The sequence below is a fragment of the Paenibacillus cymbidii genome (assembly GCF_004764705.1).
GTDB lineage: Bacteria > Bacillota > Bacilli > Paenibacillales > NBRC-103111 > Paenibacillus_AN > Paenibacillus_AN cymbidii.
Map to the genome: position 1 here is coordinate 1 of NZ_SHLX01000044.1, position 57,671 is coordinate 57,671.

Annotated in this window: 40 protein-coding genes and 1 pseudogene (1 of these 41 running past the window's edge); 14 read left to right on the forward strand and 27 right to left on the reverse strand. The window is 55.5% G+C overall.

Annotation, left to right across the window (positions count from 1 at the left end; all coding sequences use genetic code 11):
* Nucleotides 1-498: 498 nt before the first annotated feature.
* Nucleotides 499-843, reverse strand: coding sequence for a hypothetical protein (locus tag EXY20_RS35240; RefSeq protein WP_135557123.1), 345 nt, complete (start codon nt 841-843; stop codon nt 499-501).
* A 204-nt stretch (nt 844-1,047) separates the two neighbouring features.
* Between EXY20_RS35240 and EXY20_RS35245 the strand changes: the two genes are divergently transcribed.
* Both EXY20_RS35245 and EXY20_RS35250 read left to right on the forward strand, forming a co-directional pair.
* Nucleotides 1,048-1,719 carry a response regulator transcription factor gene (locus EXY20_RS35245; RefSeq protein ID WP_135557124.1) on the forward strand — a complete coding sequence of 224 codons (672 nt, stop codon included), beginning with the start codon at nt 1,048-1,050 and terminating at the stop codon, nt 1,717-1,719.
* On the forward strand, nt 1,706-5,038 hold the full coding sequence (locus EXY20_RS35250; RefSeq protein ID WP_135557125.1) for an ATP-binding protein: 3,333 nt from the start codon (nt 1,706-1,708) through the stop codon (nt 5,036-5,038). Before EXY20_RS35245 ends, EXY20_RS35250 begins: the two co-directional genes overlap by 14 nt.
* Here EXY20_RS35250 and EXY20_RS39605 read toward each other — a convergent pair whose 3' ends face one another.
* The 4 genes from EXY20_RS39605 to EXY20_RS35270 all read right to left on the reverse strand — a co-directional run bounded on the left by EXY20_RS39605 (nt 5,039) and on the right by EXY20_RS35270 (nt 9,998).
* Nucleotides 5,039-6,643 (reverse strand): hypothetical protein, encoded by a 1,605-nt coding sequence (locus tag EXY20_RS39605; protein WP_207671390.1) that lies wholly within the window; start codon nt 6,641-6,643, stop codon nt 5,039-5,041.
* 232 nt (nt 6,644-6,875) lie between these two features.
* Complete coding sequence (locus tag EXY20_RS35260) at nt 6,876-8,108, reverse strand: aminopeptidase (protein WP_135557126.1); 1,233 nt, start codon at nt 8,106-8,108, stop codon at nt 6,876-6,878.
* Nucleotides 8,109-8,197: 89 nt separating this feature from the next.
* A complete protein-coding gene (locus EXY20_RS35265; protein ID WP_135557127.1) occupies nt 8,198-9,190 on the reverse strand; it encodes a Gfo/Idh/MocA family protein in 993 nt (330 codons plus the stop codon).
* Between the two features lie 16 nt (nt 9,191-9,206).
* On the reverse strand, nt 9,207-9,998 hold the full coding sequence (locus EXY20_RS35270) for an arylamine N-acetyltransferase family protein (protein WP_135557128.1): 792 nt from the start codon (nt 9,996-9,998) through the stop codon (nt 9,207-9,209).
* 209 nt (nt 9,999-10,207) lie between these two features.
* On the opposite strand from EXY20_RS35270, the gene EXY20_RS35275 reads away from it, so the two are divergent.
* Both EXY20_RS35275 and EXY20_RS35280 read left to right on the forward strand, forming a co-directional pair.
* Nucleotides 10,208-10,648, forward strand: coding sequence for a hypothetical protein (locus EXY20_RS35275; RefSeq protein ID WP_135557129.1), 441 nt, complete (start codon nt 10,208-10,210; stop codon nt 10,646-10,648).
* Nucleotides 10,649-10,790: 142 nt separating this feature from the next.
* The gene (locus EXY20_RS35280; RefSeq protein ID WP_135557130.1) at nt 10,791-11,525 is read left to right on the forward strand and encodes an N-acetylmuramoyl-L-alanine amidase family protein; all 735 of its coding nucleotides are present in this window, start codon (nt 10,791-10,793) and stop codon (nt 11,523-11,525) included.
* A gap of 11 nt (nt 11,526-11,536) precedes the next feature.
* Here EXY20_RS35280 and EXY20_RS35285 read toward each other — a convergent pair whose 3' ends face one another.
* The 5 genes from EXY20_RS35285 to EXY20_RS35305 form a co-directional block, all read right to left on the reverse strand.
* Nucleotides 11,537-12,316, reverse strand: coding sequence for an SDR family oxidoreductase (locus tag EXY20_RS35285; RefSeq protein ID WP_135557131.1), 780 nt, complete (start codon nt 12,314-12,316; stop codon nt 11,537-11,539).
* A 32-nt stretch (nt 12,317-12,348) separates the two neighbouring features.
* Nucleotides 12,349-13,494 (reverse strand): response regulator, encoded by a 1,146-nt coding sequence (locus EXY20_RS35290; protein ID WP_135557132.1) that lies wholly within the window; start codon nt 13,492-13,494, stop codon nt 12,349-12,351.
* Nucleotides 13,495-13,512: 18 nt separating this feature from the next.
* On the reverse strand, nt 13,513-14,352 hold the full coding sequence (locus EXY20_RS35295) for a CheR family methyltransferase (protein WP_135557133.1): 840 nt from the start codon (nt 14,350-14,352) through the stop codon (nt 13,513-13,515).
* Nucleotides 14,353-14,363: 11 nt separating this feature from the next.
* Nucleotides 14,364-17,096 (reverse strand): response regulator, encoded by a 2,733-nt coding sequence (locus EXY20_RS35300; RefSeq protein WP_167859747.1) that lies wholly within the window; start codon nt 17,094-17,096, stop codon nt 14,364-14,366.
* Nucleotides 17,097-17,259: 163 nt separating this feature from the next.
* A complete protein-coding gene (locus EXY20_RS35305) occupies nt 17,260-17,964 on the reverse strand; it encodes a DNA alkylation repair protein (RefSeq protein ID WP_135557135.1) in 705 nt (234 codons plus the stop codon).
* A 300-nt stretch (nt 17,965-18,264) separates the two neighbouring features.
* On the opposite strand from EXY20_RS35305, the gene EXY20_RS35310 reads away from it, so the two are divergent.
* On the forward strand, nt 18,265-22,011 hold the full coding sequence (locus EXY20_RS35310; RefSeq protein ID WP_135557136.1) for a DUF4073 domain-containing protein: 3,747 nt from the start codon (nt 18,265-18,267) through the stop codon (nt 22,009-22,011).
* A gap of 189 nt (nt 22,012-22,200) precedes the next feature.
* Here the strand turns inward: EXY20_RS35310 and EXY20_RS40180 are convergent.
* The 3 genes and pseudogenes from EXY20_RS40180 to EXY20_RS35325 form a co-directional block, all read right to left on the reverse strand.
* A pseudogene (locus EXY20_RS40180) lies at nt 22,201-22,329 on the reverse strand (slipin family protein); the annotation flags it as partial.
* A 412-nt stretch (nt 22,330-22,741) separates the two neighbouring features.
* Nucleotides 22,742-24,988 carry an MMPL family transporter gene (locus tag EXY20_RS35320; RefSeq protein ID WP_135557138.1) on the reverse strand — a complete coding sequence of 749 codons (2,247 nt, stop codon included), beginning with the start codon at nt 24,986-24,988 and terminating at the stop codon, nt 22,742-22,744.
* Nucleotides 24,985-25,425: a DUF6220 domain-containing protein gene (locus EXY20_RS35325; protein WP_135557139.1), complete on the reverse strand. Its 441-nt coding sequence runs from the start codon at nt 25,423-25,425 to the stop codon at nt 24,985-24,987. Before EXY20_RS35325 ends, EXY20_RS35320 begins: the two co-directional genes overlap by 4 nt.
* A gap of 211 nt (nt 25,426-25,636) precedes the next feature.
* On the opposite strand from EXY20_RS35325, the gene EXY20_RS35330 reads away from it, so the two are divergent.
* Nucleotides 25,637-26,323: a response regulator transcription factor gene (locus EXY20_RS35330; protein WP_135557140.1), complete on the forward strand. Its 687-nt coding sequence runs from the start codon at nt 25,637-25,639 to the stop codon at nt 26,321-26,323.
* Nucleotides 26,320-27,438: a sensor histidine kinase gene (locus EXY20_RS35335; RefSeq protein WP_135557141.1), complete on the forward strand. Its 1,119-nt coding sequence runs from the start codon at nt 26,320-26,322 to the stop codon at nt 27,436-27,438. The genes EXY20_RS35330 and EXY20_RS35335 overlap by 4 nt, the downstream gene beginning before the upstream one ends.
* Before the next feature lie 521 nt (nt 27,439-27,959).
* On the opposite strand, the gene EXY20_RS35345 is transcribed toward EXY20_RS35335, so the two are convergent.
* The 6 genes from EXY20_RS35345 to EXY20_RS35370 form a co-directional block, all read right to left on the reverse strand.
* The gene (locus tag EXY20_RS35345; protein WP_235886353.1) at nt 27,960-28,853 is read right to left on the reverse strand and encodes a 3'-5' exoribonuclease YhaM family protein; all 894 of its coding nucleotides are present in this window, start codon (nt 28,851-28,853) and stop codon (nt 27,960-27,962) included.
* A 273-nt stretch (nt 28,854-29,126) separates the two neighbouring features.
* A complete protein-coding gene (locus EXY20_RS35350; RefSeq protein ID WP_135557143.1) occupies nt 29,127-31,154 on the reverse strand; it encodes a family 10 glycosylhydrolase in 2,028 nt (675 codons plus the stop codon).
* 81 nt (nt 31,155-31,235) lie between these two features.
* Nucleotides 31,236-32,744: a sulfatase gene (locus EXY20_RS35355; protein WP_135557144.1), complete on the reverse strand. Its 1,509-nt coding sequence runs from the start codon at nt 32,742-32,744 to the stop codon at nt 31,236-31,238.
* A 75-nt stretch (nt 32,745-32,819) separates the two neighbouring features.
* A complete protein-coding gene (locus EXY20_RS35360; protein WP_167859748.1) occupies nt 32,820-34,280 on the reverse strand; it encodes an ABC transporter substrate-binding protein in 1,461 nt (486 codons plus the stop codon).
* Between the two features lie 131 nt (nt 34,281-34,411).
* A complete protein-coding gene (locus tag EXY20_RS35365; RefSeq protein WP_135557146.1) occupies nt 34,412-35,230 on the reverse strand; it encodes a carbohydrate ABC transporter permease in 819 nt (272 codons plus the stop codon).
* A gap of 13 nt (nt 35,231-35,243) precedes the next feature.
* Nucleotides 35,244-36,137 carry a carbohydrate ABC transporter permease gene (locus EXY20_RS35370; protein WP_167859749.1) on the reverse strand — a complete coding sequence of 298 codons (894 nt, stop codon included), beginning with the start codon at nt 36,135-36,137 and terminating at the stop codon, nt 35,244-35,246.
* Between the two features lie 203 nt (nt 36,138-36,340).
* Between EXY20_RS35370 and EXY20_RS35375 the strand changes: the two genes are divergently transcribed.
* Together EXY20_RS35375 and EXY20_RS35380 are read left to right on the forward strand one after the other, a co-directional pair.
* Nucleotides 36,341-37,879 carry a response regulator gene (locus EXY20_RS35375; protein WP_167859750.1) on the forward strand — a complete coding sequence of 513 codons (1,539 nt, stop codon included), beginning with the start codon at nt 36,341-36,343 and terminating at the stop codon, nt 37,877-37,879.
* The gene (locus EXY20_RS35380) at nt 37,857-39,695 is read left to right on the forward strand and encodes a sensor histidine kinase (protein ID WP_135557149.1); all 1,839 of its coding nucleotides are present in this window, start codon (nt 37,857-37,859) and stop codon (nt 39,693-39,695) included. Before EXY20_RS35375 ends, EXY20_RS35380 begins: the two co-directional genes overlap by 23 nt.
* A 179-nt stretch (nt 39,696-39,874) precedes the next feature.
* Here the strand turns inward: EXY20_RS35380 and EXY20_RS35385 are convergent, their stop codons facing one another.
* From EXY20_RS35385 to EXY20_RS35405, 5 genes are all read right to left on the reverse strand, one after another.
* Entirely contained in the window at nt 39,875-40,882 is a 1,008-nt protein-coding gene (locus EXY20_RS35385; protein WP_207671391.1) for an asparaginase, read from the reverse strand.
* A 38-nt stretch (nt 40,883-40,920) separates the two neighbouring features.
* Nucleotides 40,921-41,643, reverse strand: coding sequence for a copper homeostasis protein CutC (locus EXY20_RS35390; RefSeq protein WP_135557150.1), 723 nt, complete (start codon nt 41,641-41,643; stop codon nt 40,921-40,923).
* Nucleotides 41,644-42,346: 703 nt separating this feature from the next.
* Complete coding sequence (locus EXY20_RS35395; protein WP_235886354.1) at nt 42,347-45,412, reverse strand: S-layer homology domain-containing protein; 3,066 nt, start codon at nt 45,410-45,412, stop codon at nt 42,347-42,349.
* 116 nt (nt 45,413-45,528) lie between these two features.
* Nucleotides 45,529-46,281 (reverse strand): helix-turn-helix domain-containing protein, encoded by a 753-nt coding sequence (locus tag EXY20_RS35400; protein WP_167859751.1) that lies wholly within the window; start codon nt 46,279-46,281, stop codon nt 45,529-45,531.
* A gap of 301 nt (nt 46,282-46,582) precedes the next feature.
* Nucleotides 46,583-50,620: an MBG domain-containing protein gene (locus EXY20_RS35405; protein ID WP_135557153.1), complete on the reverse strand. Its 4,038-nt coding sequence runs from the start codon at nt 50,618-50,620 to the stop codon at nt 46,583-46,585.
* Nucleotides 50,621-50,814: 194 nt separating this feature from the next.
* On the opposite strand from EXY20_RS35405, the gene EXY20_RS35410 reads away from it, so the two are divergent.
* Nucleotides 50,815-51,537, forward strand: coding sequence for a LytR/AlgR family response regulator transcription factor (locus tag EXY20_RS35410; protein WP_135557154.1), 723 nt, complete (start codon nt 50,815-50,817; stop codon nt 51,535-51,537).
* The gene (locus EXY20_RS35415; protein WP_135557155.1) at nt 51,537-52,865 is read left to right on the forward strand and encodes a sensor histidine kinase; all 1,329 of its coding nucleotides are present in this window, start codon (nt 51,537-51,539) and stop codon (nt 52,863-52,865) included. The genes EXY20_RS35410 and EXY20_RS35415 overlap by 1 nt, the downstream gene beginning before the upstream one ends.
* A gap of 46 nt (nt 52,866-52,911) precedes the next feature.
* Here the strand turns inward: EXY20_RS35415 and EXY20_RS35420 are convergent, their stop codons facing one another.
* Complete coding sequence (locus EXY20_RS35420; RefSeq protein WP_167859752.1) at nt 52,912-53,253, reverse strand: winged helix-turn-helix transcriptional regulator; 342 nt, start codon at nt 53,251-53,253, stop codon at nt 52,912-52,914.
* A gap of 150 nt (nt 53,254-53,403) precedes the next feature.
* Between EXY20_RS35420 and EXY20_RS35425 the strand changes: the two genes are divergently transcribed.
* Entirely contained in the window at nt 53,404-54,381 is a 978-nt protein-coding gene (locus tag EXY20_RS35425; RefSeq protein WP_135557156.1) for an NADP-dependent oxidoreductase, read from the forward strand.
* A 78-nt stretch (nt 54,382-54,459) separates the two neighbouring features.
* Here the strand turns inward: EXY20_RS35425 and EXY20_RS35430 are convergent, their stop codons facing one another.
* Nucleotides 54,460-55,026: a TetR/AcrR family transcriptional regulator gene (locus EXY20_RS35430; protein WP_135557163.1), complete on the reverse strand. Its 567-nt coding sequence runs from the start codon at nt 55,024-55,026 to the stop codon at nt 54,460-54,462.
* Between the two features lie 149 nt (nt 55,027-55,175).
* Here EXY20_RS35430 and EXY20_RS35435 point away from each other — a divergent pair, with 149 nt between their 5' ends.
* On the forward strand, nt 55,176-56,105 hold the full coding sequence (locus EXY20_RS35435; protein ID WP_135557157.1) for a ketopantoate reductase family protein: 930 nt from the start codon (nt 55,176-55,178) through the stop codon (nt 56,103-56,105).
* A 5-nt stretch (nt 56,106-56,110) separates the two neighbouring features.
* Here the strand turns inward: EXY20_RS35435 and EXY20_RS35440 are convergent, their stop codons facing one another.
* Nucleotides 56,111-56,998 carry an AraC family transcriptional regulator gene (locus EXY20_RS35440; protein ID WP_135557158.1) on the reverse strand — a complete coding sequence of 296 codons (888 nt, stop codon included), beginning with the start codon at nt 56,996-56,998 and terminating at the stop codon, nt 56,111-56,113.
* A 216-nt stretch (nt 56,999-57,214) separates the two neighbouring features.
* Here EXY20_RS35440 and EXY20_RS35445 point away from each other — a divergent pair, with 216 nt between their 5' ends.
* On the forward strand, nt 57,215-57,671 hold the 5' portion of the coding sequence (locus tag EXY20_RS35445; RefSeq protein ID WP_135557159.1) for an SDR family NAD(P)-dependent oxidoreductase. 299 nt of this gene lie beyond the right edge of the window; only the first 457 of its 756 coding nucleotides appear in the window; its start codon is at nt 57,215-57,217; its stop codon lies off the right edge, out of view.

The following is a 57,671-nucleotide window of genomic DNA, read 5'->3' on the forward strand; positions in this document are numbered from 1 at the left end:
ATGCCCGAACGCGCCACCGACGGCCCAGCGTCCTACCATTCCACCGCTGTATCTGACATTAAAATCGATGAAATCCTGCGAATGGCTGAGCATTCGTGAGAAATACCCTTAAATACGAGGGACGGAACCTACAGCCCTTATTTGTCTCCTGGAGCCGCTTTTATCGAGGTTAACGGAACTCACAGCCGCTGATTGGATGGAAACACACCAACTGAGGCAAAACAGGCGAAAATAAGAGCGCTGGGTTCCGTCCCTCGAGCATTCAGCCATGGTACCCGCTCGTGGGAAGATCGAACGTCCATCTTCAAAGAGGGAGACCTAAGTAGTAACTGAAATCAGTCTTATTTCGCTGACATTTCAAACAATGCAAGCTTACTTTGCCTTAACTGACAGCATTGCGCTCTCCGCTCCATCGGCCCAAATCGGACCAACAAGCCATTTTTTATGGCCTATTTTTCGTCCGGCTGCGAAGGCGCGGCAACCTAGATTAGTTAACGCCTAAACCGCTTCCCACAACATATCGTCGATCACATCGAGCAGCCTCGTGTCCATCTTGTCGTTTGGCCGTTTGAGGCAAATGCGCACCCGGCCTTCCACCGAACCGGCCAGCTTGTCCCTGTATTTGTCCACGATATCCGGATTCAGCAGGAAAAACATTAAGCCGTCGCTTCTGCGCGCATAACCGGCAATCGCCTTGCCCTTGCTGAAATAAATCGGAAACCCGTAATCGAGCGATTCTTCGCAATGCTCCACCATCGACATGATTCTGCCGCGCAACAGCAGCAGGTCGGTCAAATCCGTCTGGTCGAAGCGCGTCAAATATTGTTTGACCATCCAATCCATGTGTTATGCTCCTTTCCGCAACTCCATTCCCTCCCATCTTACCCGCGCATACGAAAACGCCGCCAGTGACGGGCTGTCATCTCTTTTGTCATATTGCCGCGTTTGTTGTCATCCGTTTGCCGCAACGACTATATTCCCGCGTCAGGGTTTGGTAAACTTTACACATCAGCACACTAACACGATTGAGCCAAAGGAAGATGCCGCATGCACCGCATTATCATCGCCGACGATCAGCGTCTGCTCCGGGACGGACTGCAGACGATATTGAATTTGGAAGACGACATGGAAGTCGTATCCGTCGCACAGGACGGTCAGGAGGCTTGCCGCGTCGTGCGCGAGCTGCGCCCCGACATCGTGCTGATGGACATCAAAATGCCGATCATGGACGGCATCGAAGCGATGAGACGAATCAAGCGCGACGTGCCGGGCACGGTCGTGCTCATGCTGACGACGTTTGCCGAGGATAAATTTATCGTCGATGCCATGTCGGGCGGGGCCGACGGATTCCTGCTCAAGGATATGCCCGCGGAAAAGGTGGTGCAAACCGTCCGCGACGCGATGGCAGGCCAGTTGATGCTGCCGGCGCCGATCGCCGCCAAACTGGCGGCCCGGCTCGCCGCGTTCGTGCCGTCCGGCGCCGACACGTTCGACGATGCCAAAATCAAGTCGCACGGGCTCGTCTTCACCGAACGCGAGCGCAAAATCATCCTGCTGCTGATCGACGGCTATTCGAACAAACAAATTGCCGCCGCCCTGTTCATGACGGAAGGCACCGTGCGCAACTATGTCAGCGTCATCTACAACAAAATCGGCACAAACGACCGGCAAGCCGCGATCGTGCTGCTAAAGGAGCTGCTGCTCGATGGCACGCTATAGCTGTAGCCGACTGACCGCCGGATGGCCGCGCAAGCTGCTCGCCTGTTTGCTGCTGGCGGCGGCCGTATGCCTGACGGCAATCGACCTTGCAGCGGCGGCAGCGCCCGACAGCCGCGAGACGGACGAGCGGCTGTTCCATTACCCGAATCAATGGAGCGTCTACTGGGGCGATCAGCCCGGCGCCGATGCCGTCTGGGAGAAGCTCGACGCTTCGATGTACGACCGGTTCGCCGAATACCGCGGCATCGTTTGGTTCAAGCGGACGCTCCCGGCGCTGGCCAGCCGCGATCCTTACTTGTTCCTGCGCGACATGCACCGCATCACCGTGTTCATCGATGGCGTGCAGGTGTACGCGACGGACAACCGGCTCAGCATGAAATATGCCCATGCCGGCATGTCCTTCCAGCCCATTCCGCTCGTGGCGGACGACGCCGGCAAACTGGTAACGATTCGGGCGGAATGGGACCGGGATCAGCTGCTGCCGGCCTGGAACATCATCGGCGAACGGTTCGCCCTGCTTCGCAGCTTCGTCGGGGCCGATTGGCGGCTGCTCGTCGTCGTTGTCGTCTTCCTGCTGGCGGGCAGCGTGTCGCTCGTCATGTTCATCCGGGTGCCGAAGGAGCGCATCTTCGCCTGGTTCACGCTGCTCGCTTACAGCGCGGGTATCGGCATCGGGCTGATGATGTCGACGCTGCAATGGTTCGGCGATTTCCGCCACTTGTTCTATTGGCGCGATTTGCTGCTGCCGCTCGGCATTCTGGCGTTTGTCGGGTTTTACGGAGCCGCGCAGGGGGAAAAGCATCGGCGGCCGTATCGATTCGCAACCGGCATCATGCTGACGTTTACTATTGCGGCGGCTGTCTCCGCGATATTCAACCATGTGTTGTATCGCGAAATGCTGCTGAACGGACTGCCGTTCTGTTTTGCCGTCGTGCTAGGCATCGTCACGTATACGCTGTTTCGTGGCGCGCGGCACGAACGTACGGCGGAAATGCGCTGGCTTGTCGGCGGTTACGTCGTGCTGCTGCTGTCCGGAACGATCCATATTTCCAACAATATACCGATCATCCGAATGTGGATTCTCCACGCGTTTCCGGGCCCGATCGGCGACTATGTGCTGCAAGTGCTGCCTGCCGGGTTGCTGATGTTTGCGGCGTGCCTGACGGTCGTCGTCTTCCGGCGCTATACCGCCATGCTCCGCCGACTGAGGCAGTATGCGGAGCAGTTGACTGCGGCGCACGAAGAGATGGTCAAGTTCGACCGGCTGAAGGACGATTTCCTGCGGAATACGTCGCACGAGTTGCGCACCCCGCTGCACGGCATCGCCGGCTTGACGGAATCGCTGCTCGAAGGCGCCGCCGGATCGGTTGCCCCCCCGATGCAGGACAATCTTCGGCTCATCCGCAACAGCGCAAACCGGCTGCTTCACCTGGTGAACGATATTCTCGACCTGTATCGGCTTCAGCACAAAGATGTGACGCTGGCTCCCGCTCCGACCGACGCGCGTGCGGTGACTGAAGCCGTCACCGCCGCGCTGGCGCCGCTGGCAAGGCGCAAAGGACTGGCGCTCGGCGTAAGTGCGGAGCGGCCAGGGCCGGTATATGTACGGGCGGATACGAACCGGTTGGAGCAAATTTTGTACAATCTGATCGGCAATGCGATTCGGTATACCGTGGTCGGTTCGGTATCCGTAACCCTGGAGCAAGCGACCGAATCGGTGCTGATCCATGTGACGGATACGGGGCCGGGCATCCCGCAAGAGCGCATGGAGACGCTGTTCGAGCCGTTCGCCGCCGCGGAAAGCGCGGCCGGAGGAGGCACCGGGCTCGGCTTGTCGATCGCCAAGCGGCTCGTGCAGCTGCACGGCGGCTCCATCGCCGTTCGTTCGGTTCCAGGCGAAGGCACGCGAGTCTCGTTTTCGCTGCTGGCGACGACGGAGCGGCCGGATTCGCATACTGCGGCGCTGGTTGAAGTCGTTTCCTCCCGCTATGCGGAAGAAGCTTCGGCTGCGCCGGTGCTTCCGCTCGCGCCGGGCGACGAGGAAGCGGCGGCGGCGGCCGCTCCGGCGGTTCAGGCGGGCAACGGCGACGGGAACGAAGCGGCAGAGCGGCTCATTATGATCGTGGACGACGAGCCAATCAACGTGCAAGTGCTCGTCCATTACTTGCGCGGCGAAGCTTGCCGCCTGGTTCATGCGCAGGACGGCCTGGAAGCGCTGCGGCTGCTGGACTCGGGCATCAAGCCGGACCTGCTGCTGCTCGACGTGATGATGCCGGGCATGACCGGGTACGACGTATGCCGGCGCATTCGGCAAACGCACGGGCCGAGCGACTTGCCGGTCATTCTGCTGTCGGCGCGCAACCGCGTGTCCGACTTGACCGAAGGGTTCGACGCCGGGGCGAACGATTATTTGTCCAAGCCGTTCTCGCAAGGCGAGCTGCTGGCGCGGGTGCGCATCCAGCTCAAGCTGGGCGAATTCCACGAATCGCTGGAAAAGCTCGTCGGCATCCGCACGACGGAACTGGCCGATCGGACGAAAGAATTGGAAGAGCTGGCGGAAACGTTGGTCGGACGGACGCTGGAGTTGGAAGACCGGACGAAGGAACTGGAGGAAGCGAACACGGCGCTGGCCGGTTCGGTGCGCGAAACGGCGGAGGCGCTGGCGGAAGTGTCGGTTTGGGAAGAGCGCAACCGGATCGCGCACGAAATCCACGATGTCGTAGGCCACACGCTGACGGCAACGATCGTGCAACTGGAGGCGGCCCGCAAGTTGGCGGACCGGGATTTGGCCAAGTCGGTCGAGAAGCTGGATCTGGCGCGCGATTCGGTGCGCAAAGGACTGGACGAAATTCGCCGCTCGGTGCGAATGCTCAAGGATGAGGGCGGCGGCTTCGATCTTACGGTTGCGCTGCAGGAGCTCATCACGGAGACGACCTGCGGCACCGGCGTTTCGTTCGAGCGCCGCATCAGTGCGCTGCCGCAAGTAAGCGAATTGATGGGGCGCGTCGTGTATCACTCGCTCATGGAAGGCATTACGAACGGCATTCGCCATGGGCGCTGCCGGGCGTTCGCCTTCGAACTGTACGCGCGGGAGAACACGCTGCACTTCCGGCTCGTCAACGACGGCGTCGTGTACGGCTCTTCCCGGCCTGGCTTCGGCTTGACCGCGCTTATGGAGCGGGTGCACCTGCTCGGCGGCACGGTGCGCATCGGCGCGGCGGACGCCGCCGAGCTGCCGGCGGCGAGCGGCGGAGCCGCGGCAGCCGGCAATCCGGCCGGCTGCGCGCTGACGATCACGCTGCCCCTGCGGCAGGAGTAATTATTTTGCCGGCGATTGAAGCGTATCCGGGCCGGTGAAATACAGCCAGCGTCCGTCGCCGCTGCCGCCGACGAAGGCAAACAGGTCGGTTGCGGCCAGCTTCGCGATCGGTCGGGATTCCCCGCTGTCCGCATCGTAGACGAAAAACTCGTGATAAGCGTTCGATTTCCCTTCGGTCGCCGCATGATATTTGGCAGAAACGTAAGCATGAGTGCCGTCTATCCAAAAATACGGACTTGTGCCCGGCATCGGCGGCAAAACCTGTTCGTTCCCGCGGTATAAGCCGCCGTTGTCGTAGTACCGGTATACGTCATCGTAGGACGCAAGGAAGCCGGCATTCGCCGACTGCTGCTCCGGCAGCGGCGATTCCCATTTCTCCAGACGCCCCTTTTGCCAATTGTAGCGATAAAGAATTTCCACGCTGATCCGCACCGGGTCGAGGCGATACATGCTCGTGTAGACGAACTTCCCGTCATCTTTAAACAGAATCGGCATTCGGCCGTCCGAAATCATGTTTTCCTGCAGTTCGCCGAGCAGCGTCTTCTTGTGCGTGAAGGTTTGGCGCGTGTGCAGGTCGTAAACGATCAGATCGAGATCGGCCGTCTGGCCCTCTTCGCCTGCCGCCATCAGCACGTAACGGCGGTCGCGGCTGATTCCGGCTCCGTATACGAATGCATCCACATGGACGTCGTAAGCCGTGTCGCTTGGGGGCACCGTCGGGCCGCCATCCGGCCTGGCATAGAAGAAGCCGCGCGTATCGGCGACAAAATCGCCTTTGCCCCAATACGTCGTCGTCAGCTCGACCGGATAAGCGGCAAATTTGCCTTCGGCGGAGTCGAATACCCCGTACAGCTTGGGATACGGCGCATCGCATTCGCACGTTTCCGTATAGCGCGACGCCAGCATGTAGCGCGGATCGCCCGTCAGCGTGTGCAGCCAATACGGCTGTTCGAGCGTGCCCGCCCGTTCGAGCTTGCCGCCGTCTGTGGCCAAACGCCACAGCTGCTGCGTTTTGGTGACGATGGCGTGGAACGAGGGCGTGTCGCGAAGCGTCAAGCCTGCCGCGGTACGCGCATCGTTCGCGTTCAGCGTGTACTGCACGCGAATGAGGATATCGGCGGCCGCCGAGCTGACGCTCAGCTTCAGTTCGGTGTCGCTGCGCCAATCGAAGGCGAGCTTGAAGTCGTCCGCGGGGGACGCGCTCTGTTTGGTCATGTTGGCGGCCAGCGCCGATTCAGCCGAGGCGCGGTCCATGCTTTCGCGGAAATGCAGCGTATACGTTTGCGGCGTTTCGGCGACCGTTGTGCGGATGGGCGCCTGCAGCCGCGGTTCGTCGTCGAGCGTAATCGCCACCGCGTGTTCGCCGTCTTCGACGTAACGCGGCGATGTGGCGCTCGCCGCTGGCGATGTCGCTGTCGGCGCCGGCGTGGCGCTCGCCGCTGGCGATGTCGCTGTCGGCGCCGGCGTGGCGCTCGCCGCTGGCGATGTCGCTGTCGGCGTTGGCGTGGCGCTCGCCGCTGGCGGTTCTTTCCGTTCTCCGCCGAAACACCCGCCCAGCAAACTCGCCGTCAGCAGCAGCAAAATCGATACTTTTCTCTGTTTCATCCCTTGCCGGTTCCCCTTCCATCTGCGTCTCCCGTCATTCCAATAGACGCCGGCCACAGCAGGGAAGTTGCAAGCGCTCCGTTCTACAAAATAAGCCATGTTTGATTGGCTATTCCGCCAAAAACGACCACTAACACAAAAATAGCCAGCGAAAACGCTGGCTATTTCCTCCGAAGCGGTCAATCAAGCGCCAACAAGCCATTTTTTATGGCCTATTTTTCAAGAGCTCCGCTTACTCCGCCCAGTTCCCCTTGCGGAACACAGGCACCGTCTCGCCATTCCCGGCGATGCCGTCGATGTCCATCTCGGCCGAGCCGATCATGAAATCGACGTGCGTCGCGCTGTTGTTCAGCCCGAGCTCGGCCAGCGCTTCGCGCGACATGTCCTTGCCGCCCTCGATGTTGAACGCGTAGCCGCTGCCGATGGCCAGATGGTTCGACGCGTTCTCGTCGAACAGCGTGTTGTAGAACAGCAGGTTCGACTGCGAAATCGGCGACCGGTGCGGCACCAGCGCCACTTCGCCCAAATACCGCGCGCCTTCGTCCGTATCGAGCAGCCGCTGCAAAATGTCGAGCCCGGCCTGCGCCTCCGCCGCCACAATGCGGCCCTCCTCGAACGTCAGCTTGAAGCCGTCGATCAGGTTGCCGCCGTAGCTGAGCGGCTTCGTGCTCGACACGTACCCGTTCACGCCGCCGCGGAGCGGCGCGGTGAACACTTCCTCCGTCGGCATGTTCGCCATGAAGGACACGCCTTTGGAATCGACGCTGCTCGCGCCGACCCATAGGTGCTTCTCCGGCAGCTCGACGGTCAAGTCGGTGCCCGGCGCGCGGTAGTGCAGCTTGCGGAATCGTTTGCCGTTCAGCCAGTCGACTTTCTTGTGCAGCGCCGCGTTATGGGCCGCCCAAGCCTCGGCCGGATTGCCTTCGTTCAGCCGCACGGCGGCGAAGATCGCGTCCCACAGCTTGCGCACCGCTTCGTCCGGCGTTTCGCCTGGGAAAACTTTCACCGCCCAGTCCGGCATTGCCGCGGCAACGACCGTCCAGCTCATCTTGTTCGCCTGCACCGCCCGGCGGAAATTAGCCAGCCCGGCGCCCGACGCTTTCTGGAAATTGCCGATCCGCTGCGGATCGATGCCTTTGAGCAAATCCGGATTCGGCGACACGATCGAAATGAACGAAGCGCCCGCATCGACGAACGCATTGCGTTTGGCCGTCTCCCATTCCGGATAGACGGTGAACACTTCGTCCGCCGCATGTTCGTACTTCAAACGCGACAATGCTTCGTCGATCCAATCGACGTGAACGTTGCTCGCTCCCGCCGCGTACGCTTTGGCTGCGACTAGCCGAACGAGCGGCGCCATTTCCACCGCTCCGCTGACGAATACTTGCTGACCGCCTTGCACGTTGACCCCGACTTTGACGATCAAATCCGCATAACGCTCCAATTGTTCATGGAATGATGACATAACGTTACTCCCTTCTGGCCCGCAAAATTTTCACCCTTACCCTGTCATTGCCATTCTGCCATTCGTATTGTATCCTGCCCCCGCGCGGATTAGTCCTCCGCCGGCCGGTCGGCCGGAAACGTCAGGCCGATTTGCCGTCGCGCCTCGTCCATAACGGCAAGCGTCGCGCGCGAAACGGCGTGCGTATTGACCGCCGACTCGGGCCGGCCGCCGGCGCAAAGCGAAATGAACTCCGCCAGCTCGTAGTACATCGGCCGGTTCGGCAGCGGCGGCGTGATGTCTTCCGTCCGCCCGTCGCGGTAATGGACGACCGCCCGCTCCGGCTTGTTGATATGATCCACGACGAGCGTCGCCAATTCGCCTTGAAACTCGGACGGCGCATACGAATCCGTAATTTTCGAATGCGCGACGATCGCTTCCATCTCCGGATAAGAAAGCAGCAGGCTGCCTTCCCCATCGACGCCGGAAGCAAGCATGTACGCGTTGGCGGACACGCGCTGCGGCGGGCCAAACAGCGCCACCAACGGGTACAGGCAATAAATGCCGAGGTCCATCAGCGAGCCGTTCGACAGCGACGGATCGAACGCGTTCAGTACGTTGCCCTGCTTGTACGCGTCATAACGGGACGAATATTTGCTGACGTTGGCGAAGACGCGCCGCAGCGGGCCAAGCGCCGGCAACTGCTCGCGAATGGCCGCAAATGTCGGCATCAGCGTCGATTTGACCGCCTCCATCAGCACGACGCCGTTCGCCCGCGCCGCCGCCGTCATCGCGTCGAACTCGCGCACGTTTGAAGCGACCGGCTTCTCGCACAGCACGTGTTTGCCGCGCTCCATGCAGGCGATCGCCTGCGCCGCATGAAGCGCGTTCGGGCTGGCGATATAAACCGCGTCGACAAGGCCGCTGTCCAGCATGTCCCCCAGATCGGTAAACACCGCCGGATCGCCGGATCGCGCCGCAAATGCCCTGCCTTTCTCCTCCGTGCGCGAATAAACCGCCGTCAGCCGAAACTCGCCATGCTCCGCCGCCGCTTTCAGAAATTCATCCGTGATCCAGTTGGTGCCGATGATGCCGAATCTCATGTATGCCAGGCCTCCCTCAATCTCGTTCCAGTTCGATGCCAAAATAACGCCGCAACGCCTCCCGGTACGCTTCGCCTTGGGCTGGCACGAAGGCGTCGACCCCTTGCGGCGTAAAAATCCGAAACTCGTCGCCGGCTACCGTATTGCGGCCTTCCTTCGTCCGGATCGCCAGCATCGGCGCCTTGCGGAAAATCGACTCCGGCGCGTGTTCGCACCAATAGGAAGCCGTGATGAAATCGATCGGCAGCTGCGGCTCTTCGGTGAACGAATAAATGCGCTGCCACGCCTCCTTCCGCCACTCGCACAGCAACCAGCCAAAATAGGCGTCACGCTCCATCCGGTACAATTCGTCGCCTTGCGGCTGCTCCACCCCTTCGGCCAGCAGCACGGGACGGCGCGGCACGATGCCGCCGACGCCAACGTCGCACAAATACGGCTTCCCTCCCGCGTAGGCGCGCAGCACGTGATGACGACGCTTCGGCGGCAAATTGGGCGTATCCCGCCAGAAGCGGCCGAACAGATCGGTCGTCTGATAACCGAGCTCGCGCAACAGCCAGCCGAACAAAGCGTTCAGTTCGAAACAGAAGCCGCCGCGACGGCGGACGACAATTTTATCGTACAGGTGCGGAATGTCCAGCGTGAGCGGCACGCCGCGCAAAATGTCGAGATTCTCGTATGGCACCGCATGCAGGTGCCTCTCCTGCAGTTCGGCCAGCGTTTCGGCGCTGCCGTCCGGCACGCCGGCATATCCGATCCGATTCAGATAGGCGCGCACTTCGGGTTTCAGGCTTTCATCGGCCAGTGGCATTCGATCGGCTCCTTCGGGAAGGGCAACCGGCTTCGCAGACTGGTAACCGGCCCCATTCATAGTCCTTCCCATCATATCAAGGCGACAGCCGTTTCAACAAGTCGAAATCCAGTCTGAAATAACGGCGGCCGGGCATATTTTTGCTAGAGAACGCATATTATTAATAGAGGAAAAGAAAGGAAAATCGTGGGGAAAAGGGTGCAAGCGCAATGAAATCATTCGCCGTATTGCTGCAGCAACTGACAACATGGCTGACTTCGTTCTCGTGGGTCAATCAGTTGTTGCCGCTGCGTCTTCTGCTGCTGTTCGGAGGGCTGGGTCTGTCGCTCGCCGACGATGTGATGTACCGGTTTCTGTTCGACTACTCGTCAGGTTACCGCGTGTACGACTTTCTGTTCAACACGATCCCGCTTTCGTCTATCGGCGCGCTCGCCTTTCTCGCCGGCGCCTGGCTGACGCTTGTTTCGCCCGACGTGAAGCTGCTGCCGATCGGCTTGTGGGGCAAGGCGTTCGTCATCCTGTTCCCGTTCTCCGGCTGGTTTCTGAACTCGCTTCTGATGGCCGCCATGTACGTATGGCTCGGCTATTTGCTGTACCGGTTCACGGCGTCCGCCGAAGCGACGAACCCGAACCAAACCACTTCGATGTAAGCGTCAAAAAAACGAAATCGCCCATGCCTGCTCGCGGCATGGGCCTATTTGTCGCGCCAAATATCGGAAACGGAAGCTTGCAAACTTTTTTCCCGGAACCGCGTCTAATAAAGTAGACTTATAGAGCCGGGATGGGATTGTGATGAAGCGACACCAACAAAGGCCGCTGGCGATCAGCATGGGCACCCTTGTGCTGCCTTTGCTGTTTCTATTGCTGACTTCCACCGCCACGATACAGAAACAGCACAACAGCCTGGCGGAACGCCGGGAGAACGCTTCCGTCCAGCCATCTCCGCTGCCGACAGCCGAACCGTCGCCCACCGTGCCGCCCAAGCAGGCGCGCATCGTCGTCATCGACGCCGGGCACGGCAACGCCGATCCGGGAGCCGCCGGCGCCAGCGGCAAGGAAGAGAAGGAATACACCCTCGCCGTAGCACAAGCGGTGTACGCCGAATTGAAAGCGGATTCGAGATTCGAGCTGCATTTGACCCGGGGCGACGATTCGTACGTCGAGCTGCTCAGCCGGGCGGCGCTGGCCGAAGAGCTTCACGCGAGCGCGCTTGTTTCCATTCATGGCAATACGTTCACCAGCCGCAGCGTATCCGGCACCGAAACGTATTTTTACGATGACAACAGCAGCGAGCTTGCCGGGTTGATTCATTCCCGTCTGCTGGAAGCGATGCACTTTCGCGACCGCGGCGTCAGACGCAACGATTGGAAAATTTTAACCCATAGCAGCATGCCCGCCGTCCTCACCGAAATCGGTTATTTGACGAATCCGCAGGAAGAAGCGGCCATGCTCGCGGAAGACGGCATCCGCCGCGCCGCGCAGGCGATTGCCGCCGCGTTGACCGAATTTTTCTTTCCCGCGGCCTGACCGCGTGCCTCTTACCAGGCGGTATACCCGCCATCGATCGAAAATACGGCGCCCGTCGTAAACGACGACGCTTCCGACGCGAGATAGACCGCGATGCCCTGCAGTTCGTCCGGCACGCCCGGACGGCCCATCGGCGTCATGCTCATCCATCGTTCGATCAGCGCGCCGCCCTCGCGGAAAAATTTGTCCGTCAGCTCGGTTTTCATATAGCCCGGGGCAATCGTATTCACCCGCACGCCGTGCGGCGCCCACTCCGCCGCCAGCGTCTTCGTAAGCGAAATGACCCCCGCCTTCGACACGTTGTAAGCGACCTGATTCTGCGGCGTGTTGACGATAATGCCGGACATCGACGAGATGTTGATGATCGAGCCTTTGCCTTGCCGGATCATCTGGCGGCCGACCTGCTGAGACATGAGGAACACGCCGTTCAGGTTGACGTTGATGACGTCGAGCCAGTCCTGGTAAGCCATCTCTTCGGCTTTCGCATTTTTGACGATGCCGGCGTTGTTGAGCAGCACGTCGATTTTGCCGAATTCGCGCAAAGTCTCCGCGCACACCCGCTCCGCATCCTCCGGCTTGCTTACATCCGCCTCGACCACATGCGCGCGCACGCCGTATTGCTCGCGCAGCTCGGCGGCGGCCTTGTCGGCATTGCCGCGGTTCAGGTCCGCGATGACAAGATCGGAGCCCATCTCCGCCAATGCCGCCGCCATCGCCCTGCCGAGCCCGACGGCTCCTCCCGTCACGATCGTCGCGTACCCTCGCAGCTGCAGCTTCTCCATAATCCCCATCCGAATCGCTCCTTTATGTTTGGTCCCCGGTGTCAGCCGGCTGGTTGGAACCGGATCGTAAACGCCGTTCCTTTGCTGCTGCTCTTGACATCGATGGTTGCCCGGTGCCGCGCGGCAATGCTGTAGCACACCGCCAGGCCGAGCCCCGTCCCGTTCTCCTTGGTGGTGAAGAACGGCGTGCCCAGCTTCTCCACATACTCTTCCTTAATTCCGCTCCCCTGATCTTCCAGTTTCAGAACGACCGCATTTCCTTCCATATAGGTGCTGATCGTAAACGCCCCGCCCGGCGCCATGGCCTCCAGCCCGTTGATCGCCATATTCAGGATCAGTTGGCGGATTTCCTTCTCATCCAGCTGCAAAGAGCCGATTTCCCCGTAGTTGACGTGAAAATGTTTGTCCGACAGCATCGCTTCCGCCTGAATGAGCGGCTGCATCGAGGCGATGATTTCGTTGAGATGGGCCTCTTCGAAATGGGTCGTCTTGTTTTTGGCTAGCGACAGAAATTCGGTGATGATGCCGTTCGCGCGGTTCAGTTCCTCCAGCATGATGTCGATGTATTCGACGGCCATCGATTGATTTTTTTTCGACATTTGCAGGAAGCCGCGGATCGTCGTCATCGGATTGCGTATTTCGTGGGCGATGCCCGCCGCCATTTCCCCGATCAGATTGAGCCGGGCGAGCTTCGCCATCTCCTTCTCCCACGCGACCCGCTCCTCGCTGGCTATAATCAGCTCGCGGGTTCGTTCGCGGACGAGGCGCTCCAAGTAGTCGTATTGGTTCTGATGAAAGCGATGCATCTGCACGAAAGCGTCGACTTTCAGCTTCAGCACTTCGGGATGGAACGGCTTGAACATGTAGTCGATCGATCCCGCCTGGTAGCCTTGCAGCACATGTTCCGCCGATTTGTTGATCGCCGTGATGAAAATGATCGGGATATCCTTCGTTTTCTCGCGGTCCTTGATCAGCTTGGCCGTTTCGAAGCCGCTCATGCCCGGCATTTGCACGTCCAGCAGGATCACGGCCACATTCTGCATGTCTTCCCGCATCGTATAGCGCAGCGCATCTTCGCCCGAGCGAAGCCCGATCAGGCGATAATCGGGAGAAGAAAGCACCGCTTCCAGCGTCAGCAAGTTTTCGGGACGGTCGTCTACCATCAAAATATCGACTTTGTTCTCCATGGTCTGCTCTCGTTCACCCTATTTCCGATATATTTTCTCTTTGGCATCCCATTCTTCCAAAGATACCGCATGCGTCTTGAGCAGCCCTTCCTTGCTGCCCAGACACAAAAAACCGGCATGCACGAGACTTTCGCTAAACAGTTGGACCACGCGCCGCTGCAGAATCGGGTTGAAATAGATGAGCACATTCCGGCAAACGATGACGTGAAACTCGTTGAAGGAATGATCGACCGCCAAATTGTGCTGCGAAAACATCATGTTTTCCGACAAATACGAATGGAACGCAACCCCGCTTTCCTGCACCGAATAATAGTTTGAGAACGCTTCCTCTCCTCCGGATTGAAAGTAGTTTTTCGTATAAAGCTGCATCTTGTGCAGCGGAAATACGCCGCGCTCCGCCAGTCGCAGCACCTGCTCGTTCATGTCGGTAGCGTACAGCATCGTCTTGTGGTACAACCCTTCCTCGTGCAGCACAATCGCCATCGAATACACTTCTTCCCCGGTCGAGCAACCGGCATGCCAGATGCGGATCGCCGGGATGGAGCGAAGATAAGGAATCATTTGGCGCCGGAAGGCGAGGAAAAAACCGGGCTCGCGAAACATTTCGGTGACGTTGACCGAAAAGTCGGCGAGCAGCCGATCCATCGCTTTGCGTTCGTGCAGCACTTTGTCGAGCAAGGCGAGAATCGAAGGCTGGTTCTCCCCGCGCATGCGGCTCAGGATGCGGCGCCGCGTCGACGGGAACGAATAATTGCGGAAGTCATAGCCGTTGTACCGGTAGATGCCTTCGAGCAGAAGCGCAATTTCCAGCTTCTCGATCTCCTCGTGGGCAGACAACGATTCGTCGCGATGGATCATGGCCGCTGCCCCTACCTGCACAGCCAGACGCGGACCAGCGACAACAATTGATCCAGCAGAATCGGCTTGCTGATATAGTCGCTTGCGCCCGCTTCAATGCATTTCTCCCGGTCGAACTTCATCGCCTTGGCGGTCAGCGCGATGATCGGCAAATGAAGAAACCGCTCGTGCTTGCGGATTTCGCGGATCGCCTCGTAACCGTCCATGCGCGGCATCATGATGTCCATAATGACCAGATCGACGATTTCGTTGTGATCGAGCAGCAGTTGAATGCCTTCCTGCCCGTTTTCGGCGAACAGGACATGGATGCGGTGCATTTCCAGCGCCGTTGTCAGCGCATAGATGTTGCGCAAGTCGTCGTCCACCAGCAGGACGGTTTTCCCTGCAAGCGTAAGATCGACCGGACCCGCCATCCCGTCCGGCAGCTCGACATGTCCGGCTTCCAGCGCCGTCGCCGCTTCGTGCTCCACGCCCGCCATCCGTTCGCCGCGCACTTTGCCGATCGGGATATACAACGTGAATGTGCTGCCAACGCCAACTTCGCTTTCGACCTGGATGAAGCCGTCGAGCAGTCCGGCCATCTTCTGGCAGATGGACAACCCGAGGCCCGTTCCGCCATACTTGCGACTCGTCGTCCCGTCCGCCTGGCGGAACGCTTCGAATATGAACGCCTGCTTGTCCTGCGGAATGCCGATTCCCGTATCCGCCACCACGATCGCCAGCGCATGATCGTTCGTTATCGCGGCCGGCGCCCCTTTGACATCTTCCTTCGCCATCAGGTGCATCGCCAGGGAAACAGATCCCCGCTCCGTAAATTTGAACGCGTTGGACAGCAGGTTTTGCACGATTTGCTGCAGCCGTTGCTCGTCCGTATGGATCATCAGATCGGCAATATCGGCGTCCACCCGAACGTGGAACTGCAACTCCTGTTCGCCGGCGACAGGCTCGAATTGGCGTTTGGCAAATTCGGCCACGTCCAGCAGCTTTACCCAATCGAGCACCACCTCCAGCTTGCCTGCCTCCACCTTCGACAAATCGAGCACTTCATTGATAAGCGCGAGCAAATCTTTGCCGGACGAGGAGATCGTTTGCGCGTATTCGATCTGTTTGGTCGTAAGGTTGCCTTCCTGGTTCGCCGCCAGCATCTGCGATAAAATGAGCAGGCTGTTCAGCGGCGTCCGCAGCTCGTGCGACATGTTGGTCAAAAATTCGGTTTTGTAGCCGGAAGCGAGCAAAATTTGTTTGTTCTTCTCCTCCAGCTCCAGCTTGATTCGTTCCAGTTCGCTTCCTTTCTTCTCCGATGCTTCGTATTGCTCGCGCAATTGCTCGTTCAGCGTCTTGAGCTCCTCCTGCTGCAGCTGCAGCTCTTCCGATTGCGTCTGCAGTTCTTCGGTGAACAGCTGCGAATCGCTGAGCAGCCGCTGGATTTGCATATGGCCGAACACGCTGTTGATCGTGATCCCGAGCGTTGCGGACACGTCTTCCAGCAGCTGCATGTGCATGCGGGTAAACGGCTTGAAGGACGCAAACTCCATGACCGCGACGACCTGGCGCTCAAAGGCTACCGGCACGATAAGAATTTGCGCGGGCGCTGCGGCGCCAAGCGCCGAACCGATGCGTATGTAATCGTCCGGCGGCCCGGACAGCACGATCAAACGATTCTCCTCGGCGCACTGGCCCGCCAGCCCTTCGCCGAGGGCGAAGCTGTCCGCGCCGATCGCCGCCAGACCCGCCGCGTAAGCGCCGCCCTTGCGAAAGCGCGTCGTCTGGCCCGGCGTTTCCTCGCGGTTGTAGAATACGCCGTAATTCGCTCCGATCGCCGGCGCAATCGCCGTGATCACGATTTTCGCCAGTTCGCCGAGCGACTGAACGCCCTGGTATTTGGCCGATATGCCGGCCACTTGCGATTTATTCCAGTTCTGCTCCTGCAACAGCAGGTTCGCCTCGGTCTGGAACCGGGCGTGCTCTTCGAGGGCGGCGGCCATCGTATTGTATGCGTGCCCGATGCTCGCCACCTCGTCCCCGGAAGCCACTTCGATCCGCGGAAGCCGGTCGTTCTGCTCGGATTCGGAAGCCAGCTTCATCACCGAAATGATGCCGGCCAGGCTGCGGATGACGCTGCGGAACACCCATACGGCAACCATCACGCTGCTGAGCAGCGTGATGGCGACGAGAATGACGATGAGCCTCACGGCTTCGTTGTATGTACCGGTCGAACGGGCCAGTTGCCTGTCCATCTCTTGTTCCTGCAGGCTGTTGAACTGCTTGATCGTGTCGAACAAACCGGCGCGAATCGCATCGGTATCGTTATTGTGCCAGGCAATCGCCTCTTCCGTCTTGCGCTTGCGCAGCAAATCGATCGCCGCGTCCGTGCTTGCGATGAAGGAAGTTTCCAGCCGGTGCAGCTCCTGCACCAGCCTGTGGCTTTCGGACTGATCGTCGAACATTTGCTCGAGCCTGTTCAGATAGTCGTTCACGGTTGCTTTGACGGTGCCGAGTTTGTCGACGCTGTCGTCCAGCGCGCTTGCGTCGGAATCGAACAGCAGCTCCGTCGTATCGGTATTGAGGCTGTTGATGCCGTTGCGGACAATGTTGGCCAACTTGACTTTGGAGTAGCTGTCGTCCACGATGTCGTGCATGGCCCGGTTCATGTCGAATATCATGCGGAGCGCGATAAACGAAAATACGAACAGCAACGCCAGAATCGTAGCGAAGCCAACGAACAATTTCGTGCGAAACTTCATCGAACGACACCTTTCCCCAAGGCGAAATGGCCTACAACAATAGTTATATCTGAATTTTCTGATATGTGCCAGAAAAAAATAACAGGCCTCCATCAAGAGGCCCGTTGTCGGACAAGCGCGAATGCGCCGGGAAATTCGAACAAACCTTTATAGCAGCGGCCGTCTAACAGCGCACATGCTTGCGCTTGAAGCCGATTTCTCCTCGCGCGATCGACTTTTCGATGCGTTCGGAAGCGACGATGACGCTTTTTTTCTTGTCCTTCCGGACTTCGACCGGCCCTACCGCCGCCGCGGTTTCCACCGCCTTGTCATGCAGCGGCACGTAAGAGACGGCCGTCGTATAAATGAAATTGTTCATCGAATATTTCGCCCGTTCAGGCGCGTCGTGAATCGTCGCTTTCGCCAGATCCAGCATCCCGGTCAGCTTATCCGCCGAAAACGCGCTGTCCGGCCGGTTCCCGAGCAGCCAGCAGTAGCAGCTCCAGCCCGCCGACATGCGCAGCTCGTCGCCGCTGGCGATCCACCGGTCGGACACTTCCTGGGCGATATTCGCTTCCGCCAGCGTAACGGCCACCACGTAGTCGGACAGCATATAAAAGTAAGCCCCTTCGATCCAGCGCTCATAATCCGCCGCCGTCATCGCATTCGGCTCCGCGATAATCCCCGCAAAATACATCGCATCGTAATTCCCCGTCGCGTAAAGCTCTTCCGCCAGCGGCTGATTGAGCTTTATTTTGCGAAAGAGGGGCTTCATTTCTCCTGTCGCCACGCCAAACAGCGGCTCATGCGCGCCATTCGCCATATACATCTTCTTCAAGCGTTCCTTGCCTAGCGCTTCCAGTTCCTGCATCACGCTATCGAGGTTCAAGCACCAACGCCTCCTTGACATGTAGAGTAGTCATGGTCTTGTAAATGTATTCTGCACGAGGAAACGGAACTCCTTTCGTCGGACGCCGCATCCGCCATTGCCGCTCATAAGCCTTCCCTTCCGATGCCATTCCCGCGATCGCGATCCCTTTACTGCCGAACCCGTTAATAAGTAGACCGGTTTGTGAGTTTTTTTTGAGAAAGAGATGTTATAGTGTTATAGGACTTTGTTCCTGATTCTTGTCGGATGTCGGATGTCGAATTGGAACGTACGCAAAGAACAACAATGGGAGGCCACAAAATGAGTTTTGCAAGAAAAATGGTTCGGCTTATGCTTGTCTTGACGCTTCTGGCGCCAAGTGCTTATGTTGTAACGGTCGATCGCGCCGCTGCGCTCGCGAGCGCTTACGAGCTCAACGGCACGCCTCATCCTTGGGAGGAGGCAACTTTGACGGCGGACGGGGATACGCTTGCCATTGTCGCCGACGATTCGCCTTTGTCGCCGCTGCGCATTCACGTGACGGCGCCGGAAAGGTCGACTGTTACGATTCAGGGGAACCCGAACATAACCTATACTAATGTTTACATCGAAGTGGACGAAGCGATCACCTTGCAGTTGGAGAATCTTCTTGTTGTCGCTCCCCAGGGAGACAACTTCAACGGGTTAAGCTTCATCAAACCGAACAGTCATAAGGACTTTACACTGATCCTGGTCGGCGATAACGCGGTAACGGGCTTCGACGGCATCCATGCCGACTCGAACCATCAATTGACGATCAAAGGCAGCGGCACACTGAAGGCAACGGGGCTGGCGGCACTAGCCGCGAATACGGACAGCGGGCACGGCATTCATCTGCTGTCGGACGGCACATTGAATTCGGAAGCCGGCGCCAAGCTGATCATCGAAAGCCAAGTCAAGGCGTATGGCGGCGATTCGTTGTCATCTTCCGCCGGCAGCGGCATCTTCGCCGACTGGGGCAATATGCTTGTCAAGAGCGGCAGCGTAACGGCGGTCGGCGGCCAGACGTCGGGAGACCGAAGCGCCCTTACCGGCTCCGGCGTCACACGGCGCGGCGGGTACGGCATCAATCTTCGCGGCTGGAATTTCCCGCAGCCGGCCGGCGTGTTGACGATCGAAGGCGGTCAGGTAACGGCGACCGGAGGCGCCGCAATGGAAACAGATCCGAAAGGCGACTATTTCGAAGGCGGGAGAGCCATCATCGCCGATACAAGCGTAACGATCAGCGGCGGTACCGTGATCGCAACGGGCGGCGCCAGCGAAGCGCAAAAAGGGGGGGATGGCCTGTACTCGCCCAGCCTCGAAATATCCGGGTCCGCCACGAGCGTAACCTCTACCGGAGGGGCCAGCAATGCCGCCGACGGCGGCGTCGGTCTGTTCGTAACCTCTGACATCGCGATCGATGCCGCAACCGTAACGGCGACGGGCGGCAACGGCAAAGCAAACGAGTACGGGATTTTTTCGCCAAGCGGCAAATTGACGATCGGCCACGACTCCGTTGTTAAGGCGAGCGGAGGCCAAGGCACGATTGCCGGCGCTTTTGGCGGCCCAGCCGTTTACGTAAACGGCACGATCGACATCGACGATGCGGAAGTGATCGCCGCGGGCGGCAGCGGAGTCGTTAACGGCGGGCATGGGCTGTTCTCTTTGAACGGCGATATCGCGATCCGCGGCGGAGCCAACGTAACTTCAAGCGGCGGCGACGGGCCGGGCGGGGTCGGTGGAGCCGGCTTGCGGGCCTTTGGAGGCGGCAGCGGCAAAACGGTTGCGATCGAAGCCGATGCGGGGAACGTCTATGTTCGCGGCGGACAAGGGGCATCGGCCACGCGCGGATCCATTATTGCCAAAGACGTGCGGATTGCGAGCGGCAACGTCGGGCCGATCGTGATGGAGGGAACTGGAAACCCGCGTTCGATCAAAAATAGTTCCGTCGGCGACGACGTGTACATGCTGGACGTAAGCGTCAACCCTGCTGCAGCCGTAACGATCCAATCCCCGGTGATTGGCGCTCTGGCCGGCAGTTATACCTACAGCGCGCCGACCAAGGCGGACGGCCTCGCTTATGTCTGGCTCCCTGCCGACACGCAAACGATTCAAGCTGCCGGATACCGGAGCGAAACGAAAGCCGTCACCGCCGACGACGGGGCCGCCGTCGTTCTGCTGCTGGCCGCTCCCGATGCAACCGCTGACGATGCGGCCAATACGATCGTCGGCGCAACGGCGGCGATGGAGTATTCGACGGATGACGGCGAGCACTGGACGGCGTACAATCCGGTCGACCCGCCGGCATTTCCCGGCGCCAAGACGGTGAAAATACGCATCGCCGCAACGAACGGTTCGCTTGCCGGACATGCAGCGACATTGACGTTTACCGCGAACCCGGCTTCGGGCTTGACCGTCGTGTCGAGCGATCCGAGCGGCGTTGGCCAGGACGGTAAAACGGCGCTGGCGACTTCGGCTATCTTGCCGAACGGTCATAAACTGGTGTATTTCAACTTCGGCAGCGGAACGGCAATAGTTCCGGAAGTGGGTGAAACGCTGATTGGATATACGGATCTTCCTGTCTCGGGCATTGTCCCGGCAGCCAACAATGACAAGTTTGGCGTTGCCGAGATCGATCAGCTCGGCAAAGTGGTCAAGTTTGGCCAAACGGTTGCCATCGTCGTAGCGGAACCGACATTCCCGGATTCCGGACCGGATCCCGTTGCGCTGCCCGAAAAGGGCTCGCCCGAACCGGCGAGCTCGCCGAAGCCGGCCACCCCGAACCCCGCCGCAGAAGAGGCTGTCGAGGTGCTGGTCAATGGCAAAGTCGAGCATGCGGGCAAAGCGACAACAAGGGAGGTCGACGGCATCGCAACGACGCATGTAATCGTCGATCCGGCCAAGCTGCAAGCGAAGCTGGATGAGGAAGGCGCCCATGCGGTAGTCACGATACCGGTCAAATCCGCGTCAAACGTCATTGTCGGCGAACTGAACGGCCAAATGATCAAAAATATGGAAACCCTCGAGGCAACACTCGTACTGCATACGGACAAGGCCAGTTATACGTTGCCGGCGCAGGAGATCAATATCGACGCGTTGTCCCGAAAGTTCGGCGATCGGGTGAAGCTTGCAGACATTCAGATCAAGGTGACGATCGCGCAAACGCCGGACGTGATGGCTAAGGTGGCGGAGAGCGCTGCGGCGCTAGGCGAATTCACCCTGGTCGCCCGCGCGCTGGACTTCACGATCACGGGCACCTATGGCGATCAAACGGTTGAGGCGGATTCGTTCAACGCTTATGTCGAGCGTAAGATCGTTTTGCCGGAAGACATCGATCCGGACAAAATAACTACAGGCGTCGTCATCGAGCCGGACGGTAAGACGCGTCATGTACCTACCAGGGTGGTTCGAGAGAACGGCAAGGTTTACGCCATTATTAACAGTTTGACCAACAGTACGTATTCGGTTGTATGGCATCCGCTCGTTTTCGCCGATGTCGAGCGGCATTGGGCAAAGGATGCCGTGAATGATATGGGCTCTCGGCTCGTTATCAATGGTGTGGACAGGTCAACGTTCATTCCGGATGCGGAGATCACCCGGGCCGAATTCACGGCGGTCGTCGTTCGCGGATTGGGCTTGCGGCTGGGCGAAGGTTCATTCGCCTTCGGCGACATACCGGGGGACGCCTGGTATGAAAGCGTCGTTCAAACCGCCGTTTCCTTCGGATTGGTCGCTGGTTTTGAAGATGGCGCATTCCGCCCGGAAGAGAAGCTGACACGGGAACAAGCGATTGTAATCGTAGCCCGTGCGATGAAATGGACCGGACTGGCGAAGAAAACAGGCTCGTTCGATACGGAAATCCAGCTCGGCCAATTTGTCGATGGAGCCGACGCATCATCGTGGTCGAAGGAAAGCATTGCATTGGCAACCAAATCCGGCTTGGTCAACGGCCGAAACGGAGACAAACTCGAAGCCGGGTCCATTGTCACCCGGGCCGAAGCGGCGACCCTCATGCAACGTTTGCTGAAGTTGTCCGATCTAATATAAGGTGCTCCGAAGCACTCAACATGCTCATCGTTATGACCTCATCCGGGATGCGATTACCGAAGTTCGAAATGGACCCTTCTAGCCAAACAAAATGCTGCGGCCAATAAAGGCGCAGCAGAACCGCGTGCAGCTCCATCGGTGCACGCGGTTTTTTTTCAACCGGCATATTTCTTACCTGTTTGCTGGCTTAATTTTTTCGCATATTTTCTCCAGGGACTCCAGCTCCTTCAGACGGAACAACGTCTGATTTTCGTCCGTCAGCTTCGCGTTGTTAAGCAAACTGCGGGTCGACGCCGTTTCTTCCAGGCGAGTGATGAGAGCGATCGTACAGGATACCGCAGCATAGCATGCACGGCACTGCGGGATAACCCGATATCCTCGCCTCGTTACGACTGTACGCATCAGAATCGGGTGCATCGTCTTGCAAGCTCTACGATCGCTCATTTCATCCGGAACGAACATGGCGCAAGTATGGCGACCGGGCAAAAAGTTTCCCTTCTCGATCCGCATCAACTTGCAAAAAAATGGTGAACGAATTTACGTTCACCACGTGGAGGTGAGATCATCTCGCTTCTATGGATGAAACAACACCAAAAAACGCCGCCGCTGTTTCCGTCGTTGTCCGGGCCACCTCATCGGCAGGCCTGCCGATGCAACGCATAAGAGGAAGGAGGATTGAAAAGATGAACATCCTCCACAAGATGATGGCAATCCTCTTCATGCTCATTTTTCATCCACTCCCGGTTAATGTTCGGGTTTCCGTCGATATCGAATCGGCGCTCTCCGCAGCGTGACGCCGGCCGGGCCAGAACGCCCATTTGCCCACAATCAGCGTAATGGAAGGAGTGAGGAGAGAACGTACAACGAACGTATCGAGCAAAATCCCGAGCGCGGTAATGACCCCCATTTGCACGAGCATCTGAATCGGCATCGTGGTCAAAACGGCGAAAGTCCCCGCAAGAATGAGGCCCGCCGATGTAATGACCGATCCCGTCTCCCCCACGCCTTCCAATACCGCTTGTTTCAACGGCATGCGCTTGCTCTTTTGCCATATGGAAGAAATCACGAAAATGTTGTAATCCTCGCCCAGCGCAACCAAAAATACAAACGAATAAAGCAGGATCGGACCTTGAATCGCGTCCACGCCCAGGAAATGATGCAGGACGAGCCACCCTAATCCCAGAGCCGCCAAGTACGAAAGCAATACCGTTACAATGAGGTACGCCGCGGCGACCAAAGAGCGTAGATACGCGATAAGGAGAATGGCGATCATGACAATGATCAGCGGCAAAATGACGCGCATATCCCGCATGCTTGTTGCTTTCGTGTCATATTGTACCGCTGTCTGTCCGGAAATCCAAACATGTTCCGCCGCGTTGGCGTCACCCGATTGATTCAGCTTGTCTGTCACCGTTTGGCGAAGTTCGGGAATGAGATCCATCGCTTCCATTGAATAAGGATTGATGGTCAATCGTACGTCATAAGCCCATAGATTCGGGTTTGTCTTCCCGGCCTGCGGCTCGGATACTCGCTTCACATATGGAAGGGAAGCCAACGTCCGGGCAACTTCCCGATCCGTTCCGCCGGTATCCACGATCACTTTAACGGGAGCGAGATCGCCAGGCGAAAAATGCTTGCCGATAACGGCGAATCCTTCCTGGGATGCTATCGTTTTCGGAAACGTGGACAGCATATCGAAGGTGAACTTCATTTGCGTCGTCAATAAGGCAAGTCCGCCAAGGGCGATGCAAGTCAGAGTCGTAAGGAGCCAAGGCCGACGAACGACAAGGGAACCGGCAAAATTCCGCGGGTTCTTGTTCGTAGACGGGGCCGGATGTCCCTTGCGCTTGGCCCGTTCGGCCAACACTTCCGGCGTCCTCGGCACGAACGGCCAGAAAGAAACGCGCCCCATAATGGCGAGCAAAGCCGGGACAAGCGTCAAGCTCGCCAGTCCCATAATCAAGATGGAAATGCCAAGCGGTACGGCAAGCCGGTGGAACGAACCGTACTCCGCCGCGAGCAAAGTAAGGAGCGCGAGAACAACCGTTAAACTGCTCATCGCGATCGCTCCCGACGACCCGCTAATGGCGCTCCGCAGTGCCTTGCCTTTATCCGGCTCGATCTTGAGCAGTTGACGGAACCGGTAAATGAGGAACAAGCAATAATCCGTGCCGGCGCCGAACAGCAACACGGTCATGATATTGGTTCCCTGCTTTTCCACCGTTGCCAGTCCGTTATGCGCCATCCAGCCCAGCACCGGACTGATGATCATATAAGCGATGCCTACGGCAACCAGCGGGATAATGGCCAGAATCGGCGAACGGTAAATGAGAAGCAGCAGCACCAACACAAGAAGCACAGTACCGATGAGCAGCGTTTTGTCGGCTTGACCGAATAGTGTAGTGGCGTCGATCTGGATGCCGACCGGACCGGTAACCCTTGCGCTCAAGTCAGCCGGCGAATCGACGGCGGCAGCGAACGGATCCGATCCGAAAATGACTGCCGCTTCCTCTTTCGCTTGATTGACGCCTTCCTTCCATTGAACCCCTTCCGAGCTTTTACTGAAGGAAACTTGCGAGATGAATGTGCTGCCGTCCTCCGACAGATTGGATTTCAAAGCTTGAAGCGGCATTTGATGCAAAGGCGTTACAGCTGTCTGATACGGTACGGGCCGGGTCGATAATCGTTCGGCAAATGTCTGGATATGCTGCAAATCGGTATCGGTCAGCCCGCCTTGGCGATGCCACACGAACAGAGCTGGAACATCTTCCGCATTCGGGTATTCCTGCGAAACCAGTTCGTTTGCCAGTACGGATGGCCTGGCGTCCCCCAGTTGGGGAGCGTTATTGACGGCTTCCCGGCTAATGGGAGGCGCCAGCGTGTTGAGCAGCCACGCGGCGACCAACCAGATAAGCAAAACAACCCATCTGGTTTTTGGGCCCGCCACCCACTTATCGATCCCCATTCGCTCCTTCATGCCTTTCCACCGCTCTTCTGGACGAGCGACACGGTGCCAAAGAACAATAATGATGCGAATACCGGATGAAGAGCCGACAAATATCCGATTCCGGACGGCAATTTGGCGCTTACAGCGATCAGCACGATAATGCCGAACAGACCCGCGCTGCGCAGTCGAAGCGAAAGAGGCAGCCGAGCGACGAAAGAAGTGACGAGTATCAGGATCGAAACGATGATCGGCAGTTTGGCAAAACCCGTATGGCCGGCCCATTGCGTCGAATCCCAGAACAATGCGAGACCGGCGAGAAACACCTGGATCAAAATGCAAATGGCCAATATCCTTGCCAATGCCTGAAACACCCAACGCGCTCGGACCACGAACGGCGATAGACGGGTTGTTTCCGCTGTGCGATCCCCGACTTCAGGTTCACTGCGGTTTACGGACAGATTGCTCATCTTGGAAGTCCTCGCTTTCGGTTAAAGTAAAATGATTCCTTTCTCTCGTTCGCCTGTAGTGTAAACAATAAATGTCGAGAACTTATGCAGATCCTTCTCTTTTTGCGTGGATTCCTTCAAGAACTTGTTGAATCACGGTATACTTTGGGGTGTGTGGCGGGTTCGCGCACTTTGAAACCTGAAACTGACTAAACGGAAAGCGGGGATGGGCATGGAACCGAAATTGTTGCTTGTGGAAGACGAACCGGGCATGCTTGAGGAGATGCACAACTATCTGCAACGTGAAGGATTTCGGGTATTGACCGCCTGTACCGGCCTTGAAGCGCTCGCGATTGCTCGATCCGAGCGGCCTGATCTCATTGTGCTCGATTGGATGCTCCCGGGAAAAAGCGGCATCGACGTTTGCCGCGAAATCAGGCAAACCTCGTCGTGCGGTATCATTATGGTCACAGCCCGATCGGATGAAGCGGATAAAATCGTCGGTCTGGAAATCGGCGCTGACGATTATTTGACGAAGCCGTTCAGCTTGCGCGAGCTCGCTTCGCGCATCCGGGCGCTGCTTCGCCGCTTGCGCGGACCTGAAGAGAGACCTACTGTTTTGGAAAGAGACAACCTTATCATTTCCGAGGCCAAATGCCAGGTATTCCAGGACGATCGGGAGATCCAATTGACGCCGACGGAATTCAAAATTTTGCACACGTTGGCCGCTCGTCCCGGAATGGTGTTTAGCCGCCTGCAATTGTTAAAAGCCGCGCTCGCTGACGAATATATGGGTTACGAAAGAACGATGGATTCCCATATCCGCAATCTTCGCCGCAAGCTGGGAGACGATCCGTCCAATCCCCGATATATTCAGACGGTATACGGTTTCGGTTACCGATTCGGTGAACAATCATGAAGTGGACGGTACGGCAAAAAATATTCGTCTGCATGGGACTTATCGTGCTTATTATCGGCGGCGTTCATGCCGTAACCAAACAAGTGTACATGGAGTCCCAGTTCGATGAATTTCGCAAGCATGAAATCGATGCAGCTTATTTGAGTGCGCCGCCCGGGGAACAGATCGAAATCTTGAAAACTTTCGTATCGGGCAAAATGAAGTTATTTGTGCTGGGGAATTTGGCCTTTTTCATCGCAACCGGACTGCTCATCAGTTTATGGATTTCGGGGATATTGACGCTTCCGCTGCGAAAGCTCGTTGCCGCTATCGAACGCGTCGCGCAAGGGGATCTTGACGTAAACGTTCCCGTCCCATCCAATGACGAGTACGGGAAGGTCATCCATACATTCAACGACATGACGCTTCGCCTCCGGGAAGCCGAGGACGCCCGCAGGCGGTTGGTGGCCGATGTCGCCCATGAGCTGCGAACGCCGCTGTCCATCATGCAGCTGAAATTGGAAAATGCGCAGCAGGCCGATCAATCCGTCTCCCCGGAAATGCTGCTCAGGCTTCAAGATGAAGTCATCCGCCTGGGCCATCTTGTAGAAGATCTTCATGTATTGTCATTGGCGGAGGCGGGCCGGTTGGCGCTGGATTGCAAACCGCTCGATCTGTCGGCAAAACTGGAACAAATCGTTGATGATGTGAAAATGGAGGCGGAGGAGAACGGACTGGAAATGAGCTTTCATTCGAAAGCGAAACCTGTACCGGTGATGGCCGACGCGAGGCGGATCACGCAGGTGTTCATCAATTTGTTGACGAATGCAATCCGCTACACGCCGGAAGGCGGGAAAATTTCGGTTGTATTGGAGGACACGGTCCAGGAGCGGAATGCCGTCTATACACGTGTCTCCGTGACAGACACCGGCATCGGTATTCCAGCCGAGGAGTTGACCCACCTGTTCGATCGTTTCTATCGCGTGGAAAAAGCCCGTGCGCGGCATACAGGCGGAACGGGGCTCGGATTATCGATCGCTCATCATTTTGTCAGAGCCCACGGCGGGTTCATCCGCGTCGCGAGCGAACCTGATCGAGGGACGACATTTGCCGTTTATTTGCCGGCGGGCGAATGAAAAAAAACGGTCAACTGCCAGGCGACATGCACCACGTCCCGATTTTGCACGCGACCGTAAAACTGGACCAGGACAACAGGTGAAGAAGCCGTACATCGTCAGGATAGTTCGACCTGTATAGCCGGATCAAGTCCTCGTCTACTTGATAGGGAGCGACGGCGGTCAAAAGAGCCAGTTTGGTTGCGATCCGGGACGGCCCGGACAGAAAAAACGAGTCTCCCGACAAGGAGTACTCGTTTTTTTGCATATTCGTCCCCACAATCGTGTTAACTGAATACCGCTGATTTGTTCTTTCGTAAGCTGCGGGTAAAAACGCCAATCGTTTGCTGCCTGTCGCATATGTTCCTGCCAATTGCCGCGATGCGCTTCTTCATGCCGTTCGATCATTTTGAGGGATCATGTCCACTTTTTCGTGCTCCATCAGCCATTCGGGCTCAAATCATTTCCTCAAAAATATTTCTGCCTCTTTCACTTGAACATAGGGCATCCGAATTCCTCCTTGCGGCCGGATCAGGCTGAAGTCATAGCTTTAATTTGAAAATCGCTTTATTCTCCAAACCGCGAATAACCGGTGTCCATTCTTCGCCAGCCGCGGTTGTTTGAAGCATGTCCTCTACCATCTGCAGCTTGGCATCCATCGAATCGATATAATGAAGCGCCACAGCTTCCGGCAATTGCGGTTGTACGGGACTTCCCCATTCGCTCAAATTATGATGAGAGAGAACCAGGTGTTGCAGTGCCATGACGACATTCGACTCGGGGGCGATCCCGAGCTTGAAGGTTGCTTCCGTAATCCAGTTGGATGCCAGGTTGATATGGCCGATCAGTTTGCCTTGGTTGCTGTAATCCATGACGATGCCGTATTCCGAATTCATTTCCACCGGCTTGGCTATGTCGTGCAGGATGATGCCCGCCTTAATCAAATCCGGGTTGAGAAACGGCCGTTGCCGGCAAATAAATTCGCCTATTTCGAGCATTCGCACAATATGGTAAGCCAATCCGCCAAGATAAGCATGATGATGGGTTTTGGCCGCGGGTGCGGTTTGCATCGCGTCTTTCACCTTCTCGTAACAATAAGCGACAATGGAGCGAATATCGTGATGAACCAAGCTTTCGATTGCTTGCTGAATAACCGGAAGAAGTTCTTCCGCCGCCAAAGGAGCGGAACGGATAAAATCCGTAATGGACACCCCGTCTTGCCCCGTCGTTTTTCTCATCCGGGTCACTTTTACTTGCAATTTTTCGCGATATAACTGCACCACGCCCTGTACCTTGACGAGACACATGGGATAGAACGTTTCAATGTCGGTTTTGCTTGCATCCCAGAGCTTTGCCGATATTTGGCCGCTGGAATCGGCAAGCACGAGATCCAAATAATCTTTGGGCACCGAACTGTTGGTTTGCTTGGCTTCCATTTCCTTGATCAAATAAAATCCGACAAAGTCGGCGCCATCTTGAAAGTCTTTGATTAACGCGGTCACAACTTCCCCTCCGTTTTTCATTAATACCCACCGTCACCCGTTCACTTGACCACGGCTTCGCAAATTGAAGCTTTCTACCGAATTTTATCAATTTGTTCCATCCTCCGACAAGATGATTTTCGAGTCGCTCAGAACAGCCGGAACCTTGTCAAAAGAAATCGGCCACGGCAGCAATTGCCGTGGCCGATCTTTGTTCATGGAAACCGATCAATCCTCACTCAATTCGACAATAGCATGAATGTGCACCCGCGGCACGGTAAACGAAATTCCATCCGCCGTTCGCCGGATGTCCAGCGTTTCGTTGTCCGGCAGAACGGTCGCCTTCCCGATCCCCGTGTCGCGAACGTGTACCCGGATGCCGTGCACGGGCGTAATTTGCTCGATCGGGTTGTAATACGCCGTGCTTTTCTCCCCGGTATGAACGCTCTGGAAGTTGATCAGATGCAGATAGGTTTTGCCGTTCTTGCGCATCAGGTTCGTCTCGATATGCGTCGGCGCTTCGACTTCCGCATACCGTACGTACCGGCTGCCCAGCAGATTGTCCACGATTCGCCGCACCCAGAAATGGTTCGAGTGCCAATAAGAGCCGAATACCGGCGCGGCGATGTACAGCGCGACGCCTTTGCCGTAGCGGTTGACGGCAATCCCCGGACAATCGCTGACGACTCCGCCCGGCGGAATCGGGTGGCGGAACGCGCGGCCCGGCGCCGGCACCGTAAGCGGCCACTGAATGCTGCTGAGCGTCTCGGCCGTTGTCGGCACCGTCTTGACGAACGGCGCCTCGACCAACTGCGGAATCCGGGCGATGCCTTGCCAGAAGCTGTCGTTGATCGTCAAATACGCGGAACCGTACGGCGATCGATCCAAATAATCGACTCCCAGCACGTCCCGCAACAGGAAATTGTTCCGTTCGCGGCTGTACGTCGCCGCCCCGGCCGCCAGCAGCAGCCCTCCCGCTTCGACGAACGCTGCGATGCGGGATGCTGCCGCCTCGCTCAGCGCAACCGTCTCCGGCAGCACGACGACGCGATAGCCGGTCAGATCGGGGAATTGATCGTTATAGTAAATATCGAATTGATGATGGCCCTCAAGCAGCATTTTCGCCGCGCCGAACGTGGCCGCGTCGTCCTTGTCGTGATACCAGTTGCCCGTGTTGTTCGCGATCAGCGCCACTTCGCGGACGCTCTCGGCGCGTATGCAGTACGGTTCCCGCTCCGCGACGAATGTAAACGCCTCGCCGATGATGTCGTATACGCCTTCCTGCAGCGTGCCGTCCGGCAGCACCTGGTCGCCAATGTTGACGATGCCCCCGTTCGCCATGATCGTGGCGAATTCGTATTTGAGCTGCTCCGCCGTCTTGCACGACATGAGTCCCCAGCCTTCGGTGAACCGCACCGTCATGATCTGCACGGGCACGTCGAGCGTCCGGGCAAATCGCGCGCGAATCGAGTGGTTGTGGAACGAACCCGTCGCCGAGGGCTGCGACTCCCATAAGCCATAGTCGCTTGTAGCGTTGACCGCGGCCGGCTCGCCCATGCGCCAGGCGCCGTTGCAGTTGATCTGTACGTGGGGACGGATGCGTTTGACCGCTGCCGAAATTTCCTGCATGCAGCGAACCGCCGAATCGATGCCGAAGCGGATCACAAGCTCCCGGTCGGTCTCCAGCAGCTCAGGCATCAGCGCACGTCCGTACTCCTCCGCGAATTTCTTCTTGCAATAGGCGCAAAAACAATAATGGTTGTGCAAGTACGGGATGTCCAGCAGGTAGCCGTCCATGTCGTACTTCGCGGTAATTTCCTTGATCTGCGGCAAAACCAGTTCCTCGCGATACGGGCTGTTGATGCACGGCAGTTCCCACACCGTTCCGTCGGCGCCGCGCGTTTTCCCGTGCTCGTCGACCTGGTACCAGTCCGGGTTGTCCGCCACGGCGCGGGCGTCGGTGCCGAGCGAATAATACGCAATGACCTTGATGTCGTGCTTCTTCGCTTCCGCCAGCACTTCGCCGAAGAAGTCGCCTTCCAGCCCGCTATGCTTGTGCCCCACCGTATTGTCGTAAAATGCGTTGCCGAAATGGCATTTCGTAAACACGCCGATGACGTTAACGTTCGCCCTGACGAACTGGCCGACGAACGACTGCGCATCGAAGCGTTTGATCGCGTCCTGCGGAAATTCCGGCATATGAAAGTCGACATGTACTTGACGCATCCGATCCCATAACCAACTGTCCCTCTTCATGTCCGCCTCCCGTTGATCGCGGCCGGCTCGCGGAAGCTTCTCGCTTCGCAATCGCACAGCAGCGTTTGTGATCGATCCATTTCACCGTGCCCGCTGCATATGCTGCAAGCCGAGCCGTTCGAGTTGTTCCGACGGAGCGCCCAGTTCCTTCAGCTTGCCGGCCAGCGCGCGCTGCATGTCGGCAAGCTTGTCGGACCGGTCGGCGGCAAGGTTGACGGTTTCGTTCGGGTCGCAACGCTTGTCGCTGAGCCACGTCGGCTCGGTCCAGGACGCGCAATCGACCGCCCGGCGTCCGTGCTCGAAAGGCCCGAGATCGTAAGGAATAAACCTGGCCAGGCTGTGGCTGTACCAGAACAGCGGCTTGTTGTCCTCCACCGGCGACTGGTGCAAGATCCAGTCGCCGTCCGTGATCGTCACGCTGCGGCCGAACATGCCGCATACGGCGTAATCGCGCGTTCCGGCATCGGCATCGCGCAGCGCCGGGAGCAGATCGACGCCATGGCGGCCTGCGGGACAAGGGCGGCCAACAGCGGCGAGCACGGTCGGATAAATGTCCACCAGCTGCACAAGCTGACTGCGCCGTTCGCCCTGCCCGTACTTCGGGTGCGCGACGATGAACGGAATATGGCCGCACGCATCGTGCTGGTGCGTCTGGAGCTTGCCGATCCGGCCGCGATCGCCGTTGTACGTCCCATGATCGGACGTAAAAATGACCATCGTATCGTCCCAGAGGTTCAGCTCGTCCAGCTTGTCCAGCAGCACGCCGAGCCACTTGTCGGTCATGACGACCGAAGCCGCGTAACGCGCCTGGATGTGGCGCAGCTCGTCCGGCGTATAGTGGTTGCTCCACCGGTCGTAAGGCACCATCGACGACCACCGCTCCACATCGTAGCCGCGCGGATCGAACAGCTTCACGTATTCCTCCGGCGGATCCCACGGTTCATGCGGATCGAAGCAGTCGATGTGCAGGTAAAAGTCGCGGTGCGCGCGGTTCGCCTCCAGCCATCCGGCCGCTTGGGAGAATACTTGGGCGCAGAAAACATCCGCCTCCGAATGCCGCGTCAAATGAACGTTCCGATGATGCCGCTCCGCCTTGTGCCGAATATCGTCCGGGCACGGAAACGCGACCGGGTCCGTCCGCCACGCGTCGGCTTCGTGGCCGCGAACGAATTCGAAGCCGGTGTAGCCCATATGGTAGTTGCCCGCGCCTTGCTCCCACAGGTGAAAATGATCGGTCACCATGTAGCTGACCGGATACCCTTGCTCAAGCTGCCACGTCAGCGACTGGTTTGGCGCACCGGATACCTGTCTTGGCAAGTCGAGATCGTCGTCCTCGAGCGGACCCCAGCCGCGCTCGAGAAATTCGTGCCGTCCGGTATAAATGTCCCGGCGGGCGGGCATGCACGGCGTCGACCCGCACCAGGCGCGGTCGAATACCGTTCCCCGCTGCGCCAGCCGGTCCATATTCGGCGTCGGCACGACCCAATCCGGCTGCTCCGGGCTCATCACAAGGTTGAGCGGCCGACCGTGATGGTAAGGGCCGCAATGATCGACACGCAAGGTGTCGCAAACGATGACAATCGCATTCATCGATTTCACTCCTCGGTCAGGCGAATCCCCCGGATCGCCGCTTGCGAGCAGCGCCGGGGGAAGGTTGCCGGGCGTTTATTTTTTGTTGCCGTATTGATTGTCCTTGGTCCAATTGTTCGTTTTCATCGTTTCCGTCATGCTGTTCTTCAGCGTCTTCTGCATCTCGCCGGCGAACTTGTCCATCGCGACGGAATTTTCCAGATACAGCTGGCCAATGCGCACCAAATCCTCATTCAACTGCTTGCTGATATGGGCGGCGTAAAAATTGACCAGAATGCGCTCGCCGACAAATTGGAAGCCTTGCAGATTGTCAGGCAGCTTCACATTGACCAGGGTAGTGGCCGTGTACATCTTGTTGCCCTGAATCGTCGCCACTTCCGGCGAGGACAAATATTTCAGGAAGTCGACCGCCGCATCCAGCTTGTCGCCGGTCACCTTCTTCGGAATGGTGAACACCATGTCCGGATAACCGCCAAGCTCATAGTATTTTTCGGCCGCGTTCGGATTTTCTTTCTTCGTCAAATAGGGCAGCGCAAACGTTCCGAACTCGAATTTCCGCGCTTTGGAATCCTGGATCGTCTGCAGCTCGAAGTTGCCGGCCATCACCATCGCCACGTCGCCGCGGATGAACATTTCCTTGGCGGTATCGCCGTTCATGCCGTTATAGCCTTTGGCCCAGTATTGCGACCAATCCTTGATGATCGGCATGACGGCGTTCCAGTCGGGCGATTCCAGATTGATTGCGCCTTGATCGACCGCAGCGGCAATTTCGTTCAGTTCGAGCTGCCGGTTGCTGTTCCAGTCGAACGATTTGACCTTGTCGGCGGCAATCTGATTCGTCATCAGGTTCGTGACCCAGAGCAGGTGGTTGTCGCCCGGCTTCGAGTTGGCGAATGCGAACGGCGTCACGCCAGCCGCTTTCAGCTTCTTCTGCACCTCGATAAATTCAGGCCATGTTTTCGGAATTTGCAGGTTGTTTTTCTTGAACAGGTCCTGGTTGTAGAATACGCGGATCGCAAGCGTTTGCAGCGCAACGCCGGACAGCTTGCCGGAAATCGGGTTTTTCATTTCGCTCAGAATGGTAGGCGTAAAAGTATCCTTCCATACTTTGTTGTCCGTGTACGGGTTCGGCTTGTCGTATTCCGCCGTCAAGTCGACCAGCAAATCCTTGTTCAAATCCTCGTGCGTCCATGTATAGCGGCTCGGCACAATTTCCGGCGCAGTTCCGCCGATCAGGCCGGTCGTCAGCCACGTGCGGAAGGCGTCGCCGTCATTGGGCGCATAATCGAGCTTGATTTTGACATTCGGCTTTTTCTTCGCATAACCGTCGACGATTTCCTGCCATACGGCTTTCGTTTCCTCTTGCTTCGGCGTTTCGACCGCAAAGGTCAAATTGACGGTTTTATCGCCGCCTGACGCGCTGTCTGACGTTTTTTTCTCATCCGTTTTGGTTGTGCCGCAAGCGGACAGAAAGACCGATAAAGCCATTGCCATCGTGAGCCCGCGGGCCATAACCTTCTTGTTGCCAGTAAACATCGCCAACACCCCTTCGTATGATGAATCCGTCTTGCTTCCAGCCCGGGTGCCGACAGACGATAGCCGGACCGCCGGGCCTGTTCGCCGCGCGCGCTTTCCTGCAGTAAACCGCATGCGGACGAAACTCTATCCTACCCTTTCACCGCTCCCGACGTAATGCCGGAGATGAAAGGTTTGGTAGCGACCATAAACAACGCAAGCAGCGGGATCGACGAGATGATATAACCCGCCAGCTTGACGCTGACGCCTTGATCCATGCTGCCGGTGACGGTGGAGAGCGCCAGAATGACCGGCTTCACTTTTTCCCCCGTCGTGGACACAAGCGGCCAGATGTAATTGTTCCAGCCGGCAAGGAAATTGATGATGGCCACGGCGGCGACAATCGGCAGCGACAGCGGCATAACGATGCGCCCAAAAATTTGCAATTCGCCGGCGCCTTCCGTTTCGGCCGCTTCCAGCAAGCTGCGCGGCAGCCCTTCGAAAAACGTTCGCATCAAATACGTCGCCATCGAAGCGCCGAATGCCATCGGCGGGAAAATTTGCCCTTCGTACGTGTTCAGCATCCCCAGCTTCTGCACCAGCAAAAACTGCGGAATCAGAATCAGGAAGCCCGGCACCATCATCAGCGCCAAAATGAGCAGGAACAGCGCGTTTTTGCCCGGATACGAAAATCGCATGAACGAATATCCCGCCAGCGACGAAATGACAACGACGCCAACCACGATGCAAACCGAAATGAAGACGGAATTGAGAATGAACGGCCCGATTTGCCGGAATGCCGACGCGTAATTGTCGAGATGCAGCGGCAATCCGATGCCCCAGAAGTTCAGGATCATCTGGTCGGTATATTTCAACGAACTGACGAGAAGCATATAGAAAGGAAACAGCGTCAGTCCTAGCAAAGCCGCAAGCGCCGCGTAATGAGGGACGGCGGTCCATTTGTTTCGCACGGTACCCCTCCTCTCAATCGATAGTCTCCGTATTTTTGATGAACCGGTTGTTCGCCCATGTCAGCACGAGCAGCAACAGGAACAGCACGAGACCGATCGCGGAAGCGTATCCCATCTTGCTGTAGGAAAATCCCTGAATGTACAGATAAAGCGCAGGCGTCATCGTCGATTGCCCGGGTCCGCCGTTGGTCAGGACGAGAATGTTTTCGAAGCTTTGAATTTGCTGGATAATCGTAAGCACGAGAATCAGCTTCATTTGGCTGCGCACGAGCGGAAGCTCCAGCCGGATGAACCGTTGCCAGGCGTTCATGCCGTCCAGCTTGGCTACCTCGAACAGTTCGCTCGAAATTCCCATCAGCCCGGCCAAATAAAGCAAAAACGTGATGCCGCCGATCCACGGAAAGTTGACGAAGATGACGGACCAGATCGCCGTTTTGCTTTCGCCGAGCCAGGCGTGCGTCCAGGATTCCAGGCCAAGCAGCTCCAGCAGCTCGTTGACCACCCCGTAATCTCCCGCCAACAGCCACTGCCAGGTCAAATAGATGACGATCGCCGGTATGACGAGCGGTACGACGAACCATAGCTTGAAGGCATTCTGCAGCCGCCTGTTGCGGACATGAAAGACGAGCACAGCCGCGAGCAGCGGCACCGTCAGTTGAATGATTACGCCGGCGCCGGTGAACACCAGCATATTTTTAAGCGATACGTAGAACGTCTTGTCGTGAAAGAGCGCCGTAAAATTGTCCAGCCCGATGAATTTGCGCACGTTGGCGCCATTCCATTCGTAGAAGGACATGAGCAGCGCGTTGAAAAACGGCACGTACTTGAAGGTCGCAAGCACGGCGAACACCGGAAGGAGGAAGGCATACCCTTTCCAGTTTCTGCGCAAGCTTCGTGTTGCCGTCATTGCCATGTCCCCTCCGATCGTCGATCAGGCCGTCTTCGTGCCTGACCTTACTATACTTGAAACCGTTTGCCGCAACGAGGGGACATTCTTTCTTCTTGGTGGGGGACATTTTTTGCTTCGCCGGGTGCCGATTCCGCGGTAGTTTATGACAAACGAACCTATGCTATACTATGTGTTACTTGAAGGCGAAGGTGGTTGTGCCGATGAACGTATGGATTGTGGACGACCAGCGGCTTTCCCGGGCCGGCATCGTCAAAATGATCGCGTGGGACCGGCTCGAGCTCACGCTCGCGGGAGAATGCGCGAACGGCCGGGAGGCGCTGGATCGGATCGGGAACGCGGAAGCGGATATTGTGATCACCGACGTGCGGATGCCGGTCATGAACGGTCTTGAAATGATCGAACAAGCGCGGGAACTGCGTCCCGACCTCGCTTTCGTCGTCATTAGCGGCTATGACGATTACCCGTATGTGCGCAAATCGATTCAGCTGACGGTAGCGGATTACTTGCTGAAGCCGGTGGACGCGGGAGAGCTCAATGCGCTGCTGGAGCGAATGGTGACCCGCCTGCGCGAGCAGAAACGGCAAACCGACGAGGACATGCGCAGGTGGCGGGAGCAATTTTTTCATTTCCTGCTGGAAGGTGTCTATGAATCCGATCCGGAGCAGCTGCACACGGCATTCGCGGATATCCGGTTCGCGGAGGAAACCGCCCGGTTCGTTCCGGCCGTATTCGAAAGCGAGCTCGACAGGGACGCCGTCTACGAGACGCTCCGCCCGCTTGCCGAAACGATGGCGGTATGCGCGTTCCGGACGCGCGGCGTTTATGTGCTGCTCGCTGCCGCAGCCGACTTGTCGGCGGACGAGTTGTCCCGCGAGCTCACCCGGTTGGCGGCGGCGAACGGGGCGCTGCGGCGAATCGGCGTCGGGCCGGAGGCGCCCGGCATCGCGCTTGTCCGCGATTCGCTCGGCAAGGCGTTCGATGCTTACGCGATCCTCTCCAGCCAATCGGCCGACAAGGCCGATCGACCGGCGGCGGCGACCTACGAGCGGCTGGCCGCGGAAGCCGCCACTTTCGTTCCGATCAGCGCTGCATGGGAACAGGAATGGGCGTTCCATCTGCGCCACGGGAACCGCGATGCGGCGCTGCGCAAGCTGGACGAGCTGCTGCGCATCGGAACGACCGCTCATCCGGACATTGCGGACAGCTCGTATCATTACGTCCTGCTGCGCGGCGCGCGGGAGCTGTTCGAATCCGGATTGATCCGCGAGCCCGATTACCTGGAGGCGTGCCGCATCGCCAAGTCGCTTCCTTCCATCGTTTCGCTGACCGACAAGCAAGCCGGAGTAGCCGATTTTTTTCGCAGCCGTCTGGCCGAGGACGAGCCTTCGCTGGAAACGCGGCAAGCCGTCGAGAAGGCCAAGGCATATATCGACGCCCACTTCTGCGAGACGATCAACTTGTCCGAGCTGGCGCATAGCAGCTTTATGAGCCCCGGCTATTTCAGCTCGCTTTTCCGCCAGCACACCGGCCGGAACTTCCTCGAATATGTCACGCATCTGCGCATGGAGCGGGCCAAAGCGCTGATCGCCGCCGACCCGGAGCAACGAATCGCCGATGTCGCCCAGCAATGCGGCTACCAGGATGTGAAATATTTCCGCAAGCTGTTCAAACGGCATATCGGCACCACGCCGCTCGGCTACAAGGGGGAGTTCAGCGGTGATCGCCAAGCTCGTCCATAGTGTCCGCAGCAGCATTCACAAGAAGCTGCTCGCCTCCTACTTCGTCGTAATCGCGCTGCCGCTGCTGCTGATCGGCAGCATTCTGTTTTTCTCGATGCTGAACGTCACGGAGCGGCAGACGCTTGACCAACGAGCGGTCGAAATGAAGCTCGTATCGCAGCAGTTGCAAGCGTATACGGATCAGTTGGAGCTTTATTCGCGGGTCATCTACACGAGCGAAGTGCAGCAATTGCTGAACGCCGGTCCTCCGAGCGATCCGATCGCCCGGACGCGCTGGAAGAGCGCCCTGTTCCAGCAATTCGAGGTCTGGTACGGCTACATGAATATTAAGGCGTCGATCCAGAACGTTACGATCGTGCGGCCCGACGGGACGACTGTTGTCAAGGAGCCGCTTTATGCCGCCAATCCCGCGTTCGCTGACGAGAGCTGGTACCGGGAAGCGATCCGGCGCAACGGCGAAGTCGTCATTGTCGGTCCGTTCGTCCGTTCGTTCGCAACCGTGCAAAGCGCCCGGACGCCGAATACATTTTCGCTGATCCGCAAAATCAATAATTCTATCGGAAGCGTCGAACTTGGCGGCATCGTCATCGACATCAACGTCATGGACTTCGCCCGGCTAATGGACAGCCTGAATTTGCGCAATGTAACGATCATCAATGCGGACAATCGGGTCGTCTATTCGGACCGTACGGGAGAAATCGGCCAGGAGCTGCCGGGAGCGGCAGACATCCGGAGCAGGCAGCCGGGTTGGGGCGACTTCGACGGGGAGCGCATGTTCGTCAATACGGCCGAGCTTCCGGCAACCGGCTGGCTCTTCATCAGTCTCGACCCGCTCAGCTCTCTGGCCGCCAATTCCGTTGCGTTCCGCAACATCACCGTCGGCGTCGGGCTGCTGGCGATGCTGCTCGCGCTGCTGCTGTCGACCTTCATCGCCGGCCGGATCACCAAGCCGCTTCGTACGCTGCAGCAGCGGATGAGGCAGGTTCAGCTGGGGCGGTTCGATTCGCAGCTCGACGTTACCCGCACGGACGAGGTAGGCCGGCTGACGCAAAGCTTCAACCAGATGACCGAACGGATCGAAACGCTTGTCAACGACGTCTACAAATCCGAAATCACCCGCAAGGACGCGCAGCTCAAAGCGCTTCATTCGCAGATCAACCCGCACTTTTTGTACAATACGCTCGACTCGATGAATGCGCTCGCCATGCTGGAAAATGTGCCGCTGCTCGCCCGCATGTCCAAGATGCTTGCCGACATGTTCCGGTACAGCATCTCGCAAGGCGAGCAAATCGTCCCGCTGCGCGAAGAGCTGAATCAGGTGAAGCGTTATTTCGAAATTCAACAAATTCGCTACGATCACAAATTCAAGCTGATGTTGTCCATACCGGACCGGTTGCTGGATTACGCGATTCCGAAGCTCAGCTTGCAGCCAGTTGTGGAAAATGCCGTGTATCACGGGCTCGAGCTGAGCCCTGAGGGAGGCTTCGTCGCCATCACCGTTTATGAAACGGCGGAAGGCGTCGTCATCGAGGTGTTCGACAACGGCGGGGGAATCAAAGACGAGGAGTTGGCCCGGATCCGCGAACGCATGCGGGAGCCGGTCGGATCCGCCGACCATCTCGGACTCGCCAACGTGCAGGAGCGGATGCAGCTTCATTACGGGGCGGCGTACGGCATCGACATCGAAAGCGTCTGCGGCAAAGGAACGAGCATCGTCTTCCGCCTGCCGCCGATGGCGGCAAACGGAAGCGAAGCTGCCGGTGGCAACGACGACGAAGGAAGCGGCGTGCCCGCCCCTCCCGCTACAGATGAATAACGGGAAAACCTGCCGCTATTTCACGCCAAAATGATGAATTTGCCAAAATAACAGGAAAACCTCCTGCTAATTTTCGCCTTTTTGCCGAAGTTCGGCTCAAGGCTGCGAAATAACAGGAGGATTTCCATCTATTTTTGATTTTTCACGAAAAAACGGAAAAATTACGGCAGGTTTTCCCGTTACGCCTGCTTCCGCAGCCGGAATACCGCCCGGTTCTCGCCGACGATCGTGCCGTTGCCATTGGCAAACTGCTTCGGACAAAGCGCGTACATGCGCTCGATCGTTTCCTGGCGGTCATAGCCGATTTGCTCGAGAATTGCGGCGACGATCATCGGCCACTTGTCCTCGGAGCCGTCCATGACCTTGAGCGCAAACGCCATCTTCTCCTTGCGCAGGCCGAAGCAGTACACCCCTTTGGCGCCGCCTTTGGCTACAATGTTGTCGTCCATCAGCAAGGAGGAACAAATCATGTTCGTCCCGGCGACCATCTCGTAATGCTCGTTCATGAGCCGGGTGATTCGTTCGACGGCCGACCGCGTCAGCGGATCGGCGATCAGCTCGGGACGGGCAAGCTTCAGGTACGCTTTGGCTAAATGGTCGAGCGGCAGCGCAAACACCGGCAGGCCGCAGCCGTCGATGCCGAGCCGAATTTGTTCGGCCGGGTACTCGGAAAGCGCCGCCAGCGCAGCAAGGATGTCTTTCTGCGCCGGGTGCCCCGGATCCTCGTATCCTTGCAGCGGATAACCTTCGCTCTTGCACAGCGCGAGCAAACCGGCGTGTTTGCCCGAACAATTGTGGTATTGGCGGCGCGGCGGCAAGCCTTGCGCGGCCAGCGCGTCTCTGGCTTTGGCATTCAGCGGGTAGGACGCGCAGCAGACCAAATCGTCTTCGGTCACGCCGATTTTGCGCATCATCGATTCAACCGCTTCGAAGTGGAACGGCTCTCCCCGGTGCGAGGCAGCCATGATGGCCATCTCCTTGGGCGTAAAACCGGCATTTTCCGGTGCGTTGCAGCGGAATGCGGGAATGGCCTGAAACGGTTTCGCAGCCGAACGCAAATAAGTCCAATGGCGGGGGTTGCCGAACTGGTACGCGATTTCTCCATCGTACGACACGCCGCATATATGCCCGACATACTCGCATTCGACCAATCCGCCCCGACGTTCCTCGATAAGCAGCTCGCTCATGTTGTGATCCTCTCCTCATTCGCAGGATGAATGCCTCGTTATGCTTGGTCAGGCTTGGCGGCCAACTCGCGACGAAACTGCGCGACGATACGAGCCGCTTCGCTCAGCTTTTCCGAGTCGATCGGCGCCAGTCCGTCGTGCCCGCGGCGGACTCCCGTTCCCATATGCACCTCGGCAACGCCGGTGTCGCGGATAAATCCCGCCAGCGTCTCGACGGTCAGCCCGCTTCCCGCAAGCAGTGTAATCCCCGCAGCCCGGCACAGGCTGTCGAGCCGCTTGATCGTCTCGCGCGCCTCCAGCGCGCTCGGCTTCCCGCCGGACGTCAGAATGCGGCTGATTTGCGGGTAGCGAGCGAGCGTCCTCAGCGCTTCCTCCTGATCCGCCGTCTCGTCGAACGCGCGATGGAACGTAACCGCCAGCCCATCGGCCGCTTCAAGCACCCGCCGCAGTCCCGCCTCGTCCACCAAACGGTTCGCTGTCAAAGCCCCCACCACGATGCCGGCGGCTCCGCATTGGCGAATGGCGCGAATATCGGCCAGCATCGTCTGCCAGTCGTCCTCGTCGTAGCAGAACGAGTTCGCATGGGGGCGCACCATAACATGCACCGGAATGGCCACGGCATCCAGAACACGCCCGATCAGACCGCTGCTTGGCGTGACGCCGCCTTCGCGAATGCCCGATATCAGCTCGATCCGATCCGCCCCGCACCGCTCGGCCAGCTTCGCGTCGGCGACGCTGGTCGCAATGACTTCCAGCTTCATCTTCGTCTCCTCGATTAAGTTGAATTTGCCGGCGCTCCCAGCGGGCAACCGGCCGTGCGTTCGACAGCATTCTACCATAAGCAAGGGAAGAAAGGAAATACCGGCGGCAGGCGCTCGTTTGTCGGCCGTTTGGGCGATTCCGGCCCAGACGCAACGCGGAACAACAAGGGAATGACAAATAGGCCATGTTTTATGCCTATTTGGTCTAAAATGGGCTGTCGCCTCAAAATAGCCAGTGATTTCATTGGCTATTCGTGCCAATCTGCTCGGATTGAGGCTGTTTGGCCGAAATAACCAGTGTTTTCACTGGTTATTTTCGATGAGCCGGGCGAAACAAGAGGAATAAGCCATTTTTCATTGCCTATTTCGCCCCAACTGATCAAATTGACGAAACTGGTTCGCGCACCGTCACTGTTGTGCCCCGGTCCGGCTTGCTGTCCACTTCCAACTTTACCGCATACTCGTGATTCGAACGTTTGTCGATATTCAGCGGAGGAATTCGCAGGCCAAATGCGGTTTCCTCAAACGGCTTATTTCGCCATCCCTTGTTGTTCCGTTTGATAACCTGTTGGCCTTGGCCGTTTTGCTTGTCAAATGTTACGACGGTTCAGCTTAACGTATTAAAGGACACCCGCTTGGGTGCCCTTGTAGTCAGAATCTTGACGAAATTCTTGCTTCTCCCGCTCATCCTGCCCGAACATTATTACTCGGCCGGCCATTCTCCGCCTTCAGGCCGCAGCGTATAAGCGTGATCCGTCGAAGCTTCTTCGATGTCGGCGTATGCCCAATAGGACGGGGCCACATCCGGCCAGCTCGGCTTCGCGCCCCCGTTAAGCGGGCCACGCTTCAGCATTCGATTCAGAATGGTTACCGCTTCGGCACGGGTGAGCTTGGCGTCCGGACGGAAAGTCAGGTCCGGGTAACCATCCAGGTAACCGGACAGAGCCGCGATCATACCGCTTGCCCAATGGGATGACGGGACGTCCGGGAATGTGCGGGAAGGAGCGCTGTCCGGCTTCACATACCGATAGACGACGGCGGCCATCTCCGCTCGCGTGATCGAAGCGTCCGCCCGGTACGATCCATCCGGGTAGCCGACAAGCAATCCCGCCTTCTCCGCACGGCCGATATTCGCGGCAGCCCAGTGCGAAGCCGCAACATCCGGGAACAACGCTTCGTCCGGATCCAAGTCTGCCGGTACAATGCCGCTGTTGACCAGCAGCGTTGCCAGCTCCGCCCTCGTCACGTTGCGCTCCGCTCCGAATGTGCCGTCCGGGTAGCCGTCGACATATTGGGCATGGGTCCCGACCTGCTGTTCGGCGCCGGTTAACGCAGCAATATGCAGAATCGTGAACGTACTGAACCTGTCGACGTCGAATTGCAAGCCAAGCTTGCCGTCCGCTCCGGCAACCGTCTTGCCGGCTACCACTTCTTTGTCTCCCTCGGTATGCTCGATAAAGATGCCCATATGCTTCAAATATGCCGCCCGTTCCTGCGAGTCTTGCGGCAACTCGACATCTCGCAAAGGTAGCGTCAGCGTAATTGCCCGGCTCGACAGGTTCGTTTCAATGATCATCGGACGGGCTACGACCTGGATGTCGTCATTGCCGGCAATCTTCCTGACGGCCTCTTCGGTCCGGGCGCGCTGCTCGATTTCCTGGCGAAGCGCAGCCTCTCTAATGGGAACAAGGCGGAAGTAGAACGCTTCGTCCCATCCGTCCAGCGAAGCAATCGGAACACGAATGACCGCGTTATCCGTATAAATTTCCAGGTCAATCCCGTTCTTCTGCAGCACCGCCAGCGCACTGCTCGACACATTCATGCGAACTTCGCCGACTTCGTCATTGGCGTCGGGGATGACGATTCTGGCTATTTGCTGCTTGGCCGCCGCGGCCCGATCGGCGACTTCGTTCGCCTTGGCTTCGTCGAACGTGACGAGGTCGGATATGGTTCCGTTGGCTTGCTTCGTTCGCTCGATTTCGACTTTGGCGGTGTCGGCCGGTTGCTCTCCGCCGATGACGACGTCCACGAAAACCGTTTCCTTGCCGTTGTTCGACGCGGGCGTATTGCTGCCGTTGTTGGTATTGGTCTTGCTATTATTGCTATTGTTATTATTGGTATTGTTGTTGCTGTTGTTATTGTCATCATCGTTGTGATTGTTGTTATTATTGTTATTGTCGTCCGGTGCCTGCTTTACCTGACCTGCCGTGAGGACGACATCCGACCAGTAGGCTACTTTTTTGTCGCCTTCCTCCTCGTACTCTGCCAGGACATAAATGTGCTGCCCCGGGGAGACGGTCAACTCGTCGCCCGGCTGAAGCGCCGTGTCATAGCCGAGATCGGATGAATCCTCGCCGACATAAGGCTGCCTCATGCTGCCCGCGGCGCCGATTCGATATTTCAGCGTCAGATCGCCATAGCGCCCGTCGTGCAGACGTTCGTCCGCTATCGACGCCTTCGTCGTGCCGATTTCGCTGCCGGGCAACCATGACAATCCGTCGACGGACGGTGCCGGATTGACCGTTTCGCCGTGCCGGTTGCTTCCCCAGCCAACCGAGGTACCGTCCGATTTCAGCGCGACAATATGGGACCTTCCCGCTGCGACAGCAATGACGCCGTCAAGCCCGGGCGGCGGTTGCAGTTGTTCGCCGTCTCCCCATACGACGAGATGCCCGTCTCGCTTAAGCGCAACGGAAAAGTTGTCATTCGCCTCGACGGCCACGCCGTCGGACAAGGCTTCCGGGACCGGCTCCAAGTAATAGCGGCCCCACGATCGGAACGTCCCGTCCTGCAGCAGCGCCACCGTAGGATTGATCCCCGATGCGATGGCCGTCGTTGCCGGCAGGTCATCAGGCACGGACGTCGCCCCCGTCGAGCCGGAGCCCCAACTGACGACAGCGTTATCCCACGTCAGCGCCGCCACATGATCGTCCCCACCCGAGATGGACTTGAACGGGGCATAGATGGTTTTCCATTCCGCCGGGATTTCTCTCCCCCAGTTGATAATCGTCCCGTCATTCATCAAGACGGCGGAGGTGCCGCCATCGAGTACGAGCCCGACGACATTGCCATCCGGGACTTCGGCGGGAACCGCGCAGCCGTCGCCCAAGGCCGCAACGAAACCGCCTTCCCGAATCGCATAGCCGCAGTCGTTGGACGCGTAAACCGCCTGCACGCCGGTCAGGCTGTACGGCACTTCAATCTTGTGTTCGCGAATTCGACCATATGCTTTGACCGTACCGTCATTTTGGAGCAACAACGTAAATCCGTCTCCCGCCGCGATTCGCGTATGGGGAATTGTTAATTGGACGGGCGCTGTCGTGTAGACAATATTCAGCTTGGGAACGTTCGCGCCGGACGAGGCAAATTGGAAAAAGCCGCCCAAATCGATGCTATTCATGAAGATGCGGCTGGACATTCGGATTTTTTTCGCCCGTAAGCTGTACAGGGCTGCTTCGTTCGTGCGGATCAGCAGCCGGTACGTACCGGCTCCGTAACCGTGCTTGTCTTTGGAGGCCAATTGGTTTTTCCAGCCGCCGGGCACTTGAACAAGACGGCCTCCGATTTCGCCGCCGGTTCGAAAATCTTCCGGCCCCAGCAGCTTCCCTTCATAAAACTCCCACTCCCCGCGCAACGAGAGGACTCCCTGCCTGGAAAAATCCCATTGCGTCGCGTCGAGCATTCCGCCGCTCGCCCTCACGGCGTATGCCCGGGGACTAAGCCACTGGAACACATTTACAATCGTAACGATAATGAACAAGCTGATCATTCCGAACAATATGGCAGTTTTCCTCACCGTGGCTTCACCATCTTTTCAAACGATACTTCCCCTATAGGCTGTTGCGGTTTTCGTTTTGGCCAATTCGATCGCCTCCGATCATACCGCTACTTTAATGTTTTGCACCACTCGATTTGATAGTCTTCAAAATAGGGGTATGGCGAACGTTCATAGTTATGCTTCCTAAAGAAATCGGCTTCCGTACCCAGTGTATAAGAAAAATCAGCCGGCAATTCGGAAAAGGCATTTGAAAGGAAATCCTCTTCTCTTTCAAAATTCTGATCGATTGTGAAATGGATTTCGTCCATATGTAATTTTTGGGCATATATTTCCAGCGCCTGTACGATCGCCTCTTTAATGATAGCTTCATTCTGGGTTACGTGATTCACGCATACATAAAAGCTTACTACTTGCAGCATCAATATATCGGCCGCTTCGACTACGCGTAAACTCAGCTCGATCTGGATCGGACTTAATTCATATCCATTTCTTACAGTGGCAGCTCGATAGCGACTATAGGGAAGAACATGACATGACGCCCCAACTTGAAAAAGCAATTTCCTTAAATACTCCCTGTTATCAGGACTAAAAACTTGATTTCGGCTATAAAGGCTTCTCGTTTTATTGGCTTCGGCTATTTCTTTATAATAGAGAACGGCCGGATCATCCTCGATAAGGTCTTTGATGCTGCAATTCAACATCTGGGCTAAAATCTGGAGACTTCTCAAACTGGTATTCCGGTAAGGTTGGTTTACCAACGATCGTAACGTATTGGAAGATAAATCGCAGGTTTTATCCAGTCCGTATAGCGTTAAACCGTTTTCCTTCATGATTTTTTTGATGTTATTTTTGAAATCCATTCCCGGCTCGCCGCCTCTACAATAATTTATTTCTAAGTATACTAGGGGAGGGCGGGTTGGAATAGCTCCATTATATTGGAGGGCTGGCAGATGCATTCGGGGCCAACGGATTGTAAAGAACCCGAAGCGGAAGCGATGGCTATTTCCGGCGAGGCAGGGCAAATCGGGCAAATAAGCCATGTTTCATTGGCTATTTTGGTTACCCGTTTTGGCGCACAGTCAAAAGAGCACCCCATAGGGTGCTCTCACGAATGATTGATGAGGCGATTTATCCGCTCTTGTCGGCGATTACTGATAAAGATTAGTTTATTAAACCCGCGGCTCTAAGAATCTGGATGATAATGGAAGCTGTTTCGCCTTTTGTGATATTGTCCAGCGGATGAAGATATCCGTTGTAGCCTTGGAACAAGCCGGACCCCACCGCAAACTTGGCCGATTCAACCGCCCATTCGCTCAGTTTGTCTGCATCTGCAAATGGATTCAAATCGCCGATGGCGCCATTGTAACTTGCAACCGTTGCCGCTCTTTGAATCAAAGCCATTGCTTCTTGACGGGTAATATTGGCATCGGGATCAAAAATTCCATCCCCCCTGCCCAACACGATTTCATACTCATAGGCTGCCGCTATAGCGCCGCTGTACCGGCTTGAAGCTGAAACGTCTCTGAATGGAGCACTACCGCTATTCGAGGGCAGTCCGAGCGCATTGACAACGTATGCCGCAAATTGCGCGCGTGTTATATTGCTGTCACCGTAAAATTTATTGTCTGTGCTGTCCACGATGATCCGGCGGCTTAACAATTCATTCGCATTCGCTTCATACCACTTGCCCGCGGTGTCGGTGAAGCTCTTATCGTTATAGATTAACGTGTAGACAGAGTTTGTACGGCTGTTGATGGAGGCGTACCATTTGCCGTCTTTTTCATAAACTCGGGTAGGAACATGGCGGGTCGTTCCATCGGGCTCGATTACGATTGCTGTCGTGATTTTCTCAGCCTGTTCCGAAGTGACCTCAATGGAGCGGTCTACGTATTTGCTGAAGTTATTCACTTCATAGCTTTCCCCTCCACTGCTTGCTGTAAGGGTAAACTGGATCGCTGGAACCACAATCTCTCCGCCAACTGACGCCACAGCGGTCGCAACTCTGGTTTCTGTACGGCTGTCAACAAGCGTATTAATAGTAATACTTATAGGTGCTGTGGCGGAATCGCTGCTGCCGAGCCGTGTCATAATGGCTTGGCTATCAACGGCCTCGGTCGGTATGTTATAGCTGATGTTGCCAACCTGAACCGTAAGGAGCATTCCCTTCTTGGAGATATCCTCTATATTTTTGACAACAAGCTGGACGGTAACTGTATTCTCTGTCGCGTTTACAGGAATAACCACGCTCGTCTTGGCGTTATCCAGCTGTTTTTGAAACTCGGTCTGGTTCATGGTTATAGTTGCTGCGTTATTGGTTACCGTTACGGTGCCGATGTTGACCTCCTTGCCATCCACAACGACAGGTACACCGATTGGTGCTGGTGTTGGTTTTGGTGTTGGAGTTAGGCTCGGCGTGCTGCCGTTAGTTCCATTCGAACCGTCGTCGGAAGGCGGAGATTGACTGACGACAAGATTTCCGTCCACATAGACGATCTCGTCGTAATAATTTCCACCTGGCGGTACGACCGCACCGCTTGCCGTGATGGGATACGTTCCCACAGCCGTCATATCGGGCATGCTGGAAAGTGTCGGAACAGTTGCCAACGTTTCACCGGCTGCAAGCCCTGTGACTGTGTACGTGTAGCTTGGAGCCGCATTTCCCGTTATGGCTGCTTTGTTGTCGGCTGTAATGGTAATGACCGCTTTTGCAATTGCATAGGTTCCGCTTGCTGTGCCGGTATAGTTGCCTGTGCCGGTTATGGTTGCGGCATAGGATTCTCCTGCATTTGTCTGCTGATGATTGGAGAGTGTGTAATCCGTATTCGCTGTCAGCGCAGCGCCATCCGTCACGGTAAATGCGGCGGATTGCAGTAAGCCGTTATAGGTCAGTGTGCCATTCTGCGTTACGGTCGCTCCGCTTATGTCCTTAGGGTCAATCGCAAATATTCCGCTTGTTGTACCGGTGTAGTTGCCTGTGCCGGTTATGGTTGCCGTATAAGAAGTCCCTGCGTCTGTCTGCTGATGATTGGCGAGCGTGTAATCCGCAGAAGCAGTCAATGTTGTGCCGCTGTCTTCCACGTTAAATGCGGCAGCTTGCTGTGAGCCGTTATACACCAGCGTTTCACTTTGCGTTACGTTCGCACCACTCAGGCTCTTGGGAGCGATTGTAAATGTCCCGTTTGCTGTACCCGTATAGTTGCCTGAGCTTGCGGCAGTCAGTGTGACGGTTGCCGTACCCGCGTTGGTGTTATTGCTGTAGCCTGAAATGGTCCAATCGCCTGCCGCGATTGTCGCGGTATCCGTTACTGTTACTGCGGAGGGCGTTTGAGCCGCCCCGGTATAGGTAAAGGTGCCGGTTACATCCACCGTGGCATTGCTAAGGTTACGCTTGTTCACGGTAAAGCTTGCGGTCGCAGCAGCCGCCTTATAGTCGTTATCCCCCGCCTTGGTCGCGGTAATCGTAACACTGCCCGCGCCTGTAATGGTAACCGCCGCATCGTTTGCACCAGGAGTAATCGAAGCAAAGTCACTGCCGCTTGTTACGGCATAGGTAACCTCGCCATCGCCGATACCGCCGCTAGTGCCAATTGTAAAACTTGCATCGCCGTAGGCAACCGTTCCTGGAACACCCGTTATATGAAGCGTCGGCTGAGCGGCTTTTCCAACTTCAAGCGTACCGTCGACGAAGCTTATCGCATAGTTGTTCGAAGTAAGCCCGCTCGGTGTGATCGGGTAAGTCCCGATAGGGTCGTCCTTCGCATAGGTAGAAGTGATGATGAGCGTACCGTCCAAGACGGCTTCACTTTCGCTATTAACAAAGCCGTCGTATGAGGCCGTATAGGTCGGCGGGGCATCCCAAATAGCGATGGTAAAGCCATCCGCTGTGACGGTCAATCCTTTTTTGGCAATCTCATAGGTTCCGCTTGTTGTGCCGGTGAAGTTGCCTGTGCCGGTTATCGTTGCGGTATAAGACGTCCCTGCATCTGTCTGCTGATTGTTGGCGAGCGTATAATCCGTACCCGCTGTCAGCGTGATACCGCCGTCCTTCACGTTAAATGCGGCCGTTTGCTGCAAGCCGTTATAAGTCAACGGGCTGCTTTGTGTTACGGTCGTGCTGTTTATGTTCTTGGAGCTAATGGTGAAGTTTTTCGTTACGGTGCCGGTATAGTTGCCTTTACCGGTGATGCTGACACTCCCGGCGTCCGTACCTGCGTTCTTATTCTCGCCGTAGGCCACCGTATAATCGGTACCCGATGTCAGAACCGAACTGCCATCGGTGACCGTAATAGCCGGTGTTATCTGACTTCCGGTGTAGGTTTGAGATGAGATGCTTCCAATCATGTCATCTGTTAAAGGTGTCTTCGGGTCGGAGACGATATGGACATATTGATAACTGTTGTTGCTGGTGCTGATGTCAGTTACGGTGCTTGGGCTTGTGCCGGCATAATTGCTGCTGCCCGTAATAGTCGCACCTGCGGCCGTAGGAGCATTGAGAAACGCCCGGGTCTTGCCCTTTGCGGTCACTGTTCCGTTGGTAATGGTGACGGTGCCGGAAACCCCGTACGAGGAAGTGCTTGTGTCGCCGATGGCGGTCAACGTGCCGCCGGACATGTTGAAAATCGAGGTGCACATACCGACCGAGCTGTTATTTGAGCCGGATGCCGTGCCGCCGGTAGCGGTCAACGTGCCGCCGAGCATGGCGAGGCTGTAGAGCTGAACGCCACAGGAGGCGTTGTTGGTTGCTGTGCCGCTGGTAGCAGCGAGCGTGCCGGTGCCCAAAGTGTCACCCGCGAGGGTCAGTACGTTCCCCTGAATACCAAAACTGCTGCTCATGGTACTAGTACTTGCAAGGCTGTTCGCACTGCCGTCTGTAAGCTTGATGGTCGTGTTGGGAGGCATGTTCAGCGCAACGTTGGCGGAGGTGCTGAACGTAAAGTTGCCGACTTCGCCGGTCGTCTTTTTGCCAAGCACGAGAGTATTATTGTTGTCAGCAGATGAGTAGTAGAGGTTGTCCGTATAAACGGTGCCGGATGTTGAATCTTTGTGCAGCTTGCCGTCAGCAGTGCTAAAATACAAGGTAAAAGTGTTTGACACAGCAAACGATGGCGTCGGAGCCATTGAACATACCAGTATCAACGCAAGCAGCAATGTCAATACTCGTTTGGGTATCTTGCTTGTGTAAGGATTCTTATTGGGCATCGTTGACTCACCTTCCTTTTTTGTTGGTAGAATCGCGTTGGGCTGGCTAGCTTACACTCTATAAATTTTAATTGAAAGAAACAATAGACATGTGACGAAACGGGAGTTAAGATGACGAAATCTTTGTAAGCAGCCAGGGTTCATGTTAAAATCGTATTGGCAAATGGGTAATAGTTGAATCGGGGGTTTTCGTTTTGGAAATTATCATCTGTGATGATTCGGAGGCGGACAGATCTGCCCTGTATCATTATATAGATAGGTTTTTTAAAGAACGCAGTTGCCCTGTGAAAATAACCGTTTATGAGAATGGCGAGAGTTTGGGGAAGCATTATGTGGAAGGAAATGTCCAAATCGCATTTTTGGATATTTATATGCCGGGAATAAGCGGCATTGACCTGGCAAAGAAGATGAGAGAAACAGACCATAATCTCGTAATTATTTTTACCACCTCAAGCGTAGACCATGGTATAGATGGATTTGCCGTAAGTGCGTCGGGATACCTTGTGAAACCGGTTGCATACCATCATGTGGAAAAGGTTCTATTGAAATGCGTAAAACTGTTTGCCGAATCGATGCGGTTTATTGAGGTTTTATCGAACAGACTGACAGTCAAGGTCTTGCTCAAGGATATTTTATTTGTCGAGGTCTACACCAATACCTGTCTGCTGCATACCCGAACCGGCGACGTGAAAACCTATTGTACGCTCGACGAAATTGAGAGGAAGCTGGGAGAACCAAACTTTTTGCGCTGTCACCGCACACATATTGTGAATATGCATTACATAGCCGATATGTCGGAAAATAGTTTCCTGCTCAAAAACGGTGTAGAGGTGCCCATTCGTAAAGCGGATAAGCTGAAAATCAAACAAATGTTTTCGGATTATATGTTTTCGCTGGCCAGACAGGCGGAGTTATAATGTGGAATACGATTGGGATCCTGTTCTATCTTCTTTTAAATCTTACCCCGGGTATCGTTTTGCGCTATTATCTTCACATGGATAATCTGAGAATAAAGAAACACACGTTGTTCGTGTTTTATATTCTTCTGTATTTGGTTTGCGGAGCCGGGTTTTTATTGCTTCAAAGTCAAGTTTCGATTGATTATCTGACCATAAAGTACTATGTGCTCGCTTGTTCCGTTGTATATCTAATATTTCCATTTTTATTTATTAAAGCCCACTTCTTTAAATCTCTGTTTGAATATTTTCTAATCGTTGTTTATGATGGCGTTATTTATCAATTTGCAGCGAATATTGAACTCCGATATTTTGGCGATGGGCTTCGGGAAGCCAAGTTTTGGACAAACAATGTGATCACGCTTGCATTATTTGCCGTGACCCTGCCCTTGATGTTGCGCTTCTACAATAAAACACTGAAACTGGCGCTGCAGTCCATCGATTTGGCCACTTGGCGCTTTATTTGGATTGTGCCTGCGTTATTCTACATTATGGGTCTTGTGGATTCTTATAAATTTTTGCTGGACGATATTGCAAGCATAGAATACTCGATTACCCTGCTTTTATTGGGCGGCAGTGCAATTATAACTTGTTATGTCCTTTTCGACACCATGAGACAGTCTGTTGCTGCCACCGCATTAAGAGAAAACGCCCGAATGGCCAAACAGCAGCTGGCTCTGCAAGCCGAACACTACGAAATATTGCAATCCCGCATAGAAGAGGCGAAAAGGGCAAGACATGATTTGCGGCACCATTTGTCCGTATTGCAATCTTACATAGACACAAGCGAACCCGAAAAATTGGCGGCCTATTTAAAGGAATATAAAAATTCATTGCCCATCGATACGGAATTCATATTTTGCGACAATTACGCTATAAATTCCATTGTGCATTATTACTTTAGCTTGGCAAAAAATGATGGCATACAAATGGATGTGAATTTGCAGCTGCCAGGAAAAAAAGACATCAGCGATTCGGACCTATGCATTATCTTTGGCAACTGTATCGAAAACGCAATCGAGGCTTGCAGAAGAATGACAACCGGACAGCGGTATATTCGCCTGAACGCTAAAGTGTACGAGAATATGCTTGTTATTACCGTTGATAACAGCTTTGACGGCATTGTTGCGAAAAATGGCGAAGCTTTTATTTCCCGTAAAAAAGACGGCGGGGGCATCGGCCTATCTTCCATTTCCTCTGTAGCGCAAAAATATGGCGGGGCGGCAAGATTCGAGGCAGTCGCCGAAGAGTTTCACTTATCGGTTATGCTGCGGATTTTGTTGACGTAGCGTCAATCTTATTGGAATGGAGCTCAGGAGGCGTGGATTGCTTCTTTCAGTTGCGTTCGCGGTGAACTAACCCCCACTGAGCCATCGCCTGCATCACAGGTATGAACGTCCTGCCATAGTCGCTTAATGAGTATTCGACCTTCGGCGGAACTTGTTGATAGACTGTTCTGATGATCAAGCTGTCTCTTTCCAGCTCCCGAAGCTGTTCCGTCAACATCTTGCGGGTAATTTGCGAAATCGAACGTTGGAGTTCGTTAAAACGTTGGGTGCCGCCAACTAATCGCCAAAGAATGATCGCTTTCCATTTCCCCCCAACCACCGACAGAGTGGCCTCCACCGGACAGCCACTCCTGTCCTCATCCAACATGCTATCATCCAAACCGTTCATGCACATCACATCCAATCTATTCGAATAAGGTTACCACTTGGATACTACGTTACGAAAAAGTGCGTACTTACAAACTCGATACTTTAGTAAGTATACTACATTCAACACAGGTTATTGCTCAAAAATCAAAAATCAATGGAGGTAAATACGATGTCAGAGTCTTTCATGCAAGCGATTCTTGTTTCTGAATATGGCGGTCCGGAGGTGTTGAAACTTAAAGAAGTCGTTCGCCCTAACCCATCGGCAGGAGAAGTGCTTGTCAAAATCCATTATGCATCGGTTATCCCTCTTGACTGGAAAATCCGCGACGGATCGATGCAGGCCGTATACCCGCAGACATTTCCCTACATTCCAGGGTTTTATGCATCCGGCATCGTTGAATCGGCAGGTCCGGGAGTGACTGAATTTACGGCAGGCGATCGCGTCTTCGGAATGGTAAAGGGAGCCTATGCGGAGTATGCCATTGCTTCCGGAATCGTAAACGGAGCCGACTCAGAGTATGCCATTGCGCCGATGAATGAACTGGTGAAAATGCCGGACGGCCTCTCTTTCGAGGATGCAGCCACGATCAGGGCCGGCGCCGAAACAGCGTGGAAAGTTTTGTTTACCGAAGGCGAGCTGGAAACCGGTCAAACCGTCCTCATTCATGCCGCTGCAGGCGGCGTGGGGCAATTCGCCGTTCAATTGGCCAAATGGAAGGGAGCTCATGTGATCGGCACCGCTTCAGCCTCTAACCTGGACTTCGTTACGTCTTTAGGTGCGGACCAAGTCATCGATTATACCACGACGGCTTTCGAAGACGTTGTCAAAAGAGTAGATCTGGTCATCGATTCCGTTGGAGGAGATACCGAGAATCGATCATGGTCAGTTCTGAAGCAGGGGGGAATTCTTGTCTCTTTGACGCACCCTCCATCCCAAGAAAATGCTCAAAACCATGGTGTTAAAGCTAAATTTAACACCAAGTTTCCAACTAAAGCGAATCTGCAGACAATAGCGCAGTTGATTGCCGACGGTACGATCAAAGCAGAGATCGATTCCATATTCCCGCTAGACCAAATCAACAAAGCGCATGAGAAAAGCAAAGAAAAACATGGCCGCGGCAGAATTTTATTGCGGGTCAACTCCTGAAAGCCATGCAAGCACAAAGACCCCTCTGCCGAGGGGTCTTTCATCATAGTGTTAGTATATTATCATTTTGGGGCATAACTAACCCTCACCTTTGATTAAGATATGATAAGGTTTTATCCCATTTGCAAATAGGCTATCGATCAGCTTGACCAAATCTTCGGACGATAAATCTTTGCCGTTGCGTATCCAAAGGCGAAACAAAGATAGTAATGTTGATATGTAAAACTCAATCAGATATGGCGCCAAGATATCATTTGTTGGAAGATTCACAATCAATCTCTCAAAGGGAATTTCTCTTTTCAGGCGTTCAACAAAATGAACAGAACCATAGTCACCCAAAAGGGCTTTAAAGACTGAAATTTCTTCTGTATTTTCCAAGCATTGAAGCGCATCTTGGAAAGTATGCGTAGAAAGCTCCCTGCTTGCCATTTCCTCGTTAATGGATTTCAAAACCTTCTCTTCAACGTAGTTCAGCAACTCATAAATATCTGTAAAGTATTGATAAAATGTACTGCGGTTATATCCTGACTTGTTGGCAATCTCTTGAATAGATATTTTTTCAATTGGCTTTTGGCTATATAAATCACAGAACACATTTATAAAGGTTTGCCTGGTTTTGTCCGTTATTTCAGGTTGCTTGTTTATGATTTGCCTCCATTTCCGGTTCAATAGATGATCCGACAGATATTGAAAATCTGATGGTTGATGACAGTATGGCGAATCCATACAATATTATTATACAACACGTTGTTTGATCATCAACAAGGATTATCAACTCTTTGGGGGAGGCTAACTTGAAAATTTTATTCTTCGGTAGAGGTTTAATATCGACCCAGTACGCGTGGGCTTTCGAACAGGCTGGGCATACAGTTGAGTTTTACGTTAGAAAGGGGAGGAAAGAAACCTTCGGAAACAGTATAGAGCTTGAAATGTGGGACGCACGAAAAGGGAAAAAGCTAATAAAAGAAAGCTGGAACGTCAACCTGCATGAGGAGATCCTTCCAAATTATGATCTCATTATTGTGAGCGTCAACACGGAACAACTTCCGGAAGCCGCACAATTCCTATCAACTGCTGCAGGAAATACCCCTGTCCTCATATTCAATAACATTTGGCAAGATCTGAAGTCGTCTATCGCACCATTGTCAATGAACCATGTTGTCTTTGGCTTCCCCGGAGCAGGAGGTGGCATCGCGGACAATAGGCTGAGAGGCGGCTTTTTGAAAATGATATTTCTTGAAAAGCCGCGGGCAGGCACTGAGCATATTAACCAATTGGTCAAGGAATGTTTTGAAAGTGCCCATTTTAAAATTAGCTGGGTAAAGGATATGCAAAACTGGCTATGGAATCACTTTGCCATGAATGCAGCGATGGAGACCGAGGTGATAAAACGGGGAAGCTTTTCAGCGCTCATGAACCATAGGGGCTCATTTGCAAATGTTGGATTGAACATGAGGGAAATGATCCCCGTACTGAAAGCAAGAGGTGCAAGGCTTGATGCCATTTCTCTCCTGCTGACTAAAATTCCACCGGCACTTCTCGGCACACTTTTTAACAAGGTCATTTTTGCAAAAGGCAGCTTGCCGCGACTTTTCATGGAATACAACAACAGCAAAGCAGGTTTTGCGGTACTTGAAGTTGTGAGAGAAGCAAAAAAGGCAGGCATACCTTTGCCGCGTCTTACGATGGCATTTGAAAATACTGAATATGCAAAAGAAATATAAACTATCTAATCCCTCGTGCTTTCGATTCGCCTTAGGTTCTCAGTGTCCCGGGCTGGAGATGAACCGAAGAAGCGAGAGTACTCTCGATTAAACTGTGAGGGACTTTGATAACCAACATAATAAGCGGCACTTGCTACTGGGTAGCCCTCAAATGCAATGAGGTTTCTAGCCTCCAAAAGCCTTAATTGCTTTTGGAATTGAATAGGACTTAAACCCGTTGCCCTTTTAAACTGACGGTGAAAGGTATTTATAGCCATACCAGATTTTGATGCCATCTCGCCAATGTCTATTGGCCTCATAAAATTATCGCGAAACCATTTTACGGACTGGGTAATACTGGATAATTTACTTTCCCGCAGACCAAATTGCCTCAAATACCATCCTTGTGGTCCCATCAGAACGCGATAAAGAATTTCGCGCTCATAAGCTGGTGCAAGAGCCGGAATATCTCTTGATGTTTTCGATAATCGCAATAAGCGCAGCCATGCCTCCATAAATTCAATGTCCATTTCACAGGCTGCGAAATGCTCGGAAGCAGTCGGCAATAGATTTTCAGGAAGATCTCTTAATAAGCTCTGAAGAATATTCTGATTCAACTTGAGACCAAGGGACATGTATGGACGGCCATAACGGTCCGGATGTACACTCGCTGTTGCAGGAACATGCACCGGTAACACGTAATAGGATGGCCCTTCCAGGTCAGTGCTACGCTCCCCGATTGAAAGAATCTTTGTTCCTTGAACCGTAAAACCAATCATCGGCTCGTAAAGCGCTGCGAGTTGATGAGCGGGGATGTCTCCCTTAATCATACTTAGCCCCGGTACTCCGGTTTCAATCTGTCGAGTGCCTGCGCCTTTCATCAGATCAATCATTTCATCGAGGACGTTATTCATGCACTTAGTTTATCACACGACTTTTTATCCCTCAACACAGCTTTGAAGTACTTCGGCATTTTTAGGCTCTTCATATGACAAATATAAAGGATAATCCGGTCACTAGAAAAGTAACGTGGTGTTTTTAGGCAATCAGAAGGCATTTTTAGATCTATTTTATTGCAACAGATGCGACTAAAATTGAAGCCAGATCGAACGCAAAATAAGGAGGATCTTATGAAAATTGCGATTGTAACAGGTGGAAGTAACGGCATTGGAAAAGCGACGGCGCTTGAGCTTGGCAAGCGCGGAATTAACGTCATTCTCACTTACAATTCCTATAAGGACCGTGCAGAAGCTGTCGTTAAGGAAATTGAGAAGAATAAAGGCGTTCGGGCATTCGCACTGAAGCTGGATCTGACTCGAATATCAACATTCGATGGCTTTGTACTAGACGTGAAAAAGAGCCTCCAAGACATTTGGAACAGAACGACTTTTGATTACTTGGTTAATAATGGCGGTGTCGGTGGGCCAATGATGTTCACTGAGATGAGCGAAGAATACTTCGACAAGATTCTTAATACGAACTACAAAGGACCGATTTTTTTAACCCAACAAATTGTCGGATTCATGGAGGATGCTGGAGCTATTGTAAATACCACGAGCTCATCCAAAAACCAATCCTTTCCGGGCT

What these genes read in the sequence shown, in the direction of transcription:
- EXY20_RS35240 (WP_135557123.1), bottom strand. Translation starts at nt 843, where the DNA reads ATGGATTGGATGGTCAAACAATATTTGACGCGCTTCGACCAGACGGAT.
- EXY20_RS35245 (WP_135557124.1), top strand. Translation starts at nt 1,048, where the DNA reads ATGCACCGCATTATCATCGCCGACGATCAGCGTCTGCTCCGGGACGGA.
- EXY20_RS35250 (WP_135557125.1), top strand. Translation starts at nt 1,706, where the DNA reads ATGGCACGCTATAGCTGTAGCCGACTGACCGCCGGATGGCCGCGCAAG.
- EXY20_RS39605 (WP_207671390.1), bottom strand. Translation starts at nt 6,643, where the DNA reads ATGAAACAGAGAAAAGTATCGATTTTGCTGCTGCTGACGGCGAGTTTG.
- EXY20_RS35260 (WP_135557126.1), bottom strand. Translation starts at nt 8,108, where the DNA reads ATGTCATCATTCCATGAACAATTGGAGCGTTATGCGGATTTGATCGTC.
- EXY20_RS35265 (WP_135557127.1), bottom strand. Translation starts at nt 9,190, where the DNA reads ATGAGATTCGGCATCATCGGCACCAACTGGATCACGGATGAATTTCTG.
- EXY20_RS35270 (WP_135557128.1), bottom strand. Translation starts at nt 9,998, where the DNA reads ATGCCACTGGCCGATGAAAGCCTGAAACCCGAAGTGCGCGCCTATCTG.
- EXY20_RS35275 (WP_135557129.1), top strand. Translation starts at nt 10,208, where the DNA reads ATGAAATCATTCGCCGTATTGCTGCAGCAACTGACAACATGGCTGACT.
- EXY20_RS35280 (WP_135557130.1), top strand. Translation starts at nt 10,791, where the DNA reads ATGAAGCGACACCAACAAAGGCCGCTGGCGATCAGCATGGGCACCCTT.
- EXY20_RS35285 (WP_135557131.1), bottom strand. Translation starts at nt 12,316, where the DNA reads ATGGGGATTATGGAGAAGCTGCAGCTGCGAGGGTACGCGACGATCGTG.
- EXY20_RS35290 (WP_135557132.1), bottom strand. Translation starts at nt 13,494, where the DNA reads ATGGAGAACAAAGTCGATATTTTGATGGTAGACGACCGTCCCGAAAAC.
- EXY20_RS35295 (WP_135557133.1), bottom strand. Translation starts at nt 14,352, where the DNA reads ATGATCCATCGCGACGAATCGTTGTCTGCCCACGAGGAGATCGAGAAG.
- EXY20_RS35300 (WP_167859747.1), bottom strand. Translation starts at nt 17,096, where the DNA reads ATGAAGTTTCGCACGAAATTGTTCGTTGGCTTCGCTACGATTCTGGCG.
- EXY20_RS35310 (WP_135557136.1), top strand. Translation starts at nt 18,265, where the DNA reads ATGAGTTTTGCAAGAAAAATGGTTCGGCTTATGCTTGTCTTGACGCTT.
- EXY20_RS35320 (WP_135557138.1), bottom strand. Translation starts at nt 24,988, where the DNA reads ATGAAGGAGCGAATGGGGATCGATAAGTGGGTGGCGGGCCCAAAAACC.
- EXY20_RS35325 (WP_135557139.1), bottom strand. Translation starts at nt 25,425, where the DNA reads ATGAGCAATCTGTCCGTAAACCGCAGTGAACCTGAAGTCGGGGATCGC.
- EXY20_RS35330 (WP_135557140.1), top strand. Translation starts at nt 25,637, where the DNA reads ATGGAACCGAAATTGTTGCTTGTGGAAGACGAACCGGGCATGCTTGAG.
- EXY20_RS35335 (WP_135557141.1), top strand. Translation starts at nt 26,320, where the DNA reads ATGAAGTGGACGGTACGGCAAAAAATATTCGTCTGCATGGGACTTATC.
- EXY20_RS35345 (WP_235886353.1), bottom strand. Translation starts at nt 28,853, where the DNA reads ATGGAAGCCAAGCAAACCAACAGTTCGGTGCCCAAAGATTATTTGGAT.
- EXY20_RS35350 (WP_135557143.1), bottom strand. Translation starts at nt 31,154, where the DNA reads ATGAAGAGGGACAGTTGGTTATGGGATCGGATGCGTCAAGTACATGTC.
- EXY20_RS35355 (WP_135557144.1), bottom strand. Translation starts at nt 32,744, where the DNA reads ATGAATGCGATTGTCATCGTTTGCGACACCTTGCGTGTCGATCATTGC.
- EXY20_RS35360 (WP_167859748.1), bottom strand. Translation starts at nt 34,280, where the DNA reads ATGTTTACTGGCAACAAGAAGGTTATGGCCCGCGGGCTCACGATGGCA.
- EXY20_RS35370 (WP_167859749.1), bottom strand. Translation starts at nt 36,137, where the DNA reads ATGACGGCAACACGAAGCTTGCGCAGAAACTGGAAAGGGTATGCCTTC.
- EXY20_RS35375 (WP_167859750.1), top strand. Translation starts at nt 36,341, where the DNA reads ATGAACGTATGGATTGTGGACGACCAGCGGCTTTCCCGGGCCGGCATC.
- EXY20_RS35385 (WP_207671391.1), bottom strand. Translation starts at nt 40,882, where the DNA reads ATGAGCGAGCTGCTTATCGAGGAACGTCGGGGCGGATTGGTCGAATGC.
- EXY20_RS35390 (WP_135557150.1), bottom strand. Translation starts at nt 41,643, where the DNA reads ATGAAGCTGGAAGTCATTGCGACCAGCGTCGCCGACGCGAAGCTGGCC.
- EXY20_RS35395 (WP_235886354.1), bottom strand. Translation starts at nt 45,412, where the DNA reads ATGATCAGCTTGTTCATTATCGTTACGATTGTAAATGTGTTCCAGTGG.
- EXY20_RS35400 (WP_167859751.1), bottom strand. Translation starts at nt 46,281, where the DNA reads ATGGATTTCAAAAATAACATCAAAAAAATCATGAAGGAAAACGGTTTA.
- EXY20_RS35405 (WP_135557153.1), bottom strand. Translation starts at nt 50,620, where the DNA reads ATGCCCAATAAGAATCCTTACACAAGCAAGATACCCAAACGAGTATTG.
- EXY20_RS35415 (WP_135557155.1), top strand. Translation starts at nt 51,537, where the DNA reads ATGTGGAATACGATTGGGATCCTGTTCTATCTTCTTTTAAATCTTACC.
- EXY20_RS35420 (WP_167859752.1), bottom strand. Translation starts at nt 53,253, where the DNA reads ATGAACGGTTTGGATGATAGCATGTTGGATGAGGACAGGAGTGGCTGT.
- EXY20_RS35425 (WP_135557156.1), top strand. Translation starts at nt 53,404, where the DNA reads ATGTCAGAGTCTTTCATGCAAGCGATTCTTGTTTCTGAATATGGCGGT.
- EXY20_RS35440 (WP_135557158.1), bottom strand. Translation starts at nt 56,998, where the DNA reads ATGAATAACGTCCTCGATGAAATGATTGATCTGATGAAAGGCGCAGGC.